This window comes from Stenotrophomonas sp. AGC87, assembly GCF_057333975.1.
In genome coordinates this window covers 68,926-118,269 of sequence record NZ_JBHFHW010000038.1, presented here as the reverse complement: position 1 = coordinate 118,269, position 49,344 = coordinate 68,926, and the positions used below count along the sequence as shown (strand labels likewise).

The 49,344-nt window shown below is 65.9% G+C and carries 43 protein-coding genes and 1 tRNA gene; 15 read left to right on the top strand and 29 right to left on the bottom strand.

All coding sequences use genetic code 11. The features are described 5' to 3' along the window. Window positions 1–111: 111 nt before the first annotated feature. Window positions 112–723: a DUF937 domain-containing protein gene (locus ACE026_RS15545; RefSeq protein WP_313217634.1), complete on the top strand. Its 612-nt coding sequence runs from the start codon at window positions 112–114 to the stop codon at window positions 721–723. A gap of 201 nt (window positions 724–924) precedes the next feature. Continuing rightward, window positions 925–3,159 carry a catalase/peroxidase HPI gene (gene katG / locus ACE026_RS15540; protein ID WP_486039726.1) on the top strand — a complete coding sequence of 745 codons (2,235 nt, stop codon included), beginning with the start codon at window positions 925–927 and terminating at the stop codon, window positions 3,157–3,159. A 69-nt stretch (window positions 3,160–3,228) separates the two neighbouring features. Here the strand turns inward: katG and ACE026_RS15535 are convergent, their stop codons facing one another. Next, a complete protein-coding gene (locus ACE026_RS15535) occupies window positions 3,229–3,633 on the bottom strand; it encodes an RNA-binding S4 domain-containing protein (RefSeq protein WP_481491520.1) in 405 nt (134 codons plus the stop codon). Continuing rightward, entirely contained in the window at window positions 3,626–3,922 is a 297-nt protein-coding gene (locus ACE026_RS15530) for a hypothetical protein (protein ID WP_486039796.1), read from the bottom strand. Before ACE026_RS15530 ends, ACE026_RS15535 begins: the two co-directional genes overlap by 8 nt. A 109-nt stretch (window positions 3,923–4,031) precedes the next feature. Here ACE026_RS15530 and ACE026_RS15525 point away from each other — a divergent pair, with 109 nt between their 5' ends. Further along, entirely contained in the window at window positions 4,032–5,519 is a 1,488-nt protein-coding gene (locus tag ACE026_RS15525) for an MATE family efflux transporter (protein ID WP_259261393.1), read from the top strand. Here ACE026_RS15525 and ACE026_RS15520 read toward each other — a convergent pair. The 8 genes from ACE026_RS15520 to ffh all read right to left on the bottom strand — a co-directional run bounded on the left by ACE026_RS15520 (window position 5,516) and on the right by ffh (window position 11,566). Continuing rightward, window positions 5,516–5,893, bottom strand: a complete 378-nt coding sequence (locus ACE026_RS15520) for a DUF6404 family protein (RefSeq protein ID WP_486039724.1) — start codon at window positions 5,891–5,893, stop codon at window positions 5,516–5,518. The genes ACE026_RS15525 and ACE026_RS15520 overlap by 4 nt on opposite strands. Before the next feature lie 85 nt (window positions 5,894–5,978). After that, window positions 5,979–6,386, bottom strand: a complete 408-nt coding sequence (rplS, locus tag ACE026_RS15515) for a 50S ribosomal protein L19 (protein WP_019184486.1) — start codon at window positions 6,384–6,386, stop codon at window positions 5,979–5,981. 155 nt (window positions 6,387–6,541) lie between these two features. Continuing rightward, entirely contained in the window at window positions 6,542–7,300 is a 759-nt protein-coding gene (gene trmD / locus ACE026_RS15510) for a tRNA (guanosine(37)-N1)-methyltransferase TrmD (protein WP_486039723.1), read from the bottom strand. A 5-nt stretch (window positions 7,301–7,305) separates the two neighbouring features. Next, window positions 7,306–7,818 (bottom strand): ribosome maturation factor RimM, encoded by a 513-nt coding sequence (rimM, locus tag ACE026_RS15505; protein WP_121043481.1) that lies wholly within the window; start codon window positions 7,816–7,818, stop codon window positions 7,306–7,308. A 42-nt stretch (window positions 7,819–7,860) separates the two neighbouring features. Further along, on the bottom strand, window positions 7,861–8,121 hold the full coding sequence (rpsP, locus tag ACE026_RS15500) for a 30S ribosomal protein S16 (protein ID WP_017356068.1): 261 nt from the start codon (window positions 8,119–8,121) through the stop codon (window positions 7,861–7,863). Between the two features lie 127 nt (window positions 8,122–8,248). After that, the gene (locus ACE026_RS15495) at window positions 8,249–9,037 is read right to left on the bottom strand and encodes an aminotransferase class IV family protein (RefSeq protein WP_486039722.1); all 789 of its coding nucleotides are present in this window, start codon (window positions 9,035–9,037) and stop codon (window positions 8,249–8,251) included. Further along, window positions 9,034–10,110, bottom strand: coding sequence for an NAD(P)H-dependent flavin oxidoreductase (locus ACE026_RS15490; RefSeq protein ID WP_486039721.1), 1,077 nt, complete (start codon window positions 10,108–10,110; stop codon window positions 9,034–9,036). Before ACE026_RS15490 ends, ACE026_RS15495 begins: the two co-directional genes overlap by 4 nt. 76 nt (window positions 10,111–10,186) lie before the next feature. Further along, a complete protein-coding gene (gene ffh / locus ACE026_RS15485; protein ID WP_019184491.1) occupies window positions 10,187–11,566 on the bottom strand; it encodes a signal recognition particle protein in 1,380 nt (459 codons plus the stop codon). 130 nt (window positions 11,567–11,696) lie between these two features. On the opposite strand from ffh, the gene ACE026_RS15480 reads away from it, so the two are divergent. Further along, window positions 11,697–12,491, top strand: coding sequence for a cytochrome C assembly family protein (locus ACE026_RS15480; protein ID WP_486039720.1), 795 nt, complete (start codon window positions 11,697–11,699; stop codon window positions 12,489–12,491). A gap of 30 nt (window positions 12,492–12,521) precedes the next feature. Here ACE026_RS15480 and radA read toward each other — a convergent pair whose 3' ends face one another. Further along, window positions 12,522–13,901, bottom strand: a complete 1,380-nt coding sequence (gene radA, locus ACE026_RS15475) for a DNA repair protein RadA (RefSeq protein ID WP_121043463.1) — start codon at window positions 13,899–13,901, stop codon at window positions 12,522–12,524. Window positions 13,902–14,049: 148 nt separating this feature from the next. Here radA and ACE026_RS15470 point away from each other — a divergent pair, with 148 nt between their 5' ends. After that, a complete protein-coding gene (locus ACE026_RS15470) occupies window positions 14,050–16,113 on the top strand; it encodes a putative bifunctional diguanylate cyclase/phosphodiesterase (RefSeq protein ID WP_486039718.1) in 2,064 nt (687 codons plus the stop codon). Window positions 16,114–16,224: 111 nt separating this feature from the next. Here ACE026_RS15470 and cyoD read toward each other — a convergent pair whose 3' ends face one another. The 5 genes from cyoD to ACE026_RS15445 all read right to left on the bottom strand — a co-directional run bounded on the left by cyoD (window position 16,225) and on the right by ACE026_RS15445 (window position 21,663). After that, entirely contained in the window at window positions 16,225–16,575 is a 351-nt protein-coding gene (gene cyoD, locus ACE026_RS15465; protein WP_121043457.1) for a cytochrome o ubiquinol oxidase subunit IV, read from the bottom strand. Continuing rightward, window positions 16,575–17,192, bottom strand: a complete 618-nt coding sequence (cyoC, locus tag ACE026_RS15460) for a cytochrome o ubiquinol oxidase subunit III (RefSeq protein WP_121043454.1) — start codon at window positions 17,190–17,192, stop codon at window positions 16,575–16,577. Before cyoC ends, cyoD begins: the two co-directional genes overlap by 1 nt. Before the next feature lie 20 nt (window positions 17,193–17,212). After that, window positions 17,213–19,210, bottom strand: coding sequence for a cytochrome o ubiquinol oxidase subunit I (cyoB, locus tag ACE026_RS15455; protein ID WP_313211122.1), 1,998 nt, complete (start codon window positions 19,208–19,210; stop codon window positions 17,213–17,215). A gap of 8 nt (window positions 19,211–19,218) precedes the next feature. Then, a complete protein-coding gene (cyoA, locus tag ACE026_RS15450; RefSeq protein ID WP_313211101.1) occupies window positions 19,219–20,283 on the bottom strand; it encodes a ubiquinol oxidase subunit II in 1,065 nt (354 codons plus the stop codon). Between the two features lie 375 nt (window positions 20,284–20,658). Then, window positions 20,659–21,663, bottom strand: coding sequence for a 2-hydroxyacid dehydrogenase (locus ACE026_RS15445; RefSeq protein WP_486039717.1), 1,005 nt, complete (start codon window positions 21,661–21,663; stop codon window positions 20,659–20,661). A 70-nt stretch (window positions 21,664–21,733) separates the two neighbouring features. Here ACE026_RS15445 and ACE026_RS15440 point away from each other — a divergent pair, with 70 nt between their 5' ends. The 6 genes from ACE026_RS15440 to ACE026_RS15415 all read left to right on the top strand — a co-directional run bounded on the left by ACE026_RS15440 (window position 21,734) and on the right by ACE026_RS15415 (window position 29,187). Then, window positions 21,734–22,078: a hypothetical protein gene (locus ACE026_RS15440; protein ID WP_486039716.1), complete on the top strand. Its 345-nt coding sequence runs from the start codon at window positions 21,734–21,736 to the stop codon at window positions 22,076–22,078. Window positions 22,079–22,113: 35 nt separating this feature from the next. Beyond that, window positions 22,114–22,920 carry an alpha/beta fold hydrolase gene (locus ACE026_RS15435; RefSeq protein ID WP_486039715.1) on the top strand — a complete coding sequence of 269 codons (807 nt, stop codon included), beginning with the start codon at window positions 22,114–22,116 and terminating at the stop codon, window positions 22,918–22,920. Beyond that, window positions 22,917–24,251, top strand: coding sequence for a GGDEF domain-containing protein (locus ACE026_RS15430; protein WP_486039714.1), 1,335 nt, complete (start codon window positions 22,917–22,919; stop codon window positions 24,249–24,251). Before ACE026_RS15435 ends, ACE026_RS15430 begins: the two co-directional genes overlap by 4 nt. Window positions 24,252–24,327: 76 nt before the next feature. Further along, window positions 24,328–24,960, top strand: coding sequence for a TetR/AcrR family transcriptional regulator C-terminal domain-containing protein (locus ACE026_RS15425; protein ID WP_486039713.1), 633 nt, complete (start codon window positions 24,328–24,330; stop codon window positions 24,958–24,960). A gap of 49 nt (window positions 24,961–25,009) precedes the next feature. After that, window positions 25,010–26,110, top strand: coding sequence for an efflux RND transporter periplasmic adaptor subunit (locus tag ACE026_RS15420; protein WP_486039712.1), 1,101 nt, complete (start codon window positions 25,010–25,012; stop codon window positions 26,108–26,110). Further along, window positions 26,107–29,187 carry an efflux RND transporter permease subunit gene (locus ACE026_RS15415; protein WP_486039711.1) on the top strand — a complete coding sequence of 1,027 codons (3,081 nt, stop codon included), beginning with the start codon at window positions 26,107–26,109 and terminating at the stop codon, window positions 29,185–29,187. The genes ACE026_RS15420 and ACE026_RS15415 overlap by 4 nt, the downstream gene beginning before the upstream one ends. A 232-nt stretch (window positions 29,188–29,419) precedes the next feature. On the opposite strand, the gene ACE026_RS15410 is transcribed toward ACE026_RS15415, so the two are convergent. From ACE026_RS15410 to ACE026_RS15400, 3 genes are all read right to left on the bottom strand, one after another. After that, a complete protein-coding gene (locus tag ACE026_RS15410; protein WP_486039709.1) occupies window positions 29,420–29,998 on the bottom strand; it encodes a hypothetical protein in 579 nt (192 codons plus the stop codon). Further along, window positions 29,988–30,839 carry an RHS repeat-associated core domain-containing protein gene (locus tag ACE026_RS15405; protein WP_486039708.1) on the bottom strand — a complete coding sequence of 284 codons (852 nt, stop codon included), beginning with the start codon at window positions 30,837–30,839 and terminating at the stop codon, window positions 29,988–29,990. The genes ACE026_RS15410 and ACE026_RS15405 overlap by 11 nt, the downstream gene beginning before the upstream one ends. Window positions 30,840–31,246: 407 nt before the next feature. Continuing rightward, window positions 31,247–31,322 (bottom strand) — tRNA-Thr (locus ACE026_RS15400). Between the two features lie 162 nt (window positions 31,323–31,484). On the opposite strand from ACE026_RS15400, the gene treA reads away from it, so the two are divergent. Then, window positions 31,485–33,113, top strand: a complete 1,629-nt coding sequence (gene treA / locus ACE026_RS15395; protein WP_486039707.1) for an alpha,alpha-trehalase TreA — start codon at window positions 31,485–31,487, stop codon at window positions 33,111–33,113. A gap of 33 nt (window positions 33,114–33,146) precedes the next feature. Here treA and ACE026_RS15390 read toward each other — a convergent pair whose 3' ends face one another. From ACE026_RS15390 to murJ, 7 genes are all read right to left on the bottom strand, one after another. Continuing rightward, window positions 33,147–33,887 carry a hypothetical protein gene (locus ACE026_RS15390; protein WP_486039706.1) on the bottom strand — a complete coding sequence of 247 codons (741 nt, stop codon included), beginning with the start codon at window positions 33,885–33,887 and terminating at the stop codon, window positions 33,147–33,149. 250 nt (window positions 33,888–34,137) lie between these two features. Next, window positions 34,138–36,018 (bottom strand): M61 family metallopeptidase, encoded by a 1,881-nt coding sequence (locus ACE026_RS15385; protein ID WP_486039705.1) that lies wholly within the window; start codon window positions 36,016–36,018, stop codon window positions 34,138–34,140. A 220-nt stretch (window positions 36,019–36,238) separates the two neighbouring features. Then, complete coding sequence (gene ispH / locus ACE026_RS15380; RefSeq protein WP_455948230.1) at window positions 36,239–37,189, bottom strand: 4-hydroxy-3-methylbut-2-enyl diphosphate reductase; 951 nt, start codon at window positions 37,187–37,189, stop codon at window positions 36,239–36,241. Between the two features lie 53 nt (window positions 37,190–37,242). Continuing rightward, window positions 37,243–37,749: a signal peptidase II gene (gene lspA / locus ACE026_RS15375; RefSeq protein ID WP_088432140.1), complete on the bottom strand. Its 507-nt coding sequence runs from the start codon at window positions 37,747–37,749 to the stop codon at window positions 37,243–37,245. Continuing rightward, window positions 37,749–40,580, bottom strand: coding sequence for an isoleucine--tRNA ligase (gene ileS, locus ACE026_RS15370; RefSeq protein ID WP_486039704.1), 2,832 nt, complete (start codon window positions 40,578–40,580; stop codon window positions 37,749–37,751). The genes lspA and ileS overlap by 1 nt, the downstream gene beginning before the upstream one ends. Then, window positions 40,577–41,524, bottom strand: a complete 948-nt coding sequence (locus ACE026_RS15365) for a bifunctional riboflavin kinase/FAD synthetase (RefSeq protein WP_486039703.1) — start codon at window positions 41,522–41,524, stop codon at window positions 40,577–40,579. The genes ileS and ACE026_RS15365 overlap by 4 nt, the downstream gene beginning before the upstream one ends. 75 nt (window positions 41,525–41,599) lie before the next feature. Next, a complete protein-coding gene (gene murJ, locus ACE026_RS15360; protein ID WP_486039794.1) occupies window positions 41,600–43,204 on the bottom strand; it encodes a murein biosynthesis integral membrane protein MurJ in 1,605 nt (534 codons plus the stop codon). A gap of 116 nt (window positions 43,205–43,320) precedes the next feature. On the opposite strand from murJ, the gene rpsT reads away from it, so the two are divergent. Then, a complete protein-coding gene (gene rpsT, locus ACE026_RS15355) occupies window positions 43,321–43,590 on the top strand; it encodes a 30S ribosomal protein S20 (protein ID WP_019184515.1) in 270 nt (89 codons plus the stop codon). Between the two features lie 199 nt (window positions 43,591–43,789). Here the strand turns inward: rpsT and obgE are convergent, their stop codons facing one another. The 3 genes from obgE to rplU form a co-directional block, all read right to left on the bottom strand. Next, window positions 43,790–44,842: a GTPase ObgE gene (gene obgE / locus ACE026_RS15350; protein ID WP_486039702.1), complete on the bottom strand. Its 1,053-nt coding sequence runs from the start codon at window positions 44,840–44,842 to the stop codon at window positions 43,790–43,792. A 194-nt stretch (window positions 44,843–45,036) separates the two neighbouring features. Continuing rightward, window positions 45,037–45,297 (bottom strand): 50S ribosomal protein L27, encoded by a 261-nt coding sequence (gene rpmA / locus ACE026_RS15345; RefSeq protein ID WP_019184517.1) that lies wholly within the window; start codon window positions 45,295–45,297, stop codon window positions 45,037–45,039. A 15-nt stretch (window positions 45,298–45,312) separates the two neighbouring features. After that, a complete protein-coding gene (gene rplU / locus ACE026_RS15340; RefSeq protein ID WP_019184518.1) occupies window positions 45,313–45,630 on the bottom strand; it encodes a 50S ribosomal protein L21 in 318 nt (105 codons plus the stop codon). Between the two features lie 295 nt (window positions 45,631–45,925). Here rplU and uvrA point away from each other — a divergent pair, with 295 nt between their 5' ends. Then, complete coding sequence (gene uvrA, locus ACE026_RS15335; protein WP_121043407.1) at window positions 45,926–48,901, top strand: excinuclease ABC subunit UvrA; 2,976 nt, start codon at window positions 45,926–45,928, stop codon at window positions 48,899–48,901. Then, the gene (locus tag ACE026_RS15330) at window positions 48,898–49,305 is read left to right on the top strand and encodes an acyl-CoA thioesterase (protein ID WP_486039701.1); all 408 of its coding nucleotides are present in this window, start codon (window positions 48,898–48,900) and stop codon (window positions 49,303–49,305) included. Before uvrA ends, ACE026_RS15330 begins: the two co-directional genes overlap by 4 nt. Window positions 49,306–49,344 lie beyond the last annotated feature (39 nt).

Sequence of the window (49,344 nt, the reverse complement as noted above, 5' to 3'; positions counted from 1 at the left end):
GCACCCGACCGGGGGGGGGGTGTCCGCGCGGGCCCGCGTGAATTCTTCGCATTCCCGTAGTGAACGCAGCGCTATGCTCGGGCGGTTCCCATCCCTGCCCTGGAGTCCGCCGTGAATACCGAATCGCTTGCCGCGTCCCTCTTCCAGCAACTGCAGCAGGGCCAAGGGCTGCAGCAGGTGTCCCAGCAGCTGGGCATCGACCCCAACCAGGCCAGCACCGCGGTGGGCGCTGCCCTGCCGCTGCTGCTCGGCGCGATGGGCCGCAACGCGCAGGAACCCCAGGGCGCCCAGGCACTGCTCGGGGCGCTGCAGCGTGATCATGCGCCGGCCAGTGCCGGGGGCTTCGATCTGGGCGGGCTGCTCGGCAGCGTGCTGGGCGGCGGTGGCGGCAATGCGACCAATGGCGCCGGCATCCTCGGCCATGTCTTCGGTGGCAACACTGACCGCGCCACCCAGGGCCTGAGCCAGGCCACCGGGCTGGACAGCAGCAAGACCAGCCAGCTGCTGGCCATCCTCGCCCCCATCGTCATGTCCTATCTCGCCCAGCGCTTCGCCAGCGGCGGCAACGCCAACCCGGGTCAGCTCAGCCAGGCTCTCGGCCAGGAAGCGCAGAGCGCCAACAGTGGTGGACTGCTGACCTCCGTGCTGGACCAGGACGGCGATGGGCAGCTGGGCGTCGGCGATCTGCTCAAGCTCGGCGGCGGCCTGTTCGGCAAGCGCTGACGGCACGCGCTCGAAATAGCCTGCGCCTATCGCATTGGTTGATTCATTCGAATGTACCGAATGAACGGCAGTGATTACCGTGTGGGCACGCCTTCACATCGCGGTGCTCCACGGCCAGGTGTGCAGGCAACCTTTCCGACGTCGCCATCGCCTCCCCCACGCCGATGGTGGCCACGTTCGCCAGTACACAGGTAGATACCCATGAAAAGCGAAGCCAAGTGCCCGTTCAACCACGCCCTCGTCGGCGATGCCACCACCAACCGCGACTGGTGGCCCAAGCAGCTGCGGGTGGACCTGCTCAACCAGCACTCGACCCGGTCGCATCCGCTGGATGAGGCATTCGATTACGCCGAGGCCTTCAAGGGCCTGGATTACGCCGCACTCAAGGCCGACCTCAAGGCCTTGATGACCGATTCGCAGGACTGGTGGCCGGCCGACTTCGGCCACTACGGCGGCCTGTTCGTGCGCATGGCCTGGCACAGCGCCGGCACCTACCGTATCGGCGATGGCCGTGGCGGCGCCGGCCGCGGCCAGCAGCGCTTCGCCCCGCTCAACAGCTGGCCGGACAACGTCAGCCTGGACAAGGCACGCCGCCTGCTGTGGCCGATCAAGCAGAAGTACGGCCAGGCGATCTCCTGGGCGGACCTGCTGGTGCTCACCGGCAACGTCGCGCTCGAATCGATGGGTTTCAAGACACTCGGCTTCGCCGGCGGCCGCCCGGATACCTGGGAACCCGACCAGGATGTGTACTGGGGCCGCGAAACCACCTGGCTCGGCGGCGATGTGCGCTATGCGCATGGCTCCGAAGGCGTGCAGGAAGACCACGGCGTGCTGGTCTCCGATGATGACGCAGACGGCGACATCCACTCGCGCGATCTGGAGAACCCGCTGGCCGCGGTGCAGATGGGCCTGATCTACGTCAATCCGGAAGGCCCGGACGGCAATCCCGATCCGCTCAAGGCGGCCTTCGACATCCGCGATACGTTCGGCCGCATGGCCATGGACGATGAGGAAACCGTGGCGCTGATCGCCGGTGGACACAGCTTCGGCAAGACCCACGGCGCCGGCCCGGCCGACAACGTCGATGTGGAACCGGAAGCAGCGGGCCTGGAAAGCCAGGGCCTGGGCTGGGCCAACCGGTTCGGCACCGGCAAGGGCGGCGATACCATCACCAGTGGGCTGGAAGTGACCTGGACGCGCACGCCGGCGCAGTGGAGCCATGACTTCTTCGAGATCCTGTTCGGCCACGAGTGGGAGCTGACCAAGAGCCCGGCCGGTGCGCACCAGTGGGTGGCCAAGGACAGCGAGGCGATCATTCCGGACGCGCACGATCCGTCGAAAAAACACCGCCCGACCATGCTCACCACCGATCTGTCGCTGCGTGTGGACCCGGCCTACGAGAAGATCTCGCGCCGCTTCCTGGCCGATCCGCAGGCCTTCGCCGACGCCTTCGCCCGCGCGTGGTTCAAGCTGACCCATCGCGACATGGGCCCGCGCGCGCGCTACCTCGGCCCGGAAATCCCGGCCGAAGAATTCGTCTGGCAGGACCCGGTGCCGGCGGCCCAACAGACCACGCTCAGCGCACAGGACATCACCGCGCTGAAGCAGCAGATCGCCGCGGCCGGCCTGAGCGTGGGCGAGCTGGTCTCCACCGCATGGGCATCGGCCTCGACCTTCCGCGGCTCGGACAAGCGTGGCGGCGCCAACGGGGCGCGTGTGCGCCTGGCCCCGCAGAAGGATTGGGCGGTCAACCAGCCGCAGCAGCTGGGCAAGGTGCTGGCCGCACTGGAGAAGATCCAGGCCGGCTTCAAGGGCGCTGGCGGTGCGCAGGTCTCGTTGGCCGATCTGATCGTGCTGGCCGGCAATGTCGGCGTCGAGCAGGCGGCCAGGGCCGGTGGCCATGAGGTCAGCGTGCCGTTCAACCCGGGCCGCACCGATGCCAGCCAGGAGCAGACCGATGTGGATTCGTTCGCCGTGCTGGAACCGTATGCCGATGGCTTCCGCAATTACGTCAAGGGCCGCTACAGCGTGCCCACCGAGGCGCTGCTGATCGACCGTGCGCAGCTGCTTACGCTGACCGCGCCGGAGATGACCGCCCTGGTCGGCGGCCTGCGGGTGATCGGCACCAACGTGGGTGGCAGCAAGGACGGCGTGTTCACCGATCGCGTCGGCACGTTGAGCAACGACTTCTTCGTCAACCTGCTCGACATGCGCACGCAATGGGTGGCCAATGGCGACAACTACAGCGGCCGTGACCGCGGCACCGGCGCGCAGCGCTGGAGCGGCAGCCGCGTGGATCTGGTGTTTGGTTCGAACTCGGTGCTGCGGGCACTGGCCGAGGTCTATGCCAGCGCGGACGGTGAGAAGAAGTTCGTTCGCGACTTCGTGGCCGCCTGGGCGCGGGTGATGGAGCTGGACCGTTACGACCTGCGTTGATTCAACACCGTAGGCACAGACAAAGACCGGGCCGCATGGCCCGGTCTTTTCATGCGTGCGGTGCGCGGCTCACAGCGCGTCCAGATCGCCCAGCGCGCGGATCAACCGACGCGCACGCTTGTCCGGCTTGTGCTCCGGCGGCTGGTAGCCGTTCTTCGCGGCCGCACGCTGCAGGCGCAGCTCCGCGCGGCGTGCAAGCGAGGCCTCGCTCTCTGCATACAACTGCTGCGCCACCGGAGCCGGGCCGCGCATCTCGCTGAGCCCAAGCACCTGGATATCGAACACTTCATCGCCACGGCTGATCTGCAGCGCTTCGCCCACGCGCACCGCGCGCGAGGATTTCGGGCGTTGCCCGGCCACGTCCACCTTGCCGGTTTCCACCGCCTGCTTGGCCAGGCTGCGGGTTCGATAGAACCGTGCGGCCCACAGCCACACATCCAGCCGCACGGCGGCCACCGGTGTTGCATCAGTCATGCTTTCTACCCAGCTCCACGGCGTTGGCCGGTTGTCGGTTCAGGGGTTGCGGGGCGTCCGGTGTACCGCGGCACCCGGTGCCACCGATCAGCGCCGGTACCCCGGCATCCAGATCGCGGCGCTGGCTGCCGACCTGGCATTCCGGTCGGTCCATCGGCCGCACCTGCGCATCGCGCAGGCGGTCGTCCGTACTCGAACATGCGGTCAGCGCGGCGCCAATCAAGAGGGCCAGCGCGGCGGGGATGAACCGATCAGCCGGGAGGCTCTGCAGCCGGCCAGCGGCCGGCACTACGGGTGGAGCGGCTGACGTGCATTGAGACGCGGAAGTACGCATCGCGATATCCCCTTGATGGGCTTGGTGCTAGTGTGCCGCTCTCTGAGCTTGATCTCCAGCGCACATGGCCAAAGCGCCGCTTGACCTGACCACGGGCCCGATCGGGCGCAATCTGTTCCTGTTCGCCCTGCCGATCCTGGCCGGCAACATCGCCCAGTCGATGAACGGCTCGGTGAACGCGATCTGGGTCGGCCGCTTCCTCGGCGAGGCGGCGCTGACCGCCACCGCGAACGCCAACAACATCATGTTCTTCCTGATCGGCTCGGTATTCGGGATCGGCATGGCCGCCTCGATCCTGATCGGCCAGTCGATGGGTGCGCGTGACCTGCCCCAGGCCCGGCGCGTGATGGGCACCAGCGCGACCTTCTTCATCGGCCTGTCGGTGGTGATTGCGATCGCCGGTTGGTGGCTGTCGCATCCGTTGCTGGCGGCGATGGGCACACCGGCCGAATCGCTGCCGTTGGCCGAGGCTTACCTGCGCATCATCTTCCTGGCGATGCCGACGCTGTATGCCTTCGCGTTCCTGAGCTCGGCACTGCGCGGCGTCGGTGACTCACGCACGCCGTTCCGTTTCCTGCTGCTCTCGGTGGTGCTGGATATCGGCTTCAACCCGCTGCTGATCTTCGGCATCGGCCCGTTCCCGCAGCTGGGCATCGCCGGCGCGGCCTGGGCCACGTTGATCGCGCAGACGCTCTCGCTGCTCGGCCTGCTCTGGTACATGCGCAACAAACGCCACGTGCTGTGGCTGGGCCGCAAGGACATGGCGCTGTTCAAGATCGACGGCGAGATCCTGCGTGCGCTGGTGGTCAAGGGCGTACCGATGGGCCTGCAGATGGTGCTGATCTCGCTGTCGATGATCCTGATGATGACCATGGTCAACAGCTACGGCACCGACACCGCCGCCGCGTATGGCGCCTCACTGCAGCTGTGGACCTACGTGCAGATGCCGGCGATGGCGATCGGTGCGGCGTGCTCGACCATGGCCGCGCAGAACGTCGGCGCGCAGCGCTGGGACCGCGTGCGCGGCACCGCCCGCAGCGGCGTGCTCTACAACTTCCTGCTGACCGGCGTGCTGATCCTGCCGCTGATCCTGCTGGACCGTTACACGCTCGCCCTGTTCCTGCCCGAGGGCAGCCAGGCGCTGGAGGTGGCGCGCCACCTCAACCACATCGCGGTGTGGTCGTTCCTGTTCTTCGGCGTGAACTTCGTGATCTCCGGCGTGGTGCGCTCGACCGGTGCGGTGATTCCCCCGCTGCTGATCCTGGCAGCCTCGCTGTGGGGCATCCGCGTGCCGTTCGCCGAGCTGCTGCAGGACCGCTGGGGGGCCGACGCGGTGTGGTGGAGTTTCCCGGTCAGCTCGTTCTGCGCGATGCTGATGTCGCTGGCGTATTACCGCTGGGGTGGCTGGCGCAAGGCGCGGATGCTGCCCAGCCATCACGAGGAACTGGCGGCCCCGGCCGAGGTCCCCGCCTCGCCGCCGTCGCCGGTGGCGGACCCGAACCCGACCACGCCGCTGCAGCCTGCCCCGGCGGGCAGCGCACGGCCGGATTAAGCGGCAGGCCCCTGCAGCAGCGTCTTCCAGGCAGGCAGTTGGTAGCGCCGCCGCTGGTAGCGCATCAGCAGCGCCATCATCACGCCGAACAACAGGCCGGCCATGACAGCACTACCAACGGTGATGCCGAGCGGGAACGGGCCCAGTTCGAAGAGCAGCCACATCAGCGCCTGCCATAAGCCGCTCCACAGCAGACCGAACAGCCCGCCCATCAGCAGAGCATTGGCACTGAAGCTGGCGAGCAGCGGTGGCGGCACGCGCAGCCCCATGCGCCACAACAGCCGATGCAGTGGCGGTGCGCGCATGCCGGCAGGCACGTTGGCGTCGGCCATGGCCTGCAGCGCGTGACGAACATCAGCGGGATAACGGTCCATGTGCTTCTCCATCACGCGGCCACAAATGCAAACGGCCACCCGAAGGTGGCCGTTTGAGGCGACAACCGAGGTTGTCGGCCGGGAATTACTGGGCAGCCTTGGCAGCCAGGCGCGCGGCCTTGGCCTGCGCAGCAGCAGCCAGATCTTCCTTGATGCGGGCAGCCTTGCCTTCCAGACCACGCAGGTAGTACAGCTTGCCGGCGCGGACCTTACCACGACGCTTCACTTCGACCGAGTCGATGATGGCGCTGTGGGTCTGGAAAACGCGCTCGACGCCGTAGCCGTGCGAGATCTTGCGGACGGTGAACGCGGAGTTCAGGCCGGCGTTCTTGGTGCCGATGACGACGCCTTCGTAAGCCTGCACGCGCTCACGGTTGCCTTCCTTCACCTTCACGTTGACGACGACGGTGTCACCCTGGCTGAACTTCGGCAGCTCGCGGGTGATCTGGGCGGATTCGAAGTCCGAGAGGATGGATTTGTTCAGCTTGCTCATGGGTGCACCGATAATGTTCGGGTGATCGTGTCGTTCGACAACGTGGGCTCATGCAGTCACCGGACTGTGCTGCACGTTTTTTGTAGGGGTTCCTGCCAACAGGCCCCAAAAGGCCGATGGCAATCCCGAATTGTAAACAAGATCCCGCCCCCGCGCTAGGGGGTTGGATCCTTGGCACCGGCCTGCCGTGCCTGCTCCAGCAGGACGCGGTCGGCCTTGGACAACTGGCTTTCGTCGAGCAGATCCGGCCGCCGCAGCGCTGTGCGCAGCAACGACTGCTGCCGGCGCCAGCGGGCGATGGCGGCATGGTTGCCCGAGCGCAGCACGTCCGGGACAGTGCCCCATTCATGCTGGGCCGGATGGCTGTAATGCGGGCAGTCCAGCAGCCCCTGCGGGCCTTCGAAACTGTCCTGGGCGGCCGATTCGGCATCGCCGAGGGCCCCGTCCTGCAGGCGGGTCACCGCATCGACGATCACCGCCGCACCCAGCTCACCGCCGGACAGGACGTAATCGCCGAGGGAGATTTCCTCGGTGACCTCAGCCTCGAGAAAGCGCTCGTCGATGCCCTCATAGCGGCCGCAGAGCAGGATCATGCGCGGCAGTGCCGCCAGCTCCCGGACCTTGGCCTGGGTCAGCGGCGTGCCCTGCGGGCTGAGGTAGATCACTGGCGCGGGCGCCGGATCGGCGGCTTTCGCGGCCGCCAGACACGCCCGCAGCGGCTCGATCAACATGACCATGCCCGGGCCACCCCCGAATGGACGGTCGTCCACCCGGCGGTAGTTGCCTTCGGCATAGTCACGCGGATTCCAGCCGTGCAGGTCCAGCAGACCGCGCTCGGCAGCACGGCCGACCACGCCCAGCGCGGCCGACTGCGCCATGAACTCGGGGAACAACGTGACGACGTCGATACGCATCCGGCTTAGAACTCCGGATCCCAGTCGACCACGATCAGGTTGGCCTCGAAATCCACCGAGACGACGAATTCGGGCTGCACGAACGGAATCATCCGCTCACGATCCCCCTGCACCACGAGCACGTCGTTGGAGCCGGTCGAGAACAGGTGTGACGCCCGCCCTAGTTCGACACCTTCGACGGTACGCACCTGCAAGCCCTCCAGATCGACCCAGTAATACTCATCGGGCTTCGGGGGCGGCAGTGCGCTGCGCGCGACATAGACTTCGGTCCCGTACATCGCCTCGACCACATCGCGGTCGGTGATATCGGGAAACACGGCGACCAGATGCTTGCCGGACTGACGTCCACGTGCACCGGTGAGCGTGCTCTCCTGGCCGGCGGGGGTCCGCAGGATCCAGGGCTGATAATGGAAAATGGCGGTACGCGGCTCGGTCCAGGACTCGAGCTTGATCTCGCCTCGCACACCAAAAGCGCCGACAATCCTGCCCAGCAGGATGCGGCGCTCGGTATCTTTCATCTGTATAGACCGATGGGCCGCGGCAGGCGCGGCCCTTCAGGATCAGGCCGCGGAGGCCTGGGCCTTGGTCGCTTCCTTGTACAGGTTGCGAACCTTGTCGGTCATCTGGGCGCCGTTGGCGACCCACTTGTCGACCAGCGGCAGGTCCAGCACGATGCGGGACTCGGCACCCTGGGCAACCGGGTTGTAGTAACCGACGCGCTCGATGTTGCGGCCATCACGGGCGCTGCGCGAATCGGTCACGATGATGTGGTAGAAGGGACGCTTCTTGGCGCCGCCGCGGGTCAGTCGAATCTTGACCATGGTGTTGTTTCCTCAATTGCCCAGTCGCCAGGATGGCGCGGTAAGCCGGCGATTATAGCGGCGGCCTCCGGTCATTCCAAGCCTGTGAAGGCCGGGAAAGCTGAACAGGGCCTGCCGATCAGGTGGTTCAGGCCACCAACGGCTGCCAGGGTGCCGCCGCCAGTACCTGCCGGGCCTTGGCGCACAACGCCGCCGAGTTCGCCAGTACGCCCCCATCGATCACCGCGATCGGCCAGATGCCGGCTGCGTTGCAGGCAATGGCCGCGTCGAATCCAGTCAGGTCCGCCAGGGCGACCGGCCGCACCTGCTGATCGCTGCCCCACCCGGCCTGCAGCAGGCGCTCCTGGGTACCGCGCAGCGCGGGCGCCTGCGGCCAGATCAACGTGTCACCGGAGGCGAAGGCGATGTTCCAGGTGGTGCCTTCGCTGACCAGCCCGTCGTCACCGACGAACAGCGCGTCGTCCACCCCGGCCAGCAAGGCCTCGCGGCGATGCTGGAACAGCGCGAACGTGCCGACATGCTTCACGTGCGGCAGCTCACGCTGGTAGCGCACCGTCCGCAGTCGCCGTGCTATCGGCGGCAGATCGACCGGTGGCGCGACGGCGACCAGTACATCGACGGCGACGGACTGCAGCGGCTGCCGGAAATCGAACTGCCGTGAAAACACGGTCACCCGCAGCGAGGCATCGACCGCACCGTCGGCCTGCAGCGCGCCGTGCATCCAGGCCCGCACCTGCAGCGGATCCAGCGCGGTGCCGAACAGCTCCACCGTGCCCTCCTGCAGACGCTGCAGATGCAGATCCAGCCCCTGCACCGCGCCATTGCGCACCTGCAGCGAGGTGAAATGACCGTAGTTGGTCAGTGCGCCGGCAAGATCATCGGCGCTGGCGGTGCGGCCATTGCAGTACAAAGTCATCCCAGCAACGCCTTCGCATCGGACCACATCTGCTGCAGCACCTCGGCCGCCGGGCGCGCCGGCGCCATCCACGCGGACTGTCCCGCCCAGGCCTGCATCGCATCCAGCGTGTTGTCGCGGCCCGCCTGCGCGCGCATCGGCGCGGTCAGCCCACGCTGCACCGGATAGGGCCGCGGCGGTGGTGCGTCAGCAGACGCCGCGGCGCGCACATATGCGGTCGCCAGGCCACGACCGAGGCGACCACTGAAAGCGCGCGTCGGCCAGGTGTCTTCCGGTTCGGCACTGGCCAACGCCTGTGACCATGCCGGATTCAAATGGCACTCCGGGGTGCGCAGGAACGCGGTGCCCACCTGCACCGCACTCGCACCCAGCGTCAGGGCTGCCGCGATACCGCGCCCATCGGCGATGCCACCGGCCGCGATGACCGGGATATCCAGATGATCGGCCAGCCGCGGCAGCAGCGCGAACAACCCGACCAATTGGCGCTCGGCCGCGTCCGGATCGAATGCGCCGCGATGGCCGCCCGCCTCGAACCCCTGCGCGACCACCGCATCGGCGCCGGCCGCCTGTGCGGCACGCGCTTCAGCCAAGGTGGTGGCGCAGGCGATCCAGGCGATGCCCACGTCTTTCAGGCGCCGCACCTGTGCCGGAGAAAACACGCCCATGATGGTGGAGGCCACCGCCGGGCGCGCCTCGATCAAGGCATCGAACTGCGCATCGAAATCGGCCGGACCGGCATCGGCAGCGCTGGCCGGCACCTCCGGCCCCCACTGCGCCAGGAAGCGGCGTGTCGCGGCTTCAGCATCGGCATCGCGCGACGGCAGCGGATCCGGAATCCAGACATTGACCTGCGCCGGCCCAGTGGACTGCGCACGGAAATCGGTCATCCACGCCACGATGTCCTGCGGCTGCGACAACACCGCGCCCATCGCGCCCATGCTGCCGGCGTTGGCCAGCGCGGCCGACAGCGGCACGGGGCAGGCGCCGGCCATCGGCGCCAGCAGGATCGGGGCCTGCAATGCAAAACGCCGACAGAAGCTGTCGGCGCGTTCGAGAAGCGGGGAACCATTCACGCGCGGCGCACCTGTGGAAGGAGACGGTGCCAGCATACGCCGCACCGCCCCTGCCCGGAATGCGCCTGCGCAGGACTCAGCGGAACGGCATGCCGCCGCGGCCGCCCATGGCACCCATCATCCCCTTCATGCTGCGCATCATGCCCTTCATGCCGCCGCCAGCCATCTTGCTCATCATCTTTTCCATCTGCTGGAACTGCTTCATGAGCTTGTTGACGTCGGCCGGGGTCAGGCCGGAACCGCGCGCGATACGGGCACGGCGCGAGCCGTTGAGCAGGCCCGGGTTGCGGCGCTCCTTCTTGGTCATCGAGTTGATGATCGCGATCATGCGCGGCACTTCCTTGCCTTGGCTGACCTGCTGCTTGAGGTGCTCGGGGATCTGGCCCAGGCCCGGCAGCTTGTCCATCAGGCCGCCGATGCCGCCCATGTTCTGCATCTGCTCCAGCTGGTCACGCATGTCGTTCAGATCGAACTTCTTGCCCTTGGCGACCTTCTCGGCCAGCTTCTGGGCCTTGTCCTTGTCGACCTGCTGCTCGACCTGCTCCACCAGCGACAACACGTCGCCCATGTCCAGGATGCGGCTGGCGATACGGTCGGGGTGGAACACATCCAGGCCGTCCGGCTTTTCGCTCACACCGACGAACTTGATCGGCTTGCCGGTGATGTAGCGCACGCTCAGCGCGGCACCGCCGCGGGCGTCACCGTCGGTCTTGGTCAGCACCACGCCGGTCAGCGGCAGCGCATCGCCGAAGGCCTTGGCGGTATTGGCGGCATCCTGGCCGGTCATGGCATCGACCACGAACAGCGTTTCGGCCGGGTTGACCGCGGCGTGCAGCGCCTTGATCTCGGCCATCATCGCTTCGTCGATGGCCAGGCGGCCGGCGGTATCGACGATCAGCACATCCACGAACGACTTGCGCGCATCATCGATCGCAGCGCGGACGATGGCTTCCGGCTTCTGGTCGGCGGTGGACGGGAAGAACAGCACACCGACTTGGTCGGCCAGCGTCTTCAGCTGCTCGATCGCGGCCGGACGGTAGACGTCGGCCGAGACCACCATCACCTTCTTCTTGCGCTTTTCCTTGAGGTGCTTGGCCAGCTTGCCCACCGTGGTGGTCTTGCCCGCACCCTGCAGGCCGGCCATCAGGATGATCGCCGGCGCCGGGACGTTGAGGTTCAGGTCCGAGGCGGCCGAGCCCATGACCGCAGTCAGCTCGTCGCGCACGACCTTGATCAGCGCCTGGCCCGGGGTCAGCGACTTGAGCACTTCCTGGCCGACCGCGCGCACCTTGATGCGCTCGACCAGCGCCTGCACCACCGGCAACGCGACGTCGGCTTCAAGCAGCGCGATGCGGACTTCGCGGGTGGCCTCGCGGATGTTTTCCTCGGTCAGGCGACCGCGGCCGCGCAGCCGTTCGATGGTGCCGGAGAGGCGCTGGGTCAGGGACTCGAACATGGAAGCGACCTGTTCAGAACAAAAGACAATGAGACCGCCAGTATAACGGTTCCGCCCCGGCTCCCGGACCGGCCCTGACGGCGGCGCTGCGGGCATCGCCAGCACCCCGGGGGTATGCGAAACTGACACGATGACAATCGTTCTCATCGCGACCCTGCTGTATCTGACCGCCACCGGCCTGCTGGTGCGCGCGGTCGTCCGCGATGATGCGGTGACCTCCCCGGCCTGGCTGTGGCCGGTGCTGCCGGCGATGCTGCTGCATGGCGGTTATCACGTGCTGGTGGCGATGCGTACCAGTGGTGGCCCGGACATGCACTTCTTCGCCGCCCTGTCGCTGGTCGGGCTGGGCATGGCGTGGCTGACCTCGCTGGTGGCTGCGCGCGGCCGCATGGCAGCGCTTGGCGTGCTGGTATTCCCGATGGCCGCCGTGGTGCTGTGGATCTATCACGCCTACGGCCACGAGCCGAGCAAGCCGCTGGGCTGGCAGTTGGCCACGCACGCGTGGATGGCGCTGCTCGCCTACGCCACCCTGAGCGTGGCCGCGTTGCTGGCGATCATGCTGTGGCTGCAGGAACGCGCCCTGCGCCGCCGTGATTTCCGCCCGTGGCTGCGCGCCCTGCCCCCGCTGGCGGACCTGGAAGCCCTGCTGTTCCGGGTGATCGCGGTCGGCTTTGCACTGCTCACGCTGACGCTGGTCACCGGCGTGCTGTTCGTCGATGACCTGCTGGCGCAGAAGCTGGTACACAAGACCGTGCTCAGCATCCTGTCCTGGATCGTGTTCGGCACGCTGCTGATCGGGCGCCGCCGTTATGGCTGGCGCGGCGCGAAGGCGGTGCACTGGACCCTCACCGCGATGGCGTTGCTGCTGCTGGCGTTCTTCGGCAGCCAGTTCGTGATCGAGCTGGTGTTCGGGCGCACGCGATAGCGGCGTGCCGACCAACGGTCGGCAGGCCGCTCACAACGCGTCGATCGCCTCCGACAACCGTTCCACCGCGATCACCTCCATGCCCTTCACGCTGCCGGTCTTCGGCGCGTTCGCTTTCGGCACGATCGCGCGCTTGAAGCCATGCGTCGCTGCTTCGCGCAGACGATCTTCACCATTGGGCACGGGGCGGATCTCGCCGGAGAGGCCCACCTCGCCGAAGGCGATGGTCTTCTCGGCCAGCGGCCGGTCCTGCAGCGAGGACAGCACCGCCAGCAGCACCGGCAGATCGGCGGCGGTCTCCTGCACGCGGATGCCGCCCACCACATTGACGAACACGTCCTGATCGCCCACCAGCACGCCGCCATGACGGTGCAGCACCGCCAGCAGCATCGCCAGGCGGTTCTGCTCCAGCCCCACCGCCACCCGGCGCGGGTTGGACAGCGGAGAAGCGTCCACCAGGGCCTGCACTTCCACCAGCAGCGGGCGCGTGCCCTCGCGGGTCACCATCACGCAGCTGCCCGGCTGCTGGGTGCTGCCGCCGGAAAGGAAGATCGCCGAGGGATTGGAGACCTCTTTCAGACCCTTCTCGCCCATCGCGAACACGCCCAGCTCGTTGACCGCGCCGAAGCGGTTCTTGAACGCCCGCAGCAGGCGGAATCGGCTGCCGCTCTCGCCTTCGAAGTACAGCACCGCGTCGACCATGTGTTCGAGCACGCGCGGGCCGGCAATGCCGCCCTCCTTGGTGACGTGGCCGACCAGGAACACGGCGGTACCGGTTTCCTTGGCAAAGCGCACCAGCCGTGCGGCGCTCTCACGCACCTGGCTGACCGAGCCTGGGGCAGCGGTCAGCGATTCGGTCCACAGGGTCTGCACCGAATCGGCCACGATCAGCCGCGGCTTGGCCACGCTGGCATGCTGCAGGATCGCCTCGACCTGGGTTTCGGCCAGCGCGTTGACGTTGTCCAGCGGCAGATCCAGCCGGACCGCACGGCCAGCGACCTGCGAGAGCGATTCCTCACCGGTGATGTACAGCACCGGCAAGCTGGCAGCCATCTTCGCCACCGCCTGCAGCAGCAGGGTGGATTTGCCGATGCCCGGATCGCCACCGACCAGCACCACCGCGCCTTCGACCAGGCCACCGCCGAGCACGCGGTCGAACTCGCCGATGCCGGTGCTCACCCGCAGGTGTTCGGTCTGCTGTACGTCCTTGAGCGCCATGATCTTCGGCGCATCGACCTTGCCGGCCCAGCCGGAACGGCGCGATGCCGGCGAGGACTTGGTGGGCGTCGCGCTTTCCAGCGTGATTTCGCTGAGCGTGTTCCAGACCCCGCACTCGGTGCACTGGCCCTGCCACTTGCTGTATTCGGCGCCGCATTCACTGCAGACGTAAGCGGTGAGTCGCTTGGCCATGTCCACTTCCGCTTCAGAATCGATGGGGCAGGATAGCCGAGCCGCGTCGCAGCAACCGAGACGCCGAGCGCCCCCGCTCAAGATTCCGGCCCCGATGCCGATACTCCGGCGGGCCACTGCCCTCCTTCAACCCTTTCCAGGCTTCTCCATGACCGGCACCTACAGCCAGAGTCTTGTCGTGTTCTCGCTGCTCGTCGCCATCCTCGCCTCGTACACCGCGCTGGACATGGCCGGTCGCCTGGCCAGTACCCGCGGCCGGGTCGCCCGCTGGTGGCTGGCCGGTGGTGCCGGCGCGATGGGCCTGGGCATCTGGTCGATGCACTTCATCGGCATGCTCGCCTTCCACCTGCCGATCCCGGTCGGCTATGACCTGGCCATCACCCTGTACTCGCTGGCGGTGTCGGTGGGCGCCTCGGCGTATGCACTGTGGCTGGTCTCGCGTGCAGAGCTGCCGTGGTCGCGACTGTGCGCGGGCGCGGTGCTGATGGGGCTGGGCATCGCCGCCATGCACTACCTGGGCATGGCCGCGCTGGAGATGCAGCCGGGCATCGACTACGACCCGCTGTGGTTTGCCGCCTCGATCCTGATCGCGATCGGCGCGGCCGGTGCGGCGCTGTGGATCGCCTTCCGGCTGCGCCTGGAGCAGCGCAGGCCGTTCCTGCTGCGCGGCCTGGCCTCGCTGGTGATGGGCCTGGCCATCGTCGGCATGCACTACACCGGCATGGCCGCAGCCAACTTCCCCGAGGGTGCGCTGTGCGGCGCGGCGTACGGTCAGGGCATCGATACCAAATGGCTGGCCGTGCTGGTGATCGTGACGACACTGGCCACGCTGGGGATCGCGTTGATCGCCTCGGTGTTCGATCGCCAGATGCGTACCCGCACCGGCCTGCTCGCCGATTCGCTGGCGCAGGCCAACGAGAAGCTGATGCAGGCCGCCCTGCACGACCCGCTGACCCAGCTGCCCAACCGCATGCTGCTGCAGGACCGGATCGAGCAGGCCATCGAGAAGGCACAACGCCGGCAGTTCAGCTTCGCGGTGATGTTCTGCGACCTCGATGGTTTCAAGGCGATCAACGATGCCTACGGCCACCAGCTCGGCGACAAACTCCTGATCCAGGTCAGCGAGCGGATCACTGCGCTGCTGCGTGCGCAGGACACGTTCGCGCGGCTGGGCGGCGACGAATTCGTCATCGTGTTCCAGGTGGAAGATCCGGAAGACGCGGCGGTGGTCGCCGAACGGATCATCGCCAGCGTGGCCGAACCGTTCGAGATCGATGCGCTGGAACTGCAGGTCAGCGCCAGCCTGGGCATCGCGCTGTACCCGGCCGATGCCACCACCGAGCGCGATCTGATGGCCCACGCCGACGCGGCGATGTACCACACCAAGGATTCGGGCCGGAACGGCTATACCTTCTTTACCCAGTCACTCAACGTCAGCGCCAACCGCCAGCTGAAACTGCTGCAGGAACTGCGCAAGGCGGTCAGCCGCAGCGAGCTGGTGCTGCACTACCAGCCCAAGTTCCAGGCCAACGGCAACGCGCTGATCGGGGCCGAGGCGCTGGTGCGCTGGCAGCACCCCGAACTGGGCCTGCTGTCGCCGGATGCGTTCATCCCGATCGCAGAGCGCAGCGGGCTGATCCTGTCCATCGGCGACTGGGTGCTCGACCGGGCCTGCGCGCAGCTGCGCCACTGGCACGATGCCGGGCATCCGGACTGGACAATGGCGGTGAACCTGTCGCCCCTGCAGTTCGGCTCGAGCACGCTGCTGGAGACCGTGCGCCGCACGCTGGAGAAACACGGGCTGGACCCGAAGCGGCTGACGCTGGAGGTGACCGAAACCACTGCGATGCGCGATGTGGAAGCGAGCCTGCTGATCCTGCATGGGCTGACCGCGATGGGCGTGAACATCTCCATCGATGATTTCGGCACCGGCTACTCCAGCCTGCTCTACCTCAAGCGCATGCCGGCCACCGAGCTGAAGATCGATCGGGCCTTCGTGCACGATCTGGAAGACAACGCCGAGGATGCGGCGATCGTCTCCTCGATCATCGCGCTGGGCCGCTCGCTGCAGCTGCAGATCGTCGCCGAGGGCGTGGAGACCGCGGGCCAACGCCAGTACCTGAGCGACATGGGCTGCGATCAGCTGCAGGGCTATCACCTCGGGCGGCCGGTGGATGCGGCGGAGTTCATGCGGCTGGCGAGGGCGGCGTAACGCGCGGCTCGGCGCGGCGGGACTCGGCTTCTCATACGGATTGCGAGGGCGAACCAAACAGAAAGGCCGCCCGAGGGCGGCCTTTCTGCGTGTGGCAACGTCGCGAAGACGTCAGTGCATCATGTGCACGTTCATGTTGTGCATGACCCACAGCGAACCGGCGACGATGATGCCGATCACCACGACGGTGAAAGCCGCCGCGCTGACGTTCCAGCGCTGCTCCGAGGAGCGGTCCAGGTGCAGGAAGAACACCAGGTGCACCAGGATCTGCAGCACCGCAGCCACCACGATGATGACGCCGGTGGTGAAGCGCGGCAGGTCGCCATGCATGACCGCCCAGAACGGGATGATGGTCAGCACGGCGGCCAGGACGAAGCCGATCAGGTAGGACTTGACGCTGCCATGGCTTTCGCCGGCAGCGCTGTGGCCATGATCGTGTGCGTGATTGTCATGTGCGGCCATTACAGCGCTCCATTCAGATAGACGACGGAGAACACGCCGATCCAGATCAGATCCAGGAAGTGCCAGAACAGGCTCAGGCACGCCATGCGGGTCTTGTTGGTCTGGGTCAGGCCGTTCTGCTTGATCTGGATGAACATGATCAGCAGCCACAGCAGACCCGCGCTCACGTGCAGACCGTGGGTACCGACCAGCGCGAAGAACGCCGACAGGAACGCACTGTGGTCCGGACCGTAGCCCTGATGGATCAGGTGGTTGAACTCCCACACTTCCATGCACATGAAGCCGAAGCCCAGCAGCCAGGTCAGTGCGAGCCATGCGTACATCTGGCCCACCTTCTGCTTGTGCATGGCGATCATGCCCAGGCCGAAGGTCAGCGAGGAGACCAGCAGCAGCGTGGTTTCCCAGGCAACGAAGGACAGTTCGAACAGGTCCTTCGGGCCGGGGCCGCCGTCGGTGCCGCCGGACAGCACGATGTAGGTCGCAAACAGCGTGGCGAAGATGAGGCAATCGCTCATCAGGTACACCCAGAAACCGAAGACGGTATTGCCGCCGGTGTCGTGGTGCTCGTGGTCGTCATGGCCGTGGGCCGCCGCGTGCGCGGCGTGCCCAGGGTTCATGGTGTTGGGGATAGTGGTGCTCATGCCTTCAGCTCCGATTTCACCAGGCCCTGCGCCACCAGGTGGCGACGGTGCTCATTTTCGATCCGCTCCACTTCCGCGGCCGGCACGTAGTAATCCACGTCCTTGTCGAAGGTGCGCCAGATGAAGGTGCCGATCATGCCGACCAGACCCACGATGGCCAGCCACCAGATGTGCCAGATCATCGCAAAGCCGAACACCAGGCTGAAGGCGCCGATCACCACACCGGTGCCGGTGTTGCGCGGCATGTGGATGTCGGTGTACTTGGCCGGGCGTTCCCACGCCTCACCGCGCTGCTTGCGCTCCCAGAACTCGTCCAGTTCGTTGACGCGCGGCAGCGAGCCGAAGTTGTAGAACGACGGCGGCGAAGAGGTTTCCCACTCCAGCGTACGGGCGTCCCACGGATCGCCGGTCAGGTCGGCGGTCTTCTTGCGGTCACGGATCGACACGGCGATCTGGATGATCTGGCACAGGATGCCGGCACCGATGATGAAGGCACCACACATGGCGATGATCAGCAGCGGCTGATATTCCATGTTCGGGTAGCTCTGCATACGGCGGGTCATGCCCATGAAGCCCAGGATGTACAGCGGCATGAACGCGACATAGAAGCCGATGAACCAGCACCAGAACGCGCGCTTGCCCCAGGTTTCATTGAGGCGGAAGCCGAACATCTTCGGCCACCAGTAGGTGATGCCGGCGAACATGCCGAACACCACGCCGCCGATGATGACGTTGTGGAAGTGGGCGATCAGGAACAGGCTGTTGTGCAGCACGAAATCGATGGCCGGGATCGCCAGCATCACGCCGGTCATGCCGCCGATGGTGAAGGTGACCATGAAGCCGATGGTCCACAGCACCGGGGTCGTGAACTGCACGCGACCGCGGAACATGGTGAACAGCCAGTTGAAGATCTTCACGCCGGTCGGGATCGAGATGATCATCGTCGTGATGCCGAAGAAGGCATTGACGTTGGCACCCGAGCCCATGGTGAAGAAGTGGTGCAGCCAGACCAGGAACGACAGCACGCCGATGCAGGCGGTGGCGTAGACCATGCCCTTGTAGCCGAACAGCGCCTTGCGCGAGAACGTGGCGATGACCTCGGAGAACACGCCAAAGGCCGGCAGGACCAGGATATAGACTTCCGGGTGACCCCAGATCCAGATCAGGTTGATGTACAGCATGGCGTTGCCGCCACCGTCATTGGTGAAGAAATGCGTGCCCAGGTAACGATCCAGGGTCAGCAGCACCAGGGTGATGGTCAACACCGGGAAGGCAGCGATGATCAGCACGTTGGTGACCAGCGCGGTCCAGGTGAAGATCGGCATCTGCATCAGCTTCATGCCGGGGGTGCGCATCTTCAAGATGGTGATGAAGAAGTTGATGCCGCTCAGCGTGGTACCCAGGCCGGCGACCTGCAGGCCCCAGATGTAGTAATCGACACCTACCCCTGGACTGTATTCCTTGCCTGACAACGGTGGGAAGGCCAGCCAGCCGGTCTGCGCGAACTCACCGACACCCAGCGAGATCATCACCAGGCCCGCGCCCGCCACGAACAGCCAGAAGCTGAGCGAGTTGACGAACGGGAAGGCCACGTCGCGTGCGCCGATCTGCAGCGGCACGACAACGTTCATCAGGCCGGTGATCAGCGGCATCGCCACGAAGAAGATCATGATCACGCCGTGGGCGGTGAAGATCTGGTCGTAGTGATGCGGAGGCAGGATGCCCTCGTTGCCTCCAGCGGCCATGGCCTGCTGGACACGCATCATGATCGCGTCGGCGAAGCCGCGCAGCAGCATGACGAAGGCGACGATGAGGTACATCACGCCGATCTTCTTGTGGTCGACCGAGGTGAACCACTCTTTCCAGAGATAGCCCCACAGCTTGAACTTGGTGATCAGGGCCAACACCAGCAGGCCGCCGATACCAGCACCGATCAACGTGGTGATGATGATCGGGTCATGCGGGATGTCGGCAAACGTCAATTTACCCAACAGATTCATGGTCATTCTCCCGAGCCGCCGTGACCGGTGTGACCGGCTGCGGCGTGCTCGTCTGCAGTGTGTTCGGCGTGTGCAGCAGCATCGCCTTCAGCCATCGCGTGGCCGTCGTGCGATTCACCGGCGGCCGGCATGGTGTGGCCTTCGTGGCTTTCGCCCTCGGCGCCGTCATGCTTCATGGCCTTGTGGTCGTGCTTCATGCCGTAGTGCTGGTTGTCGCCCATGTGCTTGGCGATGACCCAGTCGAACAGGCCGGCCTCGGTGGTACCGAAGTAGGTCACCGGGTGCCAGTCATGGTTCTTCTCGGCGGTCAGCGCAGCAAAGGCGGTCTTGTCCAGGGTCGCGCTTTCGGCACGCACCTTGGTCAGCCACTGCTGGTACTCCGCCTCGGTCACCGAGTGCGCGGAGAAATGCATCTTGCTGAAGCCCGCGCCGCTGTAGTGCGAGGACATGCCCGGGAACTCACCGGTCTCGTTGGCGATCAGGTGGAGTTTGGTCTCCATGGCCGTCATCGAGTAGATCATGCTGCCCAGGTGCGGAATGAAGAACGCATTCATCACCGTATCGGACGTGATCTTGAAGTTCAGCGGGGTATCCACCGGGAAGGTGATCTCGTTGACGGTGGCGATGTTCTCTTCGGGATAGATGAAGAGCCACTTCCAATCCAGCGAGATGGCTTCGATCACCACCGGCTTCTTGTCCGAGTCCAGCGGACGGTACGGATCCAGCGCGTGCGAGGAACGCCAGGTCAGCACGGCCAGCACCAGCACGATCATGCACGGGATCGACCAGACCACCACTTCGATGGCCGTGGAATGCGACCACTTCGGCTCATAACGGGCCTTGGTGTTGGTCGCACGGTACTTCCACGCGAAGGTGAGGGTCATGATGATGACCGGCACGACAACCAGCAGCATCAGCACGGTCGCCGTGATGAGCAGGGTCTTCTCGTCGTGGCCGATCTGGCCCTTCGGGTTGAGGATGGCCGAGTTGCAGCCCGTCAGGAACACGGACAACGCAAACAGCAGGCCCGGACGCAGGAAGCGTCCAAGGGGTTTCAACGGAATCATCGGTCGATCCAATTGCGTAGGGAATGCCAGTTCAAGCCCGCCTCCGTCCCAGCCAAAGCCGGTGGTGCCGGTCCAAGGGGACAGGCACGAAGGACGATCATGTCAGCCTTCTAATTTTAGGCCGTCACGCATCATTTAAGAAAGGCATTGACAATGATCCAGCGCAGGAAAGGCCTGTTTTGGGCTGCGACACGTTGTCGCAGTGCCGGGCAATGACCCGATTCGGCAACATTCCGGCCCTTGTATAGACATGAACGGGTCAGTTCCGGGGCCCCGGTCAGCGCGCACGTCGCCGCCTCGTCACGGGCGTCCTGCCGAGCATCCTGCGGGCGGCCACGGTACACGCACCGACGGCCACCGTCACCGCGGCTGCGCTCAGGCAGCCCGTACCCGATTCGGGCAGTCCGCCCCCGTGGCGAAGTCCGCGATGTTGCGCAGCGTGATCGCGGAGATCTCCTGCAGCGCCTCGGCCGTGAAGAAGCCCTGGTGCCCGGTCACCAGCACATTGGGGAAGGTCATCAGGCGCTGGAACGCGTCATCGTCGATGATTTCGCCGGACCGGTCCTGGAAGAACAGCCCGCTCTCCTGCTCGTACACATCGATGGCCAGATGCCCCAGGCGCCGTGACTTCAGCGCGCGGATCACCGCATGGGTATCCACCAGCCCACCGCGCGAGGTATTGACCAGCATCGCCCCGGGCTTCATCCCGGCAAGTGACGCATCGTCGATCAGGTGATGGGTGTCCGGCGTCAGCGGGCAGTGCAGCGAGACGACATCCGCGCGGGCGAGCAGTTCATCCAGCGCGACCGACGTGCCAATCGCAGCGAATGCCGCCGACGGATAGGGATCGTGGCCCAGCACCGTGCAGCCCATGCCCTTGAAGATGCGCGCGGTGGCCAGGCCGATCTGGCCGGTCCCCACGATGCCCACCGTTTTGCCATGCAACGTGCGACCCAGCAGGCCATCGAGCATGAAGTTGCCCTCGCGCACCCGGTTGTAGGCGCGGTGGGTCTGCCGGTTGAGGGTCATCACCATGGCCAGGGCATGCTCTGCCACGGCTTCGGGGGAGTAAGCCGGCACGCGTGCCACGAACAGCCCCAACTGCTCCGCCGCGGCCAGGTCGACATTATTGAAGCCCGCACAGCGCAGCAGGATCGCGCGCAGCCCGAGTGCATGCAGCGCCTGCAGCACCGGGGCATCCAGCCGGTCATTCACGAACACACAGACCGCCTCGCACTCCTGCGCCAGTGCCGCGGTATGCACCTCCAGTGCGGCATCGAAATACAGGAACTCGAACGACGGCCCTGCCCCGCGGCGTTGACTGGCTTCATCGAGAAACCGCTGGTCATACGGGCGGGCACTGAATACGGCGATCTTCATGAGGGCGATCCGCGGGAGTTCGAGCATGACGATACCGCAGTACACTCCGGCCAACTGCCTGGAGCCTGCCGTGTCCCTGACTGCCCGCCTTCTCCGCTGGACCGCCACGCCGGTGGGCCGACGCGCCCTGTTCGCGCTCACTGCCGCGATCGTAACCCTGATGGCCTGCAATCCATTGCTTGCACCACTGCTGCCCGTGGTGGATGCGCTGGGGCTGGATGTGCTGATCCTGCTGATCGGTGCGCAGGCGATGACCTTGTTGCCGTGGGTGCGGCTGCATGCCAGCCGTATCGCCCGCGCCGCGGCCCGTCTACTGCTCGATACGCTCGCAGGGGCCTTCGCAGGTTTCATCGGCGGTTATCTCCGGCAACTGGTATTCGGCACGGGCGCGCGTTGGACCCGCGCGCGGCCGTGACCTAGTATTCGGCCCTTGCAAGACGCCATGGGTGGATGTGCGTGGAAAGTTTCGAGCGGTTCAACGGGCGCCGTAGCGGTGCGGGCAAATCAGTCGCGATCCTGTCACACGGCTTTGGTACCGATCAGACCGCATGGAACGCCCTGCGCCCCTGGTTTGAAGCACGCTTTGATGTGATCTCCTTCGATCTTGCCGGCTGCGGTCCGCACGGTGCGCAGACCTACGATTTCGAACGGCACGGCTCACTGTTCGGCTATGCCGACGATCTGATCGACATTCTGGACGAGCTGGACGTGCACAACTGCACCTACATCGGCCACTCGATGAGCGGCATGATCGGCGCGGCCGCCGCCGTTGCGCGGCCGGATCTGTTCGAGCGCCTGGTCATCATCGGTGCGTCGCCGCGTTATCTCGACGACGACGGCTACACCGGCGGCTTCAAGCCGCAGGACCTGGAGCAGCTGTTCGAGAGCATGCGAGCGAACTACCAGGCCTGGATCGCCGGTTTCGCCCCGATGGTCGTCGGCGTGGAGGACAGCGCGGTTGTCGCCGATTTCTCCAATACGCTGTTCCAGATGCGCCCGGATATCGCCCTCAATACGTCGCGCACGATCTTCACCTCCGATCTGCGCAGCCTGGCTGCGCGGGTTTCCACGCCGGTCCACCTCATCCAGACCGCGCACGACGTGGCGGTACCGGTCGCCGTCGGCCACTGGCTGGCCAACGCGATCGATGGCGCCACCCTGGATGTGATCGATGCCTCGGGTCATCTCCCGCACATGACCGCGCCGGATGACGTCATGCGCATCCTCGAACAGCGGCTGAGTGGAAGGGCCCGGTGAGCACGTCCGACAGTGAAGCGCTCGCGGCGCTGTGCCAGTTTGCCCGCCTGGCCTCCCACGCGGACCTGGTCATGGCGATGGAGGTGGAAGACGGCGGCAGGGCGACCTGGGCTGCCGCAGCACCGGCACTGCCCTCATCGAGCTTCAACCTGGCGCGCAGCGGCCTGTTGGAGCACACCTGGGGCGATGAAGCCGTCGACGCGGCGGGGTTCCGGCTGCCGACTGCGGTGATCCATGCGCTGGAGGGCCTCCCTGCCCGCCTGCTCTACGTCCCGGCCCCCTCCCACGGTGCGCCGCTCAGCGGCCTGCTGCTGCTCTGGCGAAACCCACCCGCGCCTGCCGGGCTGACCGGGCAGATGGCGCTGCTGGCAAAGAGCGTGGCACGCCTGTTGTCCGCACGCCGCGAGGCCGCCCGCCAGGTCATCGTCCGCAATCAGTTCCTCGATCTGTTTGAAAGCGTGCCCGCGGGCATCGTCCTGATCGACGGTGATGGCGTAGGTGCTGCGGTCAACGAGCACGCTGCGGAACTGCTGGGTTGCAAGGCAGGTGATCACCGCGCGGCGGATCTCGCCGGCCCGATGCGCGCCCTGCGCCAACGCTGCGACAACCACGCCGAACTCGAGCTGGCCTACCGCGCCCAGATCAACAACGACCAGTTCGCCGCCAAGCAGAACTGGACCCTGGGCGAGCGCACCTTCGAAGTGGACACCCATCCGGTACGCGGCAACGGGGCGCACGGGCGCATCTGGCTGTTCACCGACGTCACCGCCGATCTGCTGATGGCCGCCGAACTGCGCCGCCTCGCCTCCTCCGATCCCTTGACCGGCGTCCCCAATCGCCGTCACTTCGAGGAATGCTCGGCACAGATCATCGCCGCGCGCGAAGCCAACGGCCGCGCGGTGGCGGTGCTGATGGTGGACGTGGATCACTTCAAGAAGATCAACGATACCTACGGCCATCCCGCCGGCGATGAAGTCCTCAAGGTCGTAGCCAGGCGCTGCCGGGATGCCCTGCGGGAGCGCGATCTGTTTGCCCGCTTCGGCGGCGAAGAGTTCATCGCCCTGCTGGCCGCGTCCGCCGTGGATGAGATTCCCGCCGCCGCCGAGCGGCTGCGCAGTGCGGTGGCGGCCGACCCCATCCTGGTGGGCGGCGACCGGATCTCCGTCTCCGTCAGCGTCGGTGGGGCGATCGGCGAGGCGCTGCCGGGTGGCGACCAGAAACTGCTGGAAGACCTGATCGCCCGGGCGGATGAGGCGCTGTATGAGGCCAAGACCAGCGGCCGGAACCGGGTCCGGATGGCGGCGCTGCAGGCCAAGCTGATCAACCTCTGAGGCACGCGGGCGGCACTTGTCCGCGCCAGCCTAACACTGTTAGATTCGCCCCCTAACAACGTTAGGCCAGAGCACAGTGCGCCAACCGATCGCGCGGGAAAACATCGTCGAAGCGGCCTTCCGGATCCTCGACGAGGCTGGCCTGGAGGGTATTACCCTGCGCAAGGTGGCCTGCTCGCTGGGCATCCGGGCGCCGTCGTTGTACTGGCACTTCAAGAGCAAACAGGCGCTGATCGACGCCATGGCCGACGCCATGATCAGCGACGTCGCCCGTGCGATCCCCGCCGGGCAGCCATGGCGGCAGACCCTGCTGCAGATCGGGCGCGAGTTCCGCCTGGCCTTCAAGGCCCGCCGCGATGGTGCACGGGTGTATGCCGGCACCTTCCTGGCGACCGAGAACGTGCTGCGGGTGGGTGAGGCCAGCATCGCCGCGCTGATGGGCGCCGGCGCGCCGGCACGCTTTGCCGCGACCACCTCGATGGACCTGGTGTACTACACGATGGGCTTCGTCATCGAGGAACAGTCCTGGCCCGGCGACGGCAGCATGGAGGCGCTGGGTGAGGCGTTCATGGCGCTGGCCGAGGCCCGCTTTCCCCATTGCTGGCAGGCCCGTGACGTGTGGAGCGAGGTCGATTTCGACGCCCGCTTCGAGCAGGGGCTGGGCCTGATGCTGGATGGCATCGGACTGCACCTGTCCCGCGACGCCTGATTTCCCGATTCCTTTCTTTTCCTGCTGTTCCGACCCGGAAAGCCTCTCGATGCGTGCACCCTACCTCCGCAGTTTTTCCCTGATCCTGGCTGTCGCGCTGCTGTCCGCGTGTGGCGGCAAGGACGACAAGGCCTCGGCCGACGCCACCGCCGCCAGCTCGGCGCTGCCGGTCTCGCTGGCGCCCGCGCAGCAGCAGACCATGGCCCGCACGGTGCTGGTCTCCGGGCCGGTGACCGCCTATGAAGAAATGCAGCTCGGCGTGGAGATCAGTGGCCAGCGCGTGACCGCGTTGCTGGTGGATGTGGGGCAATGGGTCAAGCAGGGCCAGGTGCTGCTGCAGGTGGACCATCGCACGTTGGACAGCGAGCTGGCGCAGGCCGATGCCTCGTTGCGACAGGCGCAGGCCTCGCAGGAGCTGGCCCGCATGAACTACGAGCGTAGCGCCAAGCTGGCCGCCCAGCAGCTGATCAGCGAAAGCAGCCTGGATGAGCTGCGCGCCTCGCGCATCAACGCCGAAGCGCAGACCGCCACTGCACGTGCCGCGCGTGACGCGGCCAAGCTGCGCCGCGACTTCGCCGACCTGCGCGCACCAGCCGACGGCCTGATTTCCAAGCGCCTGGTGCAGCCGGGCCAGGTGGTCTCCGCCGGTACCGAGCTGCTGCGCCTGATCCGCGATGGCCGCCTGGAGTGGCGCGCGGAGCTGCCGGAGAACCAGCTGGCTGATGTCGCCGTCGGCAACACTGTGGAGCTGCCGTACGCCGGCCAGGTGGTCAGCGGCCGCATCCGCGCGGTTACCCCGGGTGTCGATGGGCAGACCCGCACCGGCACGATCTATGCCGACCTGCCAACCCCCGGCCCGCTCAAGCAGGGTATCTACGTAGATGGCCGCATCGTCACCGGCGACGGCCCGGTGCTGACCATCCCGACCGCGGCGATCGTGCAGCGCGATGGCCACAACTACGTGTTCACCGTGAACGACAAGCAGCAGGCTACCCGCCACCGCGTCAGCACCGGCCAGGCCGTCAAGGGCCGTACCGCGATCCTTGAAGGATTGAAGGCGGGCGATCAGGTGGTGGTGGATGGCGCCGGTTTCCTCGGCGAGGGCGACCGCGTGCGCGTGGTGGCCGATACCAAGGCCGCCGCCCGATGAACATCTCCGCCTGGGCGATCAACCGCCCCCTGCCCGCGCTGCTGATCTTCTTCGTGCTGTGCGTGGCCGGCCTGTGGGGTTTCCATCAGCTGCCGGTAGCGCGCTTCCCCGACATCGCTTTCCCGATGACCACCGTCACCGTCACCCAGCCGGGTGCCTCGCCCAGCCAGCTGGAGGCCGAGGTGACCCGCAAGGTCGAGGACTCGGTCGCGACGGTCAACAACGTCAAGCGCGTGATGTCCTCGGTCAGCGAAGGTGTCAGCACCACCACCATCGAATTCCAGCTCGAGGCCGATCTGGCCACCGCGCTGGATGACACCCGTGATGCGGTTACCCGCATCCGTACCGACCTGCCGCAGGACATCCAGGAACCGGTGATCTCCAAGGTCGATATCGGCGGCTCGCTGATGACCTACGCGCTGGTCGCCCCACACATGACCACCGATGAGGCCAGCTGGTTCGTCGACCGTGATATCTCGCGTGCAATGTACGGCGTGCCTGGTGTGGCGCGCGTCACCCGCGTGGGTGGCGTGCAGCGCCAGGTGCGGGTGGACCTGGATCCCAATGCGCTGATCGCGATGGGCATCACCGCCGGCGATGTCTCCCAGCAGCTGGCCCGCATCCAGGTGGAGCGTGCCGGCGGCAAGACCGAGGTCGAAGGCGCGCAGCAGACCATCCGCACGCTGGGCACCGTCGGTGACGCACAGGCACTGCGCGACTACTCCATCGCCCTGCCTGATGGCCGCGCGGTGCGGCTCTCCACGCTGGCCACGGTGACCGACGGCGCTGCCGATCCCACCGAGGCCGCCCTGCTGGACGGCAAGGGCGTGGTGGCCTTCTCGATGTCGCGCACCCGCGGCTCCAGCGAGGTCAAGGTGGAGGCCGGCGTGCATGACGCGCTGGACAAGATCAAGGCCGAGCATCCGGGCATCGACTTCCGCCTGGTCACCACGGCGATCGATGAGACCCACCGCTCCTACGATTCCTCGATGACCATGCTCTGGGAAGGCGCACTGCTCGCGCTGCTGGTGGTGTGGCTGTTCCTGCGCGACTGGCGCGCGACCTGGGTGTCCGCGTTGGCGCTGCCGCTGTCGATCATCCCGACGTTCGCGGTGATGTACTTCTTCGGGTTCACCCTCAACATCATCACGCTGCTGGCGCTCTCCGTGGTGGTCGGCATCCTGGTGGACGATGCGATCGTGGAGATCGAGAACATCGTGCGCCACCTGCGCATGGGCAAGCCACCGCTGGAAGCCGCGCGCGAGGCCGCCGGCGAGATCGGCAACGCGGTAATCGCCACCTCGCTGACCCTGGCCGCCGTGTTCGTGCCGGTCGCCTTCATGCCGGGCATCGCCGGCAAGTTCTTCCGCGAATTCGGCTGGACCGCCGCCACTGCCGTGCTGTTCTCTTTGCTGGTGGCCCGCCTGCTCACCCCGATGATGGCCGCCTACCTGCTCAAGCCACATGGCGAGGAGAAGCCGGAATCCAAGCTGATGACGTGGTACTTGGGCTGGGTGGACGCCGCGCTGCGCCATCGTGGCCGCACCCTGTGGATCGCCACCGGCCTGTTCGTGGCCTCGCTGGCGCTGGTGCCCTTCATCCCGGCCACCTTCATTCCACAGTCCGATCTGGGCCGCAGCAACCTCAATCTCGAGCTGCCGCCGGGCACCCGCCTGCAGGAAACTGTGGCCGTCGCCGAGCATGCGCGCGGCCTGCTCAAGGACATGCCCGAGCTCCAGCAGGTCTACACCGCCGTCGGCAGCGTGCTGGACCTGGGCGACCCCGGCGCGACCGGCATCGGCGAGCCGCGAAAGGCCACCCTGGTCCTTGACTGGGGCAGCGCCGACGGACGGGACCGCGACCAACGCGTGCTGGAGCGTGAGGCCCGCGAGCGCCTGGCCGACCTGCCCGGCGTGCGGGTCAGCTATGTCAGCTCCGAGCCCGGCAACCTGCTGCAGCTGGTGCTCTCCGGTGACGACCCGCAGCGCCTGCAGGATGCCGCCACTGCGCTGGAGCGCGACCTGCGCGGTATCCAGGGCCTGGGCAGCGTCACCTCCACGGCCTCGCTGCTGCGCCCGGAACTCCAGATCTTGCCGAACCCCGCCCGCGCTGCCGACCTGGGCGTGGCGACGGCCGATATCGCCGAGGCCGCCCGCATCGCCACGGCTGGCGATTACGAACAGCGCCTGGCCAAGCTCAACCTGCCCGACCGGCAGGTGCCGATCCGGGTCGGCTTCGCCGAAGCCCCGCTCGCCAACCCGGGCCTGATCAGCCAGCTGCGCGTGCCCGGCCGCAATGGCCCGGTACCGCTGGCGGCCGTGGCTGACATCCAGCAAGGCAGTGGCCCTTCGCAGATCTCACGCTACCAGCGCCAGCGCAACGTGACCCTCACCGCCGAACTCAACGGTCGCCCACTGGGCGATGTGATGACCGAAGTGCAGGCCCTGCCGGGCGTCAAGCAGTTGCCGCCGGGCGTCACCTTCCTCAACACCGGCGATGCGGAAGTGTTCGTCGAGCTGTTCATCGGTTTCATGCTGGCCATGGCAGCCGGGTTGATCTGCATCTACATGGTGCTGTTGCTGCTGTTCAACCACGCCCTGATGCCGATCACCATCCTCGCCGCGGTGCCGCTGTGTGCCGGTGGCGCGTTCGGCGCGCTGCTGATCACCCAGAACATGCTCTCGCTGCCGGCGCTGATCGGGCTGCTGATGCTGATCGGCATCGCCACCAAGAACTCCATCCTGCTGGTGGATTACGCGGTGATGGCCGAAGACGAACACGGCATGAGCCAGCACGACGCGTTGATCGATGCCTGCCGCAAGCGTGCACAGCCGATCATCATGACCACGCTGGCGATGGGCGCAGGCATGATGCCGATCGCGCTGGGCTTTGCCGGCGATTCCAGCTTCCGTGCACCGATGGCGATCGCCGTGATCGGTGGCTTGATCACCTCCACGCTGCTGAGCCTGATCGTGATTCCGGCGGCCTTCACCGTGGTGGATGATGCGGGGGATTGGCTGTCGCGGAAGTTCCGGCGGCGGTCGTCGCATCCGGTGGGGAGTGGTGCGGAGTCGTAAGCCCCCCCGGTCAAGCAGACATGTCTAAAGTAGAGCTTCTGACGTGAGCGGCACAGTACTCGACGGGGCTCACGCCGCAATGGGAGTCACATGGACGGGTCTCGTTGTAATCGATCATCCACCAGTGCACTGCGTCGCGCACGTCCTCAGGCTCGCGAAGGGGCGTTGATCCAGCCCCTCATTTGCGAAGCACCCGTCATGCGGGATCCACAAGGACTCGTCTGTGCCTGCGTCAGACATCCGTTATAACAATACGTACGACGCGGAGAGCATCCTCGTCGAAAACGCATTGCTCCAACTCGAAACACTCCTCCTTGATCAAACGAACATCCATCGCGAACATCATTCGCCCACCCAAGACGAAATTCGCATTCTTACCATTCTCATAGCTAACTAGAAGGCGCCCCTGCGGGTGGGCACGCCTCAGCTCACGGAGAGATGAACCAACCCCCTCCCCCGCTGGATCACGCAGCCTTTTCGACTCACTCGAACACCTATACACAATATCGTCACTGAGGACGCATTCAATCGCGATGTCGCCCGGCGCACTCACGGTTACTACTTCATACGTCAGCCCCTCCTGCTGGTCTTCCCCCCACTTGATGGGAAGATCGAGCGAAATAATTCTCTCCTTGGACATCCCGACGTGAAGCGGTCCAAAAGATCCACTGACTGGATCCACCATCCAATCAGAAGGTTGCGTCGAGGACTCTTCTGTACGCGGCGCCCTGCTTCCCGCTGACTCTTGTGACCAGCTTGCGCCGCAACCTGAAAGAACGATAGCCAGCAAAACTAGAAAGTTATTTTTCACGCTGAGGCTTCCAGTTATTGAACCGCCCTTGATTACCGCCCGACTTTAGATCCACATGTACACCCCGGTTATCAGGATACTCGTTCACTCGATTGAAGTTCCCGGATGCATGCGCTGCGTCGGCAGTCTGCGTTTTTGTGTAACCCGATATTCTTATATCAGCCGCATTATTCTGCAGGTGCTGACTCTTCTGAGCTCCTCCAACGTCTGAGTTCTGCTGCACGGTTCTTTGACCGCTTGTCACTTCCACAGACTTACCTTCTGACTGACTGAAGTTCAGCAAGCTATCCAATACAGCCGTCCCGACACTGGCTGGCTCACCCTGCATTGAGCGTTGCGGCAGCAAAACTACTGTCCCTTGAGCCACTGTCGGCCCCATGTCCGACTGAGGCATACGTTCCACCTTGATGGCCCCCGCGGAGAGCTCCGATCTAACTTCGACCCGATCCATGAACGGAAGGATCGGCTTTCCAGAGCGCCCATCCGGATCCGTGAACTTATACGGGTTCCCGTTGGCATATCGATACCGATTGAACTGTCCTACAGGCTGCTCATACGCTGTTACCGGATCAACCGACAGGAACACGCCCAACTGCGGATCCATATACCGCTGCTGCATGTAGCTCAGCCCGGTAGCCGAGTCGGTCACATGCCCGGCGTATCCCGGCCCGTCCGTGACCTGACCACCGACAACGGCCCCGTAGGGTTCGTAGTCATAGCGCTTGATCACATTGCCATTGGCATCACTCTCGGCCACAACCGAGCCAAGGGCGTCGGTGTGAATGTACGTGACCGCCTGTGCGATTGCGGCTGGTGCCACGCCGAAGCCAATCAGCAGCACGCAGCATAGCCAGGCGCCTACGGCACCCAGCTTTCGAATTCGATCGTCCAATCCCCTGAAGCGGGTCGACACACCGCCTGCATTTCCCTTGAACCTGCACATCCTTCAAATCCCTGAAAGAGCCTTCCAGTAAGGCATCGAATTCATAGCACAGGATGGGCGAACGGGATATTGAATCGCGATACTCAGGCCTAAGACGCCATTTCACGTCGAGCTCTGCCCGAAACGTGAAGCGCCAGGTAAGCCGAAGGCGACGTACGAGTGAGAAGAGGGGTTCAACTGTTCTGGGCTGCCAGCCAGGGGCTGGCACTACCTGACGGGGTGTCGCGCTTTCTCACATCCATCGGCCGCCGCTACAGAAGTACAAACAAAAAGCCCCGACCAAGGCCGGGGCTTTTTGCTGTATCTGGTGCCGGAAATAGGAATCGAACCTACGACCTACGCATTACGAATGCGCCGCTCTACCAACTGAGCTATTCCGGCGAGGTCGTGAATTCTAGGGGGTGCAGGCCACTTTGGTCAATCAGGGAAGCGCGCGCGCCGCCGAACCGCCGCGCGCCAACGGGCTGGCCCGACGTGCTCCAGCAGCACCAAGCCTTGACGCACCAGCCTCTACAGTGGATTCCCCACCTCCGGAGGCATCCCATGCGCCCCTGTGCCCGCTTGGCCGGCCTGCTGCTGTCATCCCTGTTGTTCAGTGTCCCCGCGCTGGCACAAGGCACGGGGCCGATGCCGCCGACGCCGGACCAGCAGTGGCAGCCACTCTTCCAGCAGGTCCAGGGCGCACACCTGTTCAAGGATCAGAAGACCTTCGCGGATGCAGTGCCCCACCAGCCCAGCGCTGCCCTCCTCACCCAGTGGCAGCGCGCCAGGACTGAGCCCGTATTCGACCTGGCAGCCTTCGTAGCCGAGCACTTCGCAGTGCCTCGTGACACCCAGCCCTACGTGCCGCCAGCGGGCGAGACACTGCGCGCGCACATCGATGGGCTATGGCCGGTGCTGACCCGCACCACCGGCACCGTGGATCCGAACGGCTCGCTGCTGCCGCTGCCCAAGCCCTACGTCGTGCCCGGCGGGCGCTTCCGGGAGGTGTACTACTGGGACAGCTATTTCACCCTACTCGGGCTGGCCTCCAGTGGTCGCTGGCAGCAGGTGCGCAACATGGTGGACAACTTCGCGTTCCAGCTCGACAGCTACGGCCATATCCCCAACGGCAACCGCAGCTACTACCTCAGCCGCTCGCAGCCGCCGTTCTTCAGCCTGATGGTGGGTTTACTCGCCACCCACGAAGGCGATGATGCCTACCGCCGTTACCTGCCGCAGCTGCGCATCGAGCATGCGTTCTGGATGCGCGGCGCGGAAACGCTGGCAGCGGGCGAGGCGCGCGAACGCGTCGTGCGGCTGGCGGACGGGCAACTGCTCAACCGCTATTGGGATGGCCGCGCGGTGCCGCGAACCGAGTCGTGGAGGGACGATCTGGCCACCGCCGCCCTGGCGCCGCAGCGCGCGCCTTCGCAGGTGTATCGCGACCTGCGCGCCGGTGCGGAATCGGGCTGGGATTTCAGCTCGCGCTGGCTCGCCGAGCCGTCTGCGTTGGCGAGCATCCATACCACGGCGATCGTGCCGGTCGATCTGAACAGCCTGCTGTTCCATCTGGAAACGACCCTGGCCCGCGCCAGCAAGGCAGCCGGTGATCGCAGCGCTGCACGCACCTTTGCCCAACTCGCGAAGACACGTCAGCACGCCATCAACCAGCTGCTCTGGGATGACGAGCAAGGCTGGTACGTGGATCGCGATCTGGAGCGCGGCCAGACCCGCCCTGCCCTGACCGCGGCGGCGTTGTTCCCCTTGTGGCTGGACGTCGCTGGTCGCACGCAGGCGCGACGTACCGCGGAGGCCGTCCAGGCTCAGTTGCTGCGCGATGGCGGGCTGCTGACCACCACCGTGACGACCGGCCAGCAATGGGATGCCCCGAATGGCTGGGCGCCGCTGCAGTGGGTTGCGGTGGACGGGCTGCAGCGCTATGGGCAGGACACCCTCGCCCGCCGGATCGGCACGCGCTTCCTGCGCACCGTGCAGACGGTGTATGACCGCGAGGGCAAGCTGGTGGAGAAGTACGTGGTGGACGGTTCGGCCACCGGCGGCGGCGGCGGCGAGTACCCGCTGCAGGATGGCTTTGGCTGGAGCAACGGGGTCACGTTGGCGCTGCTGGATCGGCTGTGTGCACCGAAGCGTGCGTGCCAGAGCGCCCAGGATGTGGACGCCGCGGACTGATCCACCACCCGCGCCGCGCGAACGTCATGCGCGCTATGGCACGCAACATGCCCCGTGGACAGTGTTGGCCAGCAGCCGTGCGCGTGCCCGCTGGTCTGCGCTCAATTCGGCATCCAGCGATTGCATGACCAGCGGAGAGACGTAGTGGGGATTCACCTGCTGCAAGGCCAGGTTGTAGGCATAGGCGGCCACCGGATCGCGCGGCACGATGCCGCCGTGTTCGTAATCCTGGGCCAGCTTGGCGACCGCATCGATGCTGCCGCTGCGGGCCAGTGTTTCCAGGTATTGCCCTGCGGTGTGCTTCCACGCCACGGCCCGCTCCGGGTCTTCCAGGATATCCGCGTAGGTGCCCAGCACATCCTCGGGCGAGCGTGCGTAGCCCAGTTGACCCTCAACAGAGCCCTGCAGCGCCGCCTGTTCCAGCCAGTTGCCGGGGTACAGATCGCGATCAAGCACCAGTGCGCCGCACTCGCGAAGCAGACGCTCGGAGCGCTCCAGGAATGCCTTCTCTGCACCCACCAGTGCCGCGGACTGCGCGAGTTGATCCACCCGGTCGGAGGTGAACGTGCGGCACTCAAGCACGGTCAGATAGATGTCGTAGCTGGCGGTACCGTCGCCAGCCTTCGAGCGCGGCAGCAACTGCTGGACATAGGCCAGCGCATCGCCCGGTGGACGGCTCGAGCCTTGGCGCGACAGCTCGTAGGCTTTGGGCCCCAACGAACGAAACGTGCCCGGTGCCGGCGGTAGCGAAGTGACCGAGGCAGGCACGCGCATCCCACTGAGGGCCACCGGAGAAGCAGCTTCACTGGTAGTGCTCCGCACGTGTTGGCCAGCCGGAACGCTGTCCTGACTGCGCAGTGCCAGCGCTCCTACGGAGATACCGCCCGCAGCGATGAGTACCACTGCCAGTAGTGCCTTCCCGTGTTTTCCAAGCATGAGCGTCCGTGCCACCATCGCATCCAGTCCAACGTGTTTGATAACGCATCCACCATGAATCGTCGCCGCCTCGGGCGAGGACACGGCATCACCGCGCCTTCCACAACTCCGCCAACCGATCCGGCTTGCCCGCGATCCGCTCCAGCGACGGATACTTCAGCCCATCGTGGTAATCCAGCGTCACCGTATCGATGCGATCGAAGCTCTTCACCAGCAGCGTCAGCGGCGCTTTGTCGGTCTTGGCCGCGGTGATCGCCTCCTTCAACTGCTCGGCCTTGAACACGCGGCCATTGAGCGCGACCACGCTCATGCCGGGAATCAGGCCGGCATTGAAGGCCGGGCTGTCCCACAGCACGTCGCCGATGTAGCCGGACTCGCTGACGGACAGGCCGATGGAGTACAGCAGGTTGCTGTTCTTGCCGCGCGTCTCCTGCGCCTTGAATGCTTCGTTCGGCGTATCGGTGTAGACCAGTTTCCAGCCGGCCGCTTCCAGACCGCCGGTCAGCGGCCCGTGCCCGTCCAGGCGCTCGCGCAGGAAGCTGGCCCAGTCGAACGGCGCCACGCCATTGAGCGTGCTCACCACCTCGTCGAAGGTGTACGGATGGACGTTCCAGTCGCCGTCGTTCATGCCGAAGAACGCCTTGGCGAAATCATCCAGGCCGCGCTTGTTGCCGGTCAGCGCGCGCAGCTTGCCCTCCACCTCCAGCCACACCATCTGGCCGCCGGAGTAGTAGTCCTCGCTCATCTGATAGTTGCGGAACGCCAGCGCGCGGCGCTGGGCGATGGTCGGGTCGTTGGTGGTGTCCTGCAGGTTGCGCCAGGCCAGGCCGGGGCGACCGCGATCGTAAGTGCCCGCCACATTGGCCAGCACGTCGCGGGTCTGCTGCGGGCTCCACAGCCCGGAGCGCGCGGCCAGCACCTGGCCCCAGAACTGGGTCTGGCCTTCGTACAGCCACAGCAGGCTGTCGCCCATCGGCACGTTGAAGTTGGCCGTGGTCAGATCGGCGCCACGACGGTACTTGCCGTTCCAGGAGTGGTTGAACTCATGCGGCAGCAGATCACGGCCCAGCCAGGTCTTGTCCCACTCGGTGAAGTAGCCGGTGTCGCCGCTGTTCTCGCTGGAGCGCTGGTGCTCCAGGCCGATGCCGCCGAGCTTGTCGGTCAACGCCAGCAGGAACTCGTAGCGGTCGAAGTGGCGTGCGCCGTAGAGCTTGTACATCTGCTGCACCAGCGCGCGGTGCGCTTGGATCTGCTCTGGCTTGGCGGCCAGCGATTTGGCCTCATCGGCGAAGACATTCAGGTGCACCGGCACCTTCGCACCGGGGTCCAGATCGAAGCGCTGGAAGTGGCGGCCGGCGAACAGCGGCGAGTCGACCAGGTGGTCGTAGCTGATCGGCTTGAACACCACCGTGTCACCCTCGCGGCGCTCGGTATCCAGCGCGGTGGCATACGACCAGCCCGGCGGCAGCGTGACGGTGGCCTGCGCCTGGATGTTGCGGGTGATCACCCCGGCCGGGTACAGCGAATTGGCATTCCACTGCAGGTTGAGCATGTCCGGGGTCATCACCACGCGACCCTGGGCGCCCTGCGAAGAGAGGAACTTGAACTCGGCCACCACTTCGTTGGCGCCCTGCGGCACCTGCACGGTGAAGGCATAGACGTCGTACGGATCGCGCGTCCACTGCAGCGGCGTGCCGTTGGCGGTGACGACCAGACCAGCGAGCTTGTCGATCGGGCCGCTCGGTGAATGCGCCCCGGGCAGCCACTGCGGGTACAGCAGGGTAAGCGGCCCGGGCTTGGCGGGTACCGTGGCCTTGACCTTGAAGATGCGTCGCCCGATGTCGCGCGCGTCCACGTCGATGCGCAGCAGGCCCGGGAAGGCCACGTCCTGCGGCGGCGGTGTCTGCGCCTGTACGCCGGTGGCGGACACGGCCAGCAACATGGACAGGGCAATGGCACGCATCTTCATCAGGCAGGCTCCAGCGGGGGAAGCTCTTGATCCTAGCCCTCCGCCTGCGCCCTGCCCTATGGCCAAAGGTCATGCGTCGCGTTGTGGCCATGATTGGCACAGCGGCGCGCAGTGACGTTCTGTCTGCCGGTCGGGATCAGGGCCAACCGGGGTGCGCTGCCGGCCAGCGGCCGGCACTACCGGGGCAGCGCCATGGCATGCGTGGCGGAATGCTGCGCGGTCAGTCGACCAACCGCAGGCGCAGTTCCTTCGGCAACGCGAACACCATCGATTCCGGCTCGCCCTCCAGTTCGCCGACGCCGGTGGCACCGAGTTCCTTCAGGCGGGCGATCACACCATCCACCAGCACCTGCGGTGCCGAGGCGCCCGCGGTCAGGCCGATGTGCTTCTTGCCGGCCACCCACGCCGGATCGATCTCGTCGGCACCGTCGATCAGGTAGGACTCCACGCCATCACGGCGCGCCAGTTCACTCAGGCGGTTGGAGTTGGAGCTGTTCGGCGAACCGACCACCAGCACCAGATCACAACGCTTGGCCAGGTCACGCACGGCGTCCTGGCGGTTCTGCGTGGCGTAGCAGATGTCGTCGTTCTTCGGGCCCTGCATCGCCGGGAAGCGGGTGCGCAGGGCGTCGATGATGCTGCGGGTGTCATCCACCGAGAGCGTGGTCTGGGTGGTGTAGGCGAAGTTCTCCGGCTGGTCGATGACCAGCGTGGCGACGTCGTCCACATCCTCCACCAGGTAGATCTGGCCGGTGCCGCGCTCGCGGCTCCACTGGCCCATCGTGCCTTCCACTTCCGGGTGCCCGGCGTGGCCGATCAGCACCACGTCGCGGCCGGCGCGGCAGTGGCGGGCCACTTCCAGGTGCACCTTGGTGACCAGCGGGCAGGTCGCGTCGAACACCTTCAGGCCACGGCGGTCGGCTTCCTGGCGCACGGCCTGGGACACGCCGTGGGCGCTGAAAATCACCGTGTTGTCGTCCGGCACTTCGTCGAGTTCTTCGACGAAGATCGCGCCGCGGGCCTTGAGGTCATCCACCACGAACCGGTTGTGCACGACCTCGTGGCGCACGTAAATCGGCGCACCCAGGGTCTCGATCGCGCGCTTGACGATCTCGATCGCACGATCGACACCGGCACAGAAACCACGCGGATTGGCGAGCAACACATCCATCGGTCAGATACTCCGGCCGGCGTGAGCCGGGTTGTTACGGATACAGGAGGGAATTATCCCGCTTTTTTGGCCGCCTTGCCGTCGAACAGGCCGAACAGGGCGATACCCACCGCGCCCAGCACGATCGCCGAGTCGGCGATGTTGAACGAGGGCCAGTAATGGTCCCCGATATGCCACTGGATGAAGTCGACCACGTGACCGTGCATGAGGCGGTCGATCACGTTGCCGATCGCCCCGCCGATCACCAGCGCGTAAGGCACGGCGCTGCGCCAGGCACCGCGCGCGGTGCCCCACATCCAGTAGGCCATCAGGCCGCTGATGCCCACCGCCAGCGCGGTGAAGAACCACAGCTGCCAGCCACCGGCATCGCTCAGGAAGCTGAATGCCGCACCGGTGTTGTAGGTGCGGTACCAGTTCCAGAAGCCCTCGATGACCACCACCGGCTCGTACTCGGGCAGGCTGGACAGCACCCAGGCCTTGCTCCACTGGTCGGCGATGATGATCGCTGCCGACAGCAGCAGCCAGATCAGCGCGTTCGGACGCGGACGGGCGGCGGCCATCAGAACCACCGCCGGTCTTCGCCGGCACCGTCGATGTTGGTCACGCAGCGGCCACACAGTTCCGGGTGCGCCGCCACCGAGCCGACATCGGCGCGGTAATGCCAGCAGCGCACGCACTTCTGCTTGCCGGTCGGCTGGGCGCTGACGAACACCTCGTCGGTGGTCGCCGGGCGCACCTGCACGTCACCGCTGATCAGCAGGAAGCGCAGCTCCTCGGCCAGCGGCTGCCAGCGCGCGGCGGTCTCGGCATCGGCGGCGACGGTGATCTCCGCTTCCAGCGCCGCACCGATCGCACCGTTGGCGCGCATCGGCTCGAGCACCTTGGCGACCTGCTCGCGCAGGGCCAGCAGCTGATCGAAGTCGGCCGCGTTGAGCGGTGCATCGGCCGGCAACGGAGTCAGACCGTCGTACCACGTGGCGAACAGCACGTTCTCCTTGCGCTCGCCCGGCAGGTACCCCCACAGCTCATCGGCGGTGAAGCTCAGGATCGGCGCGATCCAGCGCGTGAACGCTTCGGCGATGTGGTACATCGCGGTCTGCGCCGAGCGGCGGCCGCGCGAGTCCACCGGCATGGTGTACAGGCGGTCCTTGGTGACATCCAGATACACCGAGCCCAGATCCACGCTGCAGAAGTTCAGCAGCAGCTGCACGATCTCGGCCATGTTGTAGCCGGTGTATGCGGCCTTGATCTTCTCCTGCACCTCGAAGGCGCGATGCACGATCCAGCGGTCCAGCGCGACCATGTCGGCCGGGGCCACCAGATGCTGGGCCGGGTCGAAGCCGTCCAGGTTGCCGAGCAGGAAGCGCGCGGTGTTGCGCAGGCGCCGGTAGGCATCCGCGTTGCGCTTGAGGATCTCCTGCGACAGCGACATTTCATTGCTGTAGTCGGCCGAGGCGATCCACAGGCGCAGGATGTCCGCGCCCAGGGTCTTCATGATGTCCTGCGGCTCGATGCCGTTGCCCAGCGACTTGGACATCTTGCGGCCCTTCTCATCCACGGTGAAGCCGTGGGTGAGGCACTGCTTGTACGGGGCCTGCTTGTCGATGGCCACGCCGGTCAGCAGCGAGGACTGGAACCAGCCGCGGTGCTGGTCCGAGCCTTCCAGGTACAGATCGGCCGGCTTGCCGAAGCCACGCGCCAGCAGCACGCCTTCATGGGTCACGCCCGAGTCGAACCAGACATCGAGGATGTCGGTGACCTTCTCGTACTGCGGCGCTTCCTCGCCCAGCAGCTCGGCGCTGTCCAGCGAGTACCACACGTCGATGCCTTCGGCCTGCACGCGGTCGGCGACCTGCTGCATCAATTCGACGGTGCGCGGGTGCGGCTCACCGGTTTCGCGGTGGGTGAACAGCGCGATCGGCACGCCCCAGGTGCGCTGGCGGCTGATGCACCAGTCCGGGCGGCCATCGACCATCGAGCCGATGCGCGCCTTGCCCCAGCTCGGGAACCAGCCAACGTTGTCGATCGCGGCCATCGCGTCGCGGCGCAGGTTGGCCTTGTCCATCGAGATGAACCACTGCGGGGTGGCGCGGAACACGACCGGGGTCTTGTGGCGCCAGCAATGCGGGTAGCTGTGCACGATCTCGACGAAGGCCAGCAGCGCACCGGAGGCGCGCAGCACATCGACGATCAGCGGCTGCGCCTTCCACAGGTGCACGCCGGCCAGCTCGACATCGCCGGCCGGCGGGGTCGAGGACAGGTACACGCCACGGCCGTCGACCGGGTTGATCTGGCCGGCGTTGTACTTGTCCATCAGCCCGTACTGCTGGCTGACCACGAAGTCTTCCTGGCCATGGCCGGGGGCGGTATGCACCGCACCGGTGCCGTCTTCATCGGAGACGTGGGCGCCGTTGAGCAGCGGGATGTCGCGCTGCGGGTAGAACGGATGGGCCAGCAGCAGGTTTTCCAGCGCGGCGCCGGTGGCATGACCGTGCACGACCAGGCCGTCCACGCCGTAGCGCTGCAGCGAACGCTCGGCCAGCGCGGCGGCCAGCACCAGCCAACGGCGCTTGCCGTTGTGGGCCGGGCCTTCGGCCAGCACGTACTCGATCTCCGCACCGAGCGACACCGCCAGCGAGGCCGGCAGCGTCCACGGGGTGGTGGTCCAGATCGGCACCGCCACCTCGACATCGGCCGGCAGCGTCACGCCGAAGCGCTCGGCCAGCTGCTGCGAATCACGCGACACGTAGGCCACGTCGATCGCCGGGGAGGTCTTGTCCTGGTATTCGATCTCGGCCTCGGCCAGCGCCGAGCCACAGTCGAAGCACCAGTGCACCGGCTTGGCGCCGCGCACGATGTGACCGTTGGCGAACACCTTGGAAAGCGCACGGATCTCGTTGGCTTCGAAATCGAAGCTCAGCGTCTTGTACGGGTTGTCCCAATCGCCGATCACACCCAGGCGCTTGAAGTCGCGGCGCTGCAGTTCGATCTGCTCTTCGGCGAACTCGCGGCACTTCTGGCGGAACGCGACCGCATCGAGCTTGACGCCGACCTTGCCCCACTTCTTCTCGACCGCGATCTCGATCGGCAGGCCGTGGCAATCCCAGCCCGGCACGTAGGGCGCATCGAAGCCGGCCAGGTAGCGCGACTTGACGATGATGTCCTTGAGGATCTTGTTGACCGCGTGGCCCAGGTGGATCTGGCCATTGGCGTAGGGCGGGCCGTCGTGCAGCACGAACAGCGGGCGGCCCTGCGCGTTGTCGCGCAGGCGGGCGTAAAGGCCCTCGTCCTCCCAGCGCGACAGAATGCCCGGCTCGCGCTTGGGCAGGTCGCCGCGCATCGGGAATTCGGTTGCCGGCAGATGAAGGGTGGCTTTGTAGTCCTGGCTCACGCAGTGGCTCGCAATCTGTGTTCGGAAAGGATGTGACGGGCCTGTTCGGCGTCACGGTGCATCTGGTCGGTCAACGCAGCCAGATCGTGGAACTTTTCTTCGTCGCGCAGCTTGGCGACGAACTCGACATCGATGTGGCGGCCGTACAGGTCGCCCTGGAAATCAAACAGGTGCGCTTCCAGCAGCGGCTCCACGCCATCCACGGTGGGACGCGTACCGAAGCTGGAGACCGACGGCCACGGCTGATCGAACACACCGTGGACCCAGGTCGCGTAGATCCCCGACAGCGCCGGCGTCTTCGGGAAGCGCAGGTTGGCGGTCGGGAAGCCCAGCGTACGGCCCAACTGACGGCCGCGCACTACCCTGCCCCCAATCGTATACGGCCTGCCCAGCAGATCGCCGGCATGACGGAAATCGCCGACGCGCAGCAGCTGGCGGATGCGGGTGCTGGAGATGCGCTCGCCATGCAGGTCGACCGGCTCGATCTCACCGGCACTGAAGCCACGCTCGCGGCCCATCGCCTGCAGCAGGGCCAGATCGCCCTTGCGGCGGTTGCCGAAGCAGAACTCCGGTCCGATCCACACTTCACGCGCGCTCAGGCGGTGTACCAGCAACTGCTCGACGAACGCCTCGGCCTGCATCGCGGCCATGCGCGCATCGAAGCGCAGCAGGCCGACCGCATCCACGCCGAGCTCGCGCAGCATGGCGACCTTGTCACGGGCCAGGGTCAACCGCGGCGGCGGCTCGCCCTGGGCGAAGTACTCGCGCGGCAGCGGCTCGAAGGCCACCGCCACGGCGGCCACGCCCAGCGCGCGCGCGCGCGAAACGGCGTGGCGCACCAACGCACGATGACCCAGGTGCAGGCCGTCGAATGCGCCGATGCAGACCACGCTTCCGTGCGGGAACAACTGCCCGCCTTCGACGTTTCTAAACAGCCTGCTCATCTACGTGGAATGCGGCCCACCAGGGCCGATGCTTTGCAAGAGATAGCCATGAAGTATAGCCGGGCTGCCCCCGGATCAATGCTCCCGCAGGTGGCGCGGGCGGAAGCCCAGGGCAACCAGGGCCACCAGATAGGTCAGGCCACCGCCGCCGACCAGCAGCGCGAGGTTGCCGATCCGGTGCCATTTGTCCATGCCGGTGAAGTCCGCCATCCCGTAGCGCAGGGCCAGCAGCACCACCACCATGGCCAGGCAGGCCAGCCCCAGCTTGGTCGCATAGCCGCCCCAGCCCGCCTTGGGCTGGTACACATCGGTCTTGCCCAGCCAATACCAGAGCAGGCCAAGGTTCAGATAACTGGACAGCGCACTGGCGATACCCAGCGCGAGATGCAGGCCCGGCTGCTTGCCCAACGCAACCCAGACGCCCTGCGCTTTCAGCGCCTCCGGCACCATCACGTGGTACAGCACGGCCAGCAGGATGAAGTTGAACACCATGTTGGCCACCAGCGCGGCCACACCGGCGCGGACCGGGGTGCGGGTGTCCTGGCGGGCATAGAAGGCCGGCAGCACCACCTTGAGCAGCGCGAAGGCCGGCAGAGCGAAGCTCAGGCCGTACACCGACAGCGCGGTCATGCGGGTATCGAACGCGGTGAAGCGGCCGTACTGGAACACGGTGGCGATCAGCGGCTCGGCCAGCAGCAGCAGGCCCAGCATGGCGGGGATGGCGATCAACAGCGTCGTGCGCAGGCCCCAGTCCAGCGCACTGGAGAAACCGGCCTTGTCGGTACTGACATGGTGGCGGGCCAGCGCCGGCAGGATTACCGTGCCCAGCGCCACCCCGAACACGCCCAGCGGCAGTTCCAGGAAGCGGTCGGCCAGCGACAGCCAGGACTGCGACCCGTCGGTCAGCTTGGCCGCGATCACCGTATCCAGCAGCAGGTTGATCTGCGCGATCGAGGAACCGAACAGGGTCGGCACCATCAGGGTCAGCACCTTGCGCACCCCCGGATGCTGCCAGCCCCAGCGCGGCAGGGTCAGCAGGTTGATGCCCTTCAGCGAAGGCAGCTGGAACAGCAGCTGCAGCAGGCCGGCGGCCAGCACCGCCCAGCCCAGGGCCAGGATCTGCTTCTCCGGGGTGCCGCCCAGCCGCGGGGCCAGCCACAGCGCGCCGGCGATCATGCACAGGTTGAGGATCACCGGGGTCAGCGCCGGCATCGCGAACTTCTGGAAACTGTTGAGCGCCCCGCCCGCCAAGGCGGTCAGGGAGACGAACAGCAGGAACGGGAAGGTCAACCGGAACAGGTCCACCAGCAGGCCATGCTTGGCCGGGTCGGTATCGACCCCGCTGGAGAACAGGGTCGCCAGCTGCGGCGCGAAGATCAGCGCCAGCGCCGTGACGAGCAGCAGCACCCCGCCCAGCGTGCCGGCCACCCGCGACATCAGCTCGCGCAGTTCGGCATGCGAGCGGGTTTCCTTCACCTCCGTGAACACCGGGACGAACGCGGTGGCGAACGAGCCCTCGGCGAACAGCCGGCGCAGGAAATTGGGCACCCGGAAGGCGACCCAGAAGGCGTCGGTCACCGCATTGGTGCCGAACGTGGTGGTGATGACCAGGTCGCGAACCAGCCCCAACACCCGCGAAATCATGGTCATGCTGCTGAAAGACAGCAGGCCCCGCAACATCCTTGGTGAACTCACCCGTGTTCCCTCTTGACAATTGACTTGACGTACATTTTTCGAGCCATCATACTTTCCAGCTTGCTGTTCCCATTACACCGATTTTTCAGGAAACCACCACTGTGGCCAATATCAAGTCCGCCAAGAAGCGCGCCAAGCAGACCGTCGTGCGCAACGCGCGCAATACGGCTCAGCGTTCGATGCTGCGCACCGCTGTCAAGAAGGTGATCAAGGCTCTGGATGCCAACGACGCCGCCGGCGCCGAGGCAGCCTTTGCTGTTGCCCAGCCGATCCTCGACCGTTTCAGCTCGCGTGGTCTGATCCACAAGAACAAGGCTGCTCGCCATAAGAGCCGCCTGACCGCGCGCATCAAGGCCATCAAGGCCGCCTGATACGGCGCTGCGGGTGTCGTAGAGCCACGCGCTGCGTGGCTTCGACCCAGCCGCAGAAAAAAGCCCGGCCCCGGCCGGGGTTTTTGTTGCCTGCGATCTCGAGCGCCCATCCTGATCGACGGCAGCGCCACGCCATGCGTGGCTGGCACCACAGAAAACCCCGGCCGGAGCCGGGTTTCTCAGGGGCGCGCGGGTGCGCTCAGTACGCATCGCGCGCTTGCGCCTCGTCTTCCTTCTGGCGATCGAAGAACGCCATCACGTTGTTCATGATCGGCCAGGTGCCTTCGCGGCCCAGCGCCGAGACCAGGTACCACGGCTGGGTCCAGCCCAGCTCGGCTACGATCTTCTCGGCGGCGGCCTTGGCCTCGTCCTCGAACATCAGGTCAGCCTTGTTCAGCACCAGCCAGCGCGGCTTGTCCAGCAGCTCCGGGTCGTGCTTTTCCAGCTCGCGCTCGATCGCACGGACCTGCTCGATCGGCGAGACACCCTCCACGCCGCCCTCCATCGGGGAGATATCCACGAGGTGCAGCAGCAGGCGGGTGCGCTGCAGGTGGCGCAGGAACTGCGCGCCCAGGCCAGCACCATCGGCCGCACCTTCGATCAGGCCGGGAATGTCGGCGATCACGAAGCTGCGGTAGTTCTCCACGCGCACAACGCCCAGATTGGGGTACAGCGTGGTGAACGGGTAATCGGCGACCTTCGGGGTCGCAGCCGACACGGCGCGGATCAGGGTGCTCTTGCCGGCATTCGGGAAGCCCAGCAGGCCCACGTCGGCCAACAGCTTCAGCTCCAGCTTGATCAGGCGCTCTTCACCCTCTTCGCCCGGCAGCGCCTGGCGCGGCGAGCGGTTGGTGGAGCTCTTGAAATGCATGTTGCCCAGGCCGCCGCGGCCGCCCTTGGCCCCCAACAGGCGATCACCATGAGCGGTCAGATCGCCGATCACTTCATCGGTGCTGACGTTCATGATCACGGTGCCGATCGGCACGGTGATGACCAGGTCTTCGCCGCCCTTGCCATAGGCCTGGCGGCCCATGCCGTTCTCGCCACGCTGCGCCTTGAAGATGCGGTCATGGCGGAAATCGACCAGGGTGTTGAGGTTCTCGTCGGCGCGGATCCACACGCTGCCGCCATTACCGCCGTCGCCACCGTCCGGCCCGCCCAGCGGAATGAACTTCTCGCGACGGAAACCGATGCAGCCGTTGCCGCCATTGCCGGCGATCACCTGGATTTCTGCTTCGTCTACAAGTTTCATGATTCTGGATGCCAATCTGGAGGCGGCGGGCGCGAGGTGCACCCCACCGCAGAGTCTAACGGCCCCGGTACGATCCAGGGCCGGCGGCGGGAAATGTCCCGCCCGATAGTTGATACCAACGAAAAACCCCGCCGAAGCGGGGCTTTCGTCAGCGACCCCACGCCGTGGCGTGGGCGCCTGCGTACCGCTGAAGATCAGGCTTCGGCGACGACGCTGACGGTACGACGCTTCTTCGGGCCCTTGACCGAGAACTCCACCTTGCCGTCGACGAGCGCGAACAGGGTGTGGTCACGGCCGAGGCCAACGCCGGTACCCGGATGGAACTGGGTGCCGCGCTGACGCACGATGATGTTGCCGGCATCGATGGCCTGGCCACCGAAGATCTTGACGCCGAGGTACTTCGGGTTGGAGTCGCGACCGTTGCGCGATGAGCCTACGCCCTTCTTATGTGCCATGACTGCTTCTCCTTATTACTTGCTGCCACCGGCAATGCCGGTGATCTCGATTTCGGTGTAGTACTGACGGTGACCCTGGCGCTTCATGTGGTGCTTACGGCGACGGAACTTGATGATCCGGACCTTGTCGGCACGACCCTGGGACACGACCTTGGCAGTGACCGAAGCGCCGCTCAGCGCGTCGCCCAGCTTGATGCCATCGCTGTCGCCCAGCATCAGGATGTTGTCGAACTTGATCTCGTTGCCGACTTCGACTTCGAGCTTTTCAACGCGGAGCGTTTCGCCCTGCGCCACGCGGTATTGCTTACCGCCGGTTACCAGTACTGCGTACATGACCAGACTTCCTCTGTAGTTATTGTGGTCTATGGACTGCCGCCATCGAGGGCGGACAGAAGCGGAATTTTAATGACTTCAACCACTTCGGGTCAACCCACCCCCTGCTCTGACCCGGATTTGGCTGAATACGGTTCAGGAAACCGGCTGGCGGGGTCTCAGGGAATGAGACATGGGGGTGGCAAAGTCCGCGATTGCCCCCAAATCCCAAGCTCGGTAGGCTGACCGATTGCCGTTTCCGATTGCCCCACCCGCTTGCCGGCTCCCTGAGCCGAAGCCCCACAACGGATCCCCCATGGCGATGGATTTCATCCGCATCCGCGGCGCGCGGACGCACAATCTCAAGAACATCGATCTCGACCTGCCCCGCGACAAGCTGATTGTCATCACCGGCCTGTCCGGCTCGGGCAAGTCCTCGTTGGCGTTCGACACCATTTACGCCGAAGGCCAGCGCCGTTACGTGGAGTCGCTGTCGGCCTATGCCCGCCAGTTCCTCAGCGTGATGGAAAAGCCGGACCTGGACCACATCGAGGGCCTGTCCCCGGCGATCTCGATCGAGCAGAAATCGACCTCGCACAACCCGCGCTCGACCGTCGGCACGATCACCGAGATCTACGACTACCTGCGCCTGCTGTACGCCCGCGTCGGCAGCCCGCGCTGCCCGGACCACGGCTACCCACTGGAAGCGCAGACGGTCAGCCAGATGGTCGACCACGTGCTGACCCTGGATGCCGAACAGCGCTACATGCTGCTGGCCCCGGTGATCCGCGAGCGCAAGGGCGAGCACGCCCAGGTGTTCGACCAGCTGCGCGCGCAGGGCTATGTGCGCGTGCGCGTGGACGGCCAGCTGCATGAAATCGATGCGGTGCCGCCGCTGGCGCTGCGCCAGAAGCACACCATCGAAGCGGTGATCGACCGCTTCCGCCCGCGTGAAGACATCAAGCAGCGCCTGGCCGAGAGCTTTGAAACCGCGCTGAAGCTGGGCGACGGCATGGTCTCGGTGCAGTCGCTGGATGTGGAGGATGCGCCTGCGCACCTGTTCTCGTCCAAGTACAGCTGCCCGGTCTGCGATTACTCGCTGCCGGAGCTGGAACCGCGCCTGTTCTCGTTCAACTCGCCGGTCGGCGCCTGCCCGGGCTGCGATGGCCTGGGCATGGCCGAGTTCTTCGATCCCTCGCGCGTGGTGGTGCACCCGGAGCTGTCGCTCTCGGCCGGCGCCGTGCGCGGCTGGGACCGTCGCAATGCGTACTATTTCCAGCTGATCGCCTCGCTGGCCAAGCACTACAAGTTCGACACCGACGCCCCTTGGCAGAGTCTGCCCGAAGACGTGCGCCAGGCCGTGCTGTACGGCAGCGGCGAAGAGACGATCACCTTCACCTACTTCACCGAAGCCGGCGGCCGCACCCAGCGCAAGCATCGCTTCGAGGGCATCATTCCCAACCTCGAACGCCGCTACAAAGAGACCGAATCCTCGGCCGTCCGCGAAGAGCTGGCCAAGTACATCAGCGAGCGCAACTGCCCCGAGTGCCAGGGCCAGCGCCTGAACAAGGCCGCGCGCAACGTGTTCGTGGCCGACCGTGCGCTGCCGGAACTGGTGGTGATGCCGATCGACGATGCGCTGAAGTTCTTCAGCAGCATGACCCTGCCCGGCTGGCGCGGCGAGATCGCCGGCAAGATCGTCAAGGAGATCGGCGAACGGCTCGGCTTCCTGGTCGACGTTGGCCTGGATTACCTGACCCTGGAGCGCAAGGCCGACACCCTGTCCGGTGGCGAAGCCCAGCGCATCCGGCTGGCCTCGCAGATCGGTGCCGGCCTGGTCGGCGTGATGTACGTGCTGGATGAGCCCTCGATCGGCCTGCACCAGCGCGACAACGAGCGCCTGCTCGGCACCCTGACCCGCCTGCGCGACCTCGGCAACACGGTGATCGTGGTCGAGCATGACGAAGACGCGATCCGCCTGGCCGACTACGTGCTGGACATCGGTCCGGGCGCGGGCGTGCACGGCGGCGAGATCGTCGGCCAGGGCACGCTGCAGGACATCCTGGATGCCCCGCGTTCGCTGACCGGCCAGTACCTGTCGGGCAAGCGCGCCATCGAGATTCCGGCGCGCCGGCACAAGCCCAACCCGAAGATGACCCTGCACCTGCGCGGTGCCAGCGGCAACAACCTCAAGGGCGTGGACCTGGACATTCCGTCAGGCCTGCTGACCTGCATCACCGGCGTGTCCGGCTCGGGCAAGTCGACCCTGATCAACGACACCCTGTTCTCGCTGGCCGCCAACGAGATCAACGGCTCCTCGCACCCGATCGCCCCCTACAAGGAAGTGGACGGGCTGGATCTGTTCGACAAGGTGGTGGACATCGACCAGTCGCCGATCGGCCGCACCCCGCGCTCGAACCCGGCCACCTACACCGGTCTGTTCACGCCGCTGCGCGAGCTGTATGCGCAGGTGCCCGAAGCGCGTGCGCGCGGTTATTCGCCGGGGCGTTTCAGCTTCAACGTGCGCGGCGGCCGCTGCGAAGCGTGCCAGGGCGATGGCCTGATCAAGGTGGAGATGCACTTCCTGCCGGACGTGTACGTGCCCTGCGATGTCTGCCACGGCAAGCGCTACAACCGCGAAACGCTGGAGATCCTCTACAAGGGTTACAACATCAACGACGTGCTGCAGATGACCGTCGAAGATGCCCTGAAGCTGTTCGAGCCGGTGCCGAGCATCGCGCGCAAGCTGGAAACCCTGGTCGATGTGGGCCTGAGCTACATCAAGCTGGGCCAGAGCGCGACCACGCTGTCCGGTGGTGAAGCGCAGCGTGTGAAGCTGTCCAAGGAACTGTCGCGCCGCGATACCGGGCGCACGCTGTACATCCTGGATGAGCCGACCACCGGCCTGCATTTCCACGACATCGAGGCGCTGCTCGGCGTGCTGCACAAGCTGCGCGACGAAGGCAACACGGTGGTGGTGATCGAGCACAACCTGGACGTGATCAAGACCGCCGACTGGATCGTCGATCTCGGTCCGGAAGGCGGCCATCGCGGTGGCACCATCCTGGTCACGGGCACGCCGGAGGACGTGGCGGCCTGCCCGACCTCGTACACCGGCCAGTTCCTGGCCAAGATGTTGCCCTCCACCAGCGCGCGCCCGGAACAGCCGGCGGCCGTGGCCAACAAGCCTGACGCCCGCCCGCCACGCAAGGCCAAGCCGGAACCGAAGAAGGCCGTGCGCAAGACCGCCGCGACCAAAGCCCCCAGCAAGACCAAGAAGAAGACCGCATGAGCAAGGAGCACAAGATCCTCGCCCGCGTGCCGATCAGCGTCCGCTGGCGCGACATGGACAGCATGGGCCACGTGAACAACGCCAAGTACATTTCCTATCTGGAAGAAGCGCGCGTGCGCTGGATGCTGGGCGTGGAGGGCGTTTCGATGACCGACCGGATCGCACCGGTAGTGGCGGCGACCAACGTCAACTATCGCCTGCCCATCGTGTGGCCCAACGACATCGTGGTGGAGCTGTTCGTCGAGCGACTCGGCAACAGCAGCGTGACCATCGGCCACCGCATCGTGGACGAGAAGAACGACAGCACGCTGTATTCGGATGGCAACGTGGTGGTGGTCTGGATGGACACGCAGACCGGCAAGAGCGCGCCGTTGCCCGAGGCGATCCGCACCGCGTCGAGCTGAGCGGGTTCTGCCGCGTCAAGCTGAAGGGTAGTGGCGGGC

Coding starts and splice junctions, on each gene's coding strand:
- rplS (WP_019184486.1), bottom strand. CDS start 6,386: ATGAGCAAGCTGAACAAATCCATCCTCTCGGACTTCGAATCCGCCCAG.
- rpmA (WP_019184517.1), bottom strand. CDS start 45,297: ATGGCACATAAGAAGGGCGTAGGCTCATCGCGCAACGGTCGCGACTCC.
- ACE026_RS15415 (WP_486039711.1), top strand. CDS start 26,107: ATGAACATCTCCGCCTGGGCGATCAACCGCCCCCTGCCCGCGCTGCTG.
- ACE026_RS15385 (WP_486039705.1), bottom strand. CDS start 36,018: ATGAAGATGCGTGCCATTGCCCTGTCCATGTTGCTGGCCGTGTCCGCC.
- cyoC (WP_121043454.1), bottom strand. CDS start 17,192: ATGAACCCTGGGCACGCCGCGCACGCGGCGGCCCACGGCCATGACGAC.
- uvrA (WP_121043407.1), top strand. CDS start 45,926: ATGGCGATGGATTTCATCCGCATCCGCGGCGCGCGGACGCACAATCTC.
- ispH (WP_455948230.1), bottom strand. CDS start 37,189: ATGGATGTGTTGCTCGCCAATCCGCGTGGTTTCTGTGCCGGTGTCGAT.
- rpsP (WP_017356068.1), bottom strand. CDS start 8,121: ATGGTCAAGATTCGACTGACCCGCGGCGGCGCCAAGAAGCGTCCCTTC.
- cyoD (WP_121043457.1), bottom strand. CDS start 16,575: ATGGCCGCACATGACAATCACGCACACGATCATGGCCACAGCGCTGCC.
- rplU (WP_019184518.1), bottom strand. CDS start 45,630: ATGTACGCAGTACTGGTAACCGGCGGTAAGCAATACCGCGTGGCGCAG.
- treA (WP_486039707.1), top strand. CDS start 31,485: ATGCGCCCCTGTGCCCGCTTGGCCGGCCTGCTGCTGTCATCCCTGTTG.
- murJ (WP_486039794.1), bottom strand. CDS start 43,204: ATGTTGCGGGGCCTGCTGTCTTTCAGCAGCATGACCATGATTTCGCGG.
- radA (WP_121043463.1), bottom strand. CDS start 13,901: ATGGCCAAGCGACTCACCGCTTACGTCTGCAGTGAATGCGGCGCCGAA.
- ACE026_RS15470 (WP_486039718.1), top strand. CDS start 14,050: ATGACCGGCACCTACAGCCAGAGTCTTGTCGTGTTCTCGCTGCTCGTC.
- ACE026_RS15445 (WP_486039717.1), bottom strand. CDS start 21,663: ATGAAGATCGCCGTATTCAGTGCCCGCCCGTATGACCAGCGGTTTCTC.
- cyoA (WP_313211101.1), bottom strand. CDS start 20,283: ATGATTCCGTTGAAACCCCTTGGACGCTTCCTGCGTCCGGGCCTGCTG.
- ACE026_RS15480 (WP_486039720.1), top strand. CDS start 11,697: ATGACAATCGTTCTCATCGCGACCCTGCTGTATCTGACCGCCACCGGC.
- obgE (WP_486039702.1), bottom strand. CDS start 44,842: ATGAAACTTGTAGACGAAGCAGAAATCCAGGTGATCGCCGGCAATGGC.
- ffh (WP_019184491.1), bottom strand. CDS start 11,566: ATGTTCGAGTCCCTGACCCAGCGCCTCTCCGGCACCATCGAACGGCTG.
- trmD (WP_486039723.1), bottom strand. CDS start 7,300: ATGCGTATCGACGTCGTCACGTTGTTCCCCGAGTTCATGGCGCAGTCG.
- rimM (WP_121043481.1), bottom strand. CDS start 7,818: ATGAAAGATACCGAGCGCCGCATCCTGCTGGGCAGGATTGTCGGCGCT.
- ACE026_RS15525 (WP_259261393.1), top strand. CDS start 4,032: ATGGCCAAAGCGCCGCTTGACCTGACCACGGGCCCGATCGGGCGCAAT.
- ACE026_RS15390 (WP_486039706.1), bottom strand. CDS start 33,887: ATGCGCGTGCCTGCCTCGGTCACTTCGCTACCGCCGGCACCGGGCACG.
- ACE026_RS15535 (WP_481491520.1), bottom strand. CDS start 3,633: ATGACTGATGCAACACCGGTGGCCGCCGTGCGGCTGGATGTGTGGCTG.
- lspA (WP_088432140.1), bottom strand. CDS start 37,749: ATGGCCGCCGCCCGTCCGCGTCCGAACGCGCTGATCTGGCTGCTGCTG.
- katG (WP_486039726.1), top strand. CDS start 925: ATGAAAAGCGAAGCCAAGTGCCCGTTCAACCACGCCCTCGTCGGCGAT.
- ACE026_RS15330 (WP_486039701.1), top strand. CDS start 48,898: ATGAGCAAGGAGCACAAGATCCTCGCCCGCGTGCCGATCAGCGTCCGC.
- ACE026_RS15365 (WP_486039703.1), bottom strand. CDS start 41,524: ATGAGCAGGCTGTTTAGAAACGTCGAAGGCGGGCAGTTGTTCCCGCAC.
- ACE026_RS15495 (WP_486039722.1), bottom strand. CDS start 9,037: ATGACTTTGTACTGCAATGGCCGCACCGCCAGCGCCGATGATCTTGCC.
- ACE026_RS15435 (WP_486039715.1), top strand. CDS start 22,114: ATGTGCGTGGAAAGTTTCGAGCGGTTCAACGGGCGCCGTAGCGGTGCG.
- ACE026_RS15420 (WP_486039712.1), top strand. CDS start 25,010: ATGCGTGCACCCTACCTCCGCAGTTTTTCCCTGATCCTGGCTGTCGCG.
- ACE026_RS15520 (WP_486039724.1), bottom strand. CDS start 5,893: ATGGACCGTTATCCCGCTGATGTTCGTCACGCGCTGCAGGCCATGGCC.